The organism is Staphylococcus sp. HMSC36A10 (assembly GCF_001838845.1).
GTDB lineage: Bacteria > Bacillota > Bacilli > Staphylococcales > Staphylococcaceae > Staphylococcus > Staphylococcus aureus.
In genome coordinates this window covers 189,550-247,220 of the sequence record NZ_KV839130.1, presented here as the reverse complement: position 1 = coordinate 247,220, position 57,671 = coordinate 189,550, and the positions used below count along the sequence as shown (strand labels likewise).

The 57,671-nt window shown below is 32.1% G+C and carries 53 protein-coding genes, 1 other RNA gene and 1 riboswitch (1 of these 55 running past the window's edge); of the genes, 5 read left to right on the top strand and 49 right to left on the bottom strand.

From position 1 onward, the window contains the following. The 7 genes from ebh to HMPREF3247_RS13265 all read right to left on the bottom strand — a co-directional run. Nucleotides 1-2,819, bottom strand: part of the annotated coding region (gene ebh / locus HMPREF3247_RS13295; protein WP_070866252.1) for a hyperosmolarity resistance protein Ebh (this coding region is incomplete at its 3' end). 24,926 nt of the annotated region lie to the left of the window's left edge; 2,819 of its 27,745 annotated nt are in view. Nucleotides 2,820-3,215: 396 nt separating this feature from the next. After that, nucleotides 3,216-4,607 (bottom strand): multidrug efflux MFS transporter NorB, encoded by a 1,392-nt coding sequence (gene norB / locus HMPREF3247_RS13290; RefSeq protein ID WP_000414688.1) that lies wholly within the window; start codon nucleotides 4,605-4,607, stop codon nucleotides 3,216-3,218. 155 nt (nucleotides 4,608-4,762) lie between these two features. Beyond that, the gene (locus HMPREF3247_RS13285) at nucleotides 4,763-6,085 is read right to left on the bottom strand and encodes an APC family permease (RefSeq protein WP_000064778.1); all 1,323 of its coding nucleotides are present in this window, start codon (nucleotides 6,083-6,085) and stop codon (nucleotides 4,763-4,765) included. Nucleotides 6,086-6,115: 30 nt separating this feature from the next. Beyond that, nucleotides 6,116-7,156, bottom strand: a complete 1,041-nt coding sequence (gene tdcB / locus HMPREF3247_RS13280) for a bifunctional threonine ammonia-lyase/L-serine ammonia-lyase TdcB (protein WP_000210828.1) — start codon at nucleotides 7,154-7,156, stop codon at nucleotides 6,116-6,118. Nucleotides 7,157-7,250: 94 nt separating this feature from the next. After that, the gene (gene ald, locus HMPREF3247_RS13275; RefSeq protein ID WP_000959430.1) at nucleotides 7,251-8,369 is read right to left on the bottom strand and encodes an alanine dehydrogenase; all 1,119 of its coding nucleotides are present in this window, start codon (nucleotides 8,367-8,369) and stop codon (nucleotides 7,251-7,253) included. A gap of 475 nt (nucleotides 8,370-8,844) precedes the next feature. After that, nucleotides 8,845-9,723, bottom strand: a complete 879-nt coding sequence (locus HMPREF3247_RS13270) for a 5'-3' exonuclease (protein ID WP_001133025.1) — start codon at nucleotides 9,721-9,723, stop codon at nucleotides 8,845-8,847. Nucleotides 9,724-9,742: 19 nt separating this feature from the next. Continuing rightward, a complete protein-coding gene (locus HMPREF3247_RS13265; protein WP_000608526.1) occupies nucleotides 9,743-13,183 on the bottom strand; it encodes a dynamin family protein in 3,441 nt (1,146 codons plus the stop codon). 303 nt (nucleotides 13,184-13,486) lie between these two features. Here HMPREF3247_RS13265 and HMPREF3247_RS13260 point away from each other — a divergent pair, with 303 nt between their 5' ends. Continuing rightward, nucleotides 13,487-14,827, top strand: coding sequence for a PepSY-associated TM helix domain-containing protein (locus tag HMPREF3247_RS13260; protein WP_000798988.1), 1,341 nt, complete (start codon nucleotides 13,487-13,489; stop codon nucleotides 14,825-14,827). Between the two features lie 205 nt (nucleotides 14,828-15,032). Here the strand turns inward: HMPREF3247_RS13260 and HMPREF3247_RS13250 are convergent, their stop codons facing one another. The 7 genes from HMPREF3247_RS13250 to HMPREF3247_RS13220 all read right to left on the bottom strand — a co-directional run bounded on the left by HMPREF3247_RS13250 (nucleotide 15,033) and on the right by HMPREF3247_RS13220 (nucleotide 18,743). Beyond that, complete coding sequence (locus HMPREF3247_RS13250; protein WP_000516794.1) at nucleotides 15,033-15,365, bottom strand: DUF4889 domain-containing protein; 333 nt, start codon at nucleotides 15,363-15,365, stop codon at nucleotides 15,033-15,035. Between the two features lie 83 nt (nucleotides 15,366-15,448). Next, complete coding sequence (locus HMPREF3247_RS13245; protein ID WP_000487144.1) at nucleotides 15,449-16,594, bottom strand: THUMP domain-containing class I SAM-dependent RNA methyltransferase; 1,146 nt, start codon at nucleotides 16,592-16,594, stop codon at nucleotides 15,449-15,451. A gap of 208 nt (nucleotides 16,595-16,802) precedes the next feature. Further along, an RNA gene (rnpB, locus tag HMPREF3247_RS13240) (RNase P RNA component class B) lies at nucleotides 16,803-17,182 on the bottom strand. Nucleotides 17,183-17,244: 62 nt separating this feature from the next. Then, complete coding sequence (gpsB, locus tag HMPREF3247_RS13235) at nucleotides 17,245-17,589, bottom strand: cell division regulator GpsB (RefSeq protein WP_001286320.1); 345 nt, start codon at nucleotides 17,587-17,589, stop codon at nucleotides 17,245-17,247. A 13-nt stretch (nucleotides 17,590-17,602) separates the two neighbouring features. After that, a complete protein-coding gene (locus tag HMPREF3247_RS13230) occupies nucleotides 17,603-18,166 on the bottom strand; it encodes an SLOG family protein (protein ID WP_070866251.1) in 564 nt (187 codons plus the stop codon). Further along, nucleotides 18,159-18,509 (bottom strand): YppE family protein, encoded by a 351-nt coding sequence (locus tag HMPREF3247_RS13225; RefSeq protein WP_001000805.1) that lies wholly within the window; start codon nucleotides 18,507-18,509, stop codon nucleotides 18,159-18,161. The genes HMPREF3247_RS13230 and HMPREF3247_RS13225 overlap by 8 nt, the downstream gene beginning before the upstream one ends. A 54-nt stretch (nucleotides 18,510-18,563) precedes the next feature. After that, on the bottom strand, nucleotides 18,564-18,743 hold the full coding sequence (locus HMPREF3247_RS13220; protein WP_001788819.1) for a hypothetical protein: 180 nt from the start codon (nucleotides 18,741-18,743) through the stop codon (nucleotides 18,564-18,566). Nucleotides 18,744-19,048: 305 nt separating this feature from the next. On the opposite strand from HMPREF3247_RS13220, the gene recU reads away from it, so the two are divergent. Continuing rightward, nucleotides 19,049-19,675 (top strand): Holliday junction resolvase RecU, encoded by a 627-nt coding sequence (gene recU / locus HMPREF3247_RS13215; protein ID WP_001108889.1) that lies wholly within the window; start codon nucleotides 19,049-19,051, stop codon nucleotides 19,673-19,675. Beyond that, a complete protein-coding gene (locus HMPREF3247_RS13210) occupies nucleotides 19,672-21,855 on the top strand; it encodes a transglycosylase domain-containing protein (protein WP_000138343.1) in 2,184 nt (727 codons plus the stop codon). The genes recU and HMPREF3247_RS13210 overlap by 4 nt, the downstream gene beginning before the upstream one ends. 564 nt (nucleotides 21,856-22,419) lie before the next feature. On the opposite strand, the gene HMPREF3247_RS13205 is transcribed toward HMPREF3247_RS13210, so the two are convergent. The 28 genes from HMPREF3247_RS13205 to cmk all read right to left on the bottom strand — a co-directional run bounded on the left by HMPREF3247_RS13205 (nucleotide 22,420) and on the right by cmk (nucleotide 49,263). Then, entirely contained in the window at nucleotides 22,420-22,761 is a 342-nt protein-coding gene (locus tag HMPREF3247_RS13205; RefSeq protein WP_000182032.1) for a YpoC family protein, read from the bottom strand. A gap of 4 nt (nucleotides 22,762-22,765) precedes the next feature. After that, nucleotides 22,766-23,425: an endonuclease III gene (gene nth, locus HMPREF3247_RS13200; protein WP_000253772.1), complete on the bottom strand. Its 660-nt coding sequence runs from the start codon at nucleotides 23,423-23,425 to the stop codon at nucleotides 22,766-22,768. Next, the gene (locus HMPREF3247_RS13195; RefSeq protein WP_000362218.1) at nucleotides 23,415-24,101 is read right to left on the bottom strand and encodes a DnaD domain-containing protein; all 687 of its coding nucleotides are present in this window, start codon (nucleotides 24,099-24,101) and stop codon (nucleotides 23,415-23,417) included. Before HMPREF3247_RS13195 ends, nth begins: the two co-directional genes overlap by 11 nt. A gap of 327 nt (nucleotides 24,102-24,428) precedes the next feature. Continuing rightward, a complete protein-coding gene (asnS, locus tag HMPREF3247_RS13190) occupies nucleotides 24,429-25,721 on the bottom strand; it encodes an asparagine--tRNA ligase (protein WP_000858785.1) in 1,293 nt (430 codons plus the stop codon). Nucleotides 25,722-26,042: 321 nt separating this feature from the next. After that, nucleotides 26,043-28,736, bottom strand: a complete 2,694-nt coding sequence (locus HMPREF3247_RS13185; RefSeq protein WP_000525081.1) for an ATP-dependent DNA helicase DinG — start codon at nucleotides 28,734-28,736, stop codon at nucleotides 26,043-26,045. Between the two features lie 23 nt (nucleotides 28,737-28,759). Next, nucleotides 28,760-29,731 carry a biotin--[acetyl-CoA-carboxylase] ligase gene (locus tag HMPREF3247_RS13180; protein WP_000049918.1) on the bottom strand — a complete coding sequence of 324 codons (972 nt, stop codon included), beginning with the start codon at nucleotides 29,729-29,731 and terminating at the stop codon, nucleotides 28,760-28,762. After that, nucleotides 29,718-30,920, bottom strand: a complete 1,203-nt coding sequence (locus HMPREF3247_RS13175; protein WP_001566636.1) for a CCA tRNA nucleotidyltransferase — start codon at nucleotides 30,918-30,920, stop codon at nucleotides 29,718-29,720. Before HMPREF3247_RS13175 ends, HMPREF3247_RS13180 begins: the two co-directional genes overlap by 14 nt. Nucleotides 30,921-30,924: 4 nt before the next feature. Then, complete coding sequence (gene bshA / locus HMPREF3247_RS13170; RefSeq protein WP_000690027.1) at nucleotides 30,925-32,067, bottom strand: N-acetyl-alpha-D-glucosaminyl L-malate synthase BshA; 1,143 nt, start codon at nucleotides 32,065-32,067, stop codon at nucleotides 30,925-30,927. A 243-nt stretch (nucleotides 32,068-32,310) separates the two neighbouring features. Then, entirely contained in the window at nucleotides 32,311-32,628 is a 318-nt protein-coding gene (locus HMPREF3247_RS13165; RefSeq protein WP_000839931.1) for a nucleotide pyrophosphohydrolase, read from the bottom strand. 335 nt (nucleotides 32,629-32,963) lie between these two features. Beyond that, nucleotides 32,964-33,644, bottom strand: coding sequence for a zinc metallopeptidase (locus tag HMPREF3247_RS13160; RefSeq protein WP_031774998.1), 681 nt, complete (start codon nucleotides 33,642-33,644; stop codon nucleotides 32,964-32,966). Between the two features lie 71 nt (nucleotides 33,645-33,715). Continuing rightward, a complete protein-coding gene (locus HMPREF3247_RS13155) occupies nucleotides 33,716-34,303 on the bottom strand; it encodes a DUF1405 domain-containing protein (protein ID WP_000154680.1) in 588 nt (195 codons plus the stop codon). Continuing rightward, complete coding sequence (locus HMPREF3247_RS13150; RefSeq protein ID WP_000005212.1) at nucleotides 34,293-34,868, bottom strand: YpiB family protein; 576 nt, start codon at nucleotides 34,866-34,868, stop codon at nucleotides 34,293-34,295. The genes HMPREF3247_RS13155 and HMPREF3247_RS13150 overlap by 11 nt, the downstream gene beginning before the upstream one ends. A 13-nt stretch (nucleotides 34,869-34,881) precedes the next feature. Next, nucleotides 34,882-36,126 carry a tetratricopeptide repeat protein gene (locus HMPREF3247_RS13145; RefSeq protein ID WP_000389534.1) on the bottom strand — a complete coding sequence of 415 codons (1,245 nt, stop codon included), beginning with the start codon at nucleotides 36,124-36,126 and terminating at the stop codon, nucleotides 34,882-34,884. Between the two features lie 6 nt (nucleotides 36,127-36,132). Beyond that, entirely contained in the window at nucleotides 36,133-37,431 is a 1,299-nt protein-coding gene (gene aroA / locus HMPREF3247_RS13140) for a 3-phosphoshikimate 1-carboxyvinyltransferase (protein WP_000245899.1), read from the bottom strand. A gap of 9 nt (nucleotides 37,432-37,440) precedes the next feature. Further along, the gene (aroB, locus tag HMPREF3247_RS13135) at nucleotides 37,441-38,505 is read right to left on the bottom strand and encodes a 3-dehydroquinate synthase (protein WP_000776342.1); all 1,065 of its coding nucleotides are present in this window, start codon (nucleotides 38,503-38,505) and stop codon (nucleotides 37,441-37,443) included. A 25-nt stretch (nucleotides 38,506-38,530) separates the two neighbouring features. Further along, a complete protein-coding gene (gene aroC, locus HMPREF3247_RS13130; RefSeq protein WP_001269922.1) occupies nucleotides 38,531-39,697 on the bottom strand; it encodes a chorismate synthase in 1,167 nt (388 codons plus the stop codon). 386 nt (nucleotides 39,698-40,083) lie between these two features. Beyond that, the gene (locus HMPREF3247_RS13125; RefSeq protein ID WP_000789522.1) at nucleotides 40,084-40,284 is read right to left on the bottom strand and encodes a hypothetical protein; all 201 of its coding nucleotides are present in this window, start codon (nucleotides 40,282-40,284) and stop codon (nucleotides 40,084-40,086) included. A 209-nt stretch (nucleotides 40,285-40,493) separates the two neighbouring features. Next, entirely contained in the window at nucleotides 40,494-40,943 is a 450-nt protein-coding gene (ndk, locus tag HMPREF3247_RS13120) for a nucleoside-diphosphate kinase (RefSeq protein WP_000442480.1), read from the bottom strand. Between the two features lie 91 nt (nucleotides 40,944-41,034). Next, entirely contained in the window at nucleotides 41,035-41,994 is a 960-nt protein-coding gene (locus tag HMPREF3247_RS13115; RefSeq protein WP_001096482.1) for a polyprenyl synthetase family protein, read from the bottom strand. A gap of 1 nt (nucleotide 41,995) precedes the next feature. Beyond that, nucleotides 41,996-42,721 (bottom strand): demethylmenaquinone methyltransferase, encoded by a 726-nt coding sequence (locus HMPREF3247_RS13110; RefSeq protein ID WP_000774684.1) that lies wholly within the window; start codon nucleotides 42,719-42,721, stop codon nucleotides 41,996-41,998. A 2-nt stretch (nucleotides 42,722-42,723) separates the two neighbouring features. Then, a complete protein-coding gene (locus HMPREF3247_RS13105; protein ID WP_000450555.1) occupies nucleotides 42,724-43,296 on the bottom strand; it encodes a heptaprenyl diphosphate synthase component 1 in 573 nt (190 codons plus the stop codon). A 430-nt stretch (nucleotides 43,297-43,726) separates the two neighbouring features. After that, nucleotides 43,727-43,999 (bottom strand): HU family DNA-binding protein, encoded by a 273-nt coding sequence (locus HMPREF3247_RS13095; protein WP_001043863.1) that lies wholly within the window; start codon nucleotides 43,997-43,999, stop codon nucleotides 43,727-43,729. Between the two features lie 170 nt (nucleotides 44,000-44,169). Further along, complete coding sequence (locus HMPREF3247_RS13090; RefSeq protein ID WP_000161738.1) at nucleotides 44,170-45,168, bottom strand: NAD(P)H-dependent glycerol-3-phosphate dehydrogenase; 999 nt, start codon at nucleotides 45,166-45,168, stop codon at nucleotides 44,170-44,172. 16 nt (nucleotides 45,169-45,184) lie between these two features. Beyond that, the gene (gene der / locus HMPREF3247_RS13085; RefSeq protein ID WP_000165530.1) at nucleotides 45,185-46,495 is read right to left on the bottom strand and encodes a ribosome biogenesis GTPase Der; all 1,311 of its coding nucleotides are present in this window, start codon (nucleotides 46,493-46,495) and stop codon (nucleotides 45,185-45,187) included. A gap of 221 nt (nucleotides 46,496-46,716) precedes the next feature. Then, nucleotides 46,717-47,892, bottom strand: a complete 1,176-nt coding sequence (gene rpsA, locus HMPREF3247_RS13080; protein WP_000133954.1) for a 30S ribosomal protein S1 — start codon at nucleotides 47,890-47,892, stop codon at nucleotides 46,717-46,719. A gap of 256 nt (nucleotides 47,893-48,148) precedes the next feature. Next, the gene (locus tag HMPREF3247_RS13075) at nucleotides 48,149-48,340 is read right to left on the bottom strand and encodes a hypothetical protein (protein WP_001789944.1); all 192 of its coding nucleotides are present in this window, start codon (nucleotides 48,338-48,340) and stop codon (nucleotides 48,149-48,151) included. Between the two features lie 116 nt (nucleotides 48,341-48,456). Then, nucleotides 48,457-48,573, bottom strand: coding sequence for a hypothetical protein (locus HMPREF3247_RS13065; protein WP_001789945.1), 117 nt, complete (start codon nucleotides 48,571-48,573; stop codon nucleotides 48,457-48,459). 30 nt (nucleotides 48,574-48,603) lie between these two features. Next, the gene (cmk, locus tag HMPREF3247_RS13060; RefSeq protein ID WP_000644391.1) at nucleotides 48,604-49,263 is read right to left on the bottom strand and encodes a (d)CMP kinase; all 660 of its coding nucleotides are present in this window, start codon (nucleotides 49,261-49,263) and stop codon (nucleotides 48,604-48,606) included. Between the two features lie 76 nt (nucleotides 49,264-49,339). On the opposite strand from cmk, the gene HMPREF3247_RS13055 reads away from it, so the two are divergent. Further along, nucleotides 49,340-50,308 carry an asparaginase gene (locus HMPREF3247_RS13055; RefSeq protein WP_000681756.1) on the top strand — a complete coding sequence of 323 codons (969 nt, stop codon included), beginning with the start codon at nucleotides 49,340-49,342 and terminating at the stop codon, nucleotides 50,306-50,308. Between the two features lie 114 nt (nucleotides 50,309-50,422). On the opposite strand, the gene ypdA is transcribed toward HMPREF3247_RS13055, so the two are convergent. From ypdA to HMPREF3247_RS13030, 5 genes are all read right to left on the bottom strand, one after another. Beyond that, entirely contained in the window at nucleotides 50,423-51,409 is a 987-nt protein-coding gene (gene ypdA, locus HMPREF3247_RS13050; RefSeq protein WP_001174260.1) for a bacillithiol disulfide reductase YpdA, read from the bottom strand. A 160-nt stretch (nucleotides 51,410-51,569) separates the two neighbouring features. Then, complete coding sequence (locus HMPREF3247_RS13045) at nucleotides 51,570-51,686, bottom strand: hypothetical protein (RefSeq protein ID WP_031864479.1); 117 nt, start codon at nucleotides 51,684-51,686, stop codon at nucleotides 51,570-51,572. Between the two features lie 124 nt (nucleotides 51,687-51,810). Continuing rightward, the gene (ebpS, locus tag HMPREF3247_RS13040) at nucleotides 51,811-53,271 is read right to left on the bottom strand and encodes an elastin-binding protein EbpS (protein ID WP_070866250.1); all 1,461 of its coding nucleotides are present in this window, start codon (nucleotides 53,269-53,271) and stop codon (nucleotides 51,811-51,813) included. A 152-nt stretch (nucleotides 53,272-53,423) separates the two neighbouring features. Then, nucleotides 53,424-54,803 (bottom strand): RecQ family ATP-dependent DNA helicase, encoded by a 1,380-nt coding sequence (locus HMPREF3247_RS13035; RefSeq protein ID WP_000902123.1) that lies wholly within the window; start codon nucleotides 54,801-54,803, stop codon nucleotides 53,424-53,426. Further along, nucleotides 54,793-55,746 (bottom strand): YpbB family protein, encoded by a 954-nt coding sequence (locus HMPREF3247_RS13030; RefSeq protein WP_001163797.1) that lies wholly within the window; start codon nucleotides 55,744-55,746, stop codon nucleotides 54,793-54,795. Before HMPREF3247_RS13030 ends, HMPREF3247_RS13035 begins: the two co-directional genes overlap by 11 nt. Before the next feature lie 107 nt (nucleotides 55,747-55,853). Here HMPREF3247_RS13030 and HMPREF3247_RS13025 point away from each other — a divergent pair, with 107 nt between their 5' ends. Next, complete coding sequence (locus tag HMPREF3247_RS13025; RefSeq protein ID WP_001151997.1) at nucleotides 55,854-56,102, top strand: ferredoxin; 249 nt, start codon at nucleotides 55,854-55,856, stop codon at nucleotides 56,100-56,102. A 105-nt stretch (nucleotides 56,103-56,207) separates the two neighbouring features. Here HMPREF3247_RS13025 and HMPREF3247_RS13020 read toward each other — a convergent pair whose 3' ends face one another. Together HMPREF3247_RS13020 and HMPREF3247_RS15055 are read right to left on the bottom strand one after the other, a co-directional pair. After that, a complete protein-coding gene (locus HMPREF3247_RS13020; RefSeq protein WP_001186912.1) occupies nucleotides 56,208-56,753 on the bottom strand; it encodes an ECF transporter S component in 546 nt (181 codons plus the stop codon). Between the two features lie 61 nt (nucleotides 56,754-56,814). Further along, nucleotides 56,815-56,949: riboswitch (FMN riboswitch) on the bottom strand. Between the two features lie 213 nt (nucleotides 56,950-57,162). After that, a partial coding sequence (locus HMPREF3247_RS15055) for a DUF1672 family protein (protein ID WP_142349036.1) occupies nucleotides 57,163-57,671 on the bottom strand: 509 nt, incomplete at its 5' end.

Genomic DNA, 57,671 nt, shown 5'->3' with positions numbered 1-57,671 from the left:
CTATCTGAAACCCCCATAGTAAAGCTAACTTCATCACCACGATAATATTTGGCATTTATTCCAACAGGATTATTGATTGTTGGTGGAATGTCATCTGGCAAAATAGTAACAGCATTACTCATATTAGATGCAACTACTTTATTATAATAAACTACTGCTCTAATTTGTTTACCTACTGGTGGTATGAATACAACATAATCTTTTGGTTGTATAGTAATTGTGTTATGGACCCCATCAGGTGTACCAGTCGCAAGTATCGTATAACCAGATGGTATTTGATCTGCCTCACTACCACCATTCGTAGTTTGATTTGTTGGTGCAACTAAATAAACCAATGCAGATGGATCCAACGGTATTCCCGAAATATTAACAGGTACTTTTTGTAATGCTGTACCTCTTAATTGCTCAGCTGTCGTTGTAATTGTTGGTGTATGTGGTTTAACACGAATTTCGAATAATTGTTCTTTACGTCCAAAACGTATCGTTCCAAAGTAATCCCCTGGTAATAAGTTACCAACAAGTTCAATATTGCGTTCTCTGGCATTATTAGGTCTATTTGTCGAGTTTTCAATGTGTAATGTACGCGGAATACCTGTAATTTGCCAATCTTTATCTGTAAAATTCTCATTACTTGTTAAATTAATACGTAATGGTTGAATAGATGTTACGCTACCACCTAAATTCACGGAAGCATTCCCTTGGTTACCTGCATATACATAGAAAACTGGATGCCCAGCTTGTTTTGAAAATGGTTTTTCAGCAATATTTTGAGTATCGTCATTTTTAAAGAATTTAATATTATGTTGGATTTCAGGTAATACCGTTAAGTTAACAGGAACTAAAGTTTCACTATTACCATAAGCATCAGGATAGTCGAAACCAATCATTAATCTTATTGGGTTTCTAGTTCTTGCTGCTTCTTGTAATTTTTGATCAGTAAATAATTGACTTAGTTGATATTCATTTAATTGTTGGGCTCCACCCGGTCTAAAAGCATTAGTATTTGCATTATTCGAATAAAATCCTAACACTTTATTACTCGGCGTCTTAACATAACTTAAAGGATCATCAACAAAATCATCTATATTTAGGTTTGTACTTTCTAATACCTTTTTCGTTTGTACATTTCCTTGACTCACTTCTACACGTTTAGTTGTACCTATGCGATATGTACGATTAACCACTTGTCTTAAACCATTAAGACGTTGTTGATGGTCTTGCGTTGATTCGACGTATAGTTGACTGTACATAAATAATTGATTGTACTCTAAAGCACGCCCACCTGCTGCATAGTACAATTTATTAACAGTTGGACCTTGTGTTTTAAATGAAATTGTATAACTTGCATCACCTTGACCGATGAAAGTATAAACTTTAGGAACACCCGGTGATTCAGCAGGTTTTTGACCATTAATATATTCAAAATTTTGTCTACCAAAAGCTTTAGTAGCAGGTGTCGCTCCAGCTTCACTAAAATAATCACTCGCTCTAGATAAATCTTCTAAAGAATAAATATGGACAGTTGGCCAGTCATATATTACTTGGCCACTTCTATTTCTTATTTTAAAGTCATGTGAACGATGAGGATCATTTACTCCATATTCCCACATTTGTTGAAGTGGTTTATTTGCACCTGCTCCTGCTCCATGACTCCATTGTACATTTGTTCCATCTGAATTAACTGTTACAAAGTCAGTTCTTCCTACTGGCACTTGGTCTGCTGGTAATGCAAACCAAAAGATCATATTTTGATGTGGAGCATGTCCTTTATTAAACTTAATAACCCATTGGTACCCGTCTCCAGTTTGTTTCGCTGTCATAAGAGCAATTTCCTTTGAGTCAGAGGCCTTCAATGTATTCCATGGTGTAGTTGGTAAATTATATGGCGCCCCTTTACTAGAAGCATTGATATATGTACCAACAGGATAGCCCGAACCATCATTAGCATTTTCAACATAATATGATGAGTTTGCATTTTGATAGTCTGATACTGATCTAGGCTCTGCAGCTCTTGACTCAACCGAACGCGTTTGAATTCTATTTGAACGTCGGCTAGTCTGTTGACGTTGAGGCATTGTACGAATTAAAGCAACAGCTTGTTCCAATTCTTTGTATGCAAGTTGCAAGTCTTTATTGTTTATTGGATCATTACTGCCTAATAACGTATTAATCTTATCAAAAATGCCTTTTACATAGTTAAATGTGCCAGAATCTGCATTTTCACGGTCAATAAAGCGATAATCATGATAATTTGCATCAAAAAATGCTTGTAATTCATTTCGGTCATGTTGTACGTTACCATTATCAGATGAATCTGAAGCTGTTACTACATTTGCTTCATGATTTTCTACATGAGCCGCTCTATTGTCGTTTCCATTTTTATTAGCAGATTGACTTTCGTTTTGTTTATGCTTACTTTCTTCTTTATCTGGTTGTGTTGTCGCAGCCGTTGCCGAATCTTTCTTTGTATTTACATTTTGAGATGCTGGTTGTTCATCATTAGTAGTAGATGATTGCGCTACTTTTTGATCTACTAAATTAGCTTGACTAATATTTGGTTGCTCATTTTCATGAGTAGCAGTTAATGATTGACTATTTTGTGAATTTTGAGAATTTTGTACTTGAGATTCTCGATTCTCAGTCTGTTCATTATTACTTTGTTGTTTCTGTTTAACCACGCTTGCTGGTTGATTTGTTTCAGCAGCATGTGCTTGTGATGTATTGAATCCTAAAAATACCAATGTCGCAATGACAGTTGAAAATGTACCAACTGTATATTTACGAATACTAAACTTTTGAATTTTATCACGATAATTCACAGCTATTGTTCACTCCTTATCTTGTTGTTATGTCTCTGTTGTGTTGTGAATGTATTTACTTTTGATTGCTTGTATATTGTAATGCTCATTCCATTCTCATTTAAAAATTTAAAACGATGACGATTCAATACAATTTCGCAATCTATCCAAATAGTATTGAAACACATTACAACTATGTGTTGAACAATTTATTTATGCTCCAGAATATAATAAAACAAAATATATTGTAAGGTAAATTGAATTTGTGACAATTTATAATAATTATAAATAAAGTAGCGTAAAAGAGTAATAAAAAACCAATCCCTATGTTCATTTAAAATAATGACACATAAGAATCGGTTTATATTTTGTTTAATATTGTAGCGACTTGTATGATTTCAATTTAATTCTCAATTATCATAATTGAGTGTCGTTTTGTTTAGGCACAAGTAACAAAATGATAACGAATGATAATATTCCCATACCTGCGTTTAACCATAATGCAATCATTGCACCAGTATAAATGTTTGTCATATTTGATACGATTGCATAAACTGCACCACTCAATGCGACGCCAAATGCTCCACCTAATGCAGAAGCCATTTTATAGATACCTGCAGCAACGCCTACTTTTTCTAACGGTGCATTTGCAATTGCTGTATCTGTTGATGGTGTAGCATATATCCCTAGTCCTAAACCAAAGAATAAATAACCTATAATACAACAAATGACATACAATATTTCTGGCAAGAAAGTTAATGAAATGAGACATTCTCCGACAATAAGAACTCCTGTTCCAATTAACATTGGTTTCTTGCATCCGAGTGTTTGAAGTAACTTTTCACCAACACGAATCATAATTAGTACCATTACTAAATAAGTGATTGATAAACTTCCTGCTTGCAATGAAGAATATCCTAAACCTCTTTGAACAAATGTGTTGGCTACTATTAATGTTCCTGCAACACCATTTAACAAAAAGTTTGAAGCTGTTGCACCTGTGTAAGCTTTATTTTTAAATAATTTAAAATCGATTAAAGGATTTGTAGCACGCTTTTCAAGAACTATAAATAAACTAAAAGATCCAATTGCAATAGCTAATAAAGTAATAAAAAGAAGTGAGGTTACACCTAATTCTGATCCTTTAGTAATTAAAATATTTAAACTGAGGAGCATAATGACTAAAAGAACCAGACCTTTAATGTCAAATTTATTTAGAGAAATCGATTTAGATTTAGTTTCAGGTGTGCCTTTAATAAGAAACAGTGCAATTAATGAAATTATAATTGATAGGATGAAAATCCAACGCCAACCTAAAAGCGTTGCAACTGCACCTCCAAAAAATGAACAAACACCAGAGCCGCCCCATGAGCCAATTGACCAATAACTTAAAGCGCGTTGTCTATCTTTCCCAATGTAATATGACTTAATAATAGACAAAGTTGCAGGCATAATACATGCTGCTGAAAGTCCTTGAATTAATCTTCCTATAATAAGTAATAAAGGAATATTTGAAATAATGATTAATAATGAACCCAATATATTTAAGATAATACCAATGTTCGTGAGTTTAATTCTGCCATATTTATCAGCAAGACCACCTGCTCCTACTACAAACATTCCTGAAAATAAAGCAGTTATACTAACGGCGATATTAACCGTTCCAATATCTGTATTGAAACTATCTTCAAGTATTGGTACAACATTAACCAATGATTGTGCAAATAGCCAAAACGTTATTACACTTAAAACAATTCCTATTAACAACTTATTATTGCCTTCAAATGCCTCTCTTGACGGCTTTTCCATCTCTATTTGCCTCCCTATACTTTTGAAAAACAGACAAATTCCATAACAGAAATTTGTCTGTTCGTTAGAATAATTGAATGGTTTTGATTTTAATGTGTAAAACTTTAAATTTATTAGTAGTCCATCCATTTATTCTCAATGCTAGTTATCTTACCTTATGCTGCTTTTTGTTTCTTCTTATAGTAATAAACTGGTATACCAAGTGCTGTTATTAGAATTCCAATGATTGCTAATATAAATTGTGTAAACAGTGTATTAATTAATACAAATGATCCTGCCAAAATAGCAATTAAAGGTATGATCGGATATAACGGTACTTTATATGGTCGTTCCATATTTGGTTCACGTTTTCTTAAAATTATTACCGCAACAAATGACATACAATAGAACAACCAAATAACAAAGATTAACATGTTTGTAATTGTATCAAATGCTCCCATTGACATCATGATGATAGCGATTATAAGTTGTATAATTGCGCCAAACCATGGTGCGCCAGATTTTGTTAATTTTGCGAATAAGTGGCTAAATGGCAATAATTTTCTTTCAGCCATTGCATATGGTACGCGCATACCAGTCATAGTATAGCCATTGATCGTACCATAAACAGAAATTAATATACCGATTGTAATAATCTTACCGCCATTTTCACCAAATAATATTTTTGATGTATCTGAAGCTGCATTTAAATTACCAGCAAGTAGTTCTATTGGCAACGTTAATAAGAATGTAGCGTTAATTAATAAATACACAGCCATAATACAACCAATACCAACTGAAATCGCTAAAGGTAAATCGCGTTTAGGATTTTTAAGTTCCCCCGCAACATTTCCTACATGAATCCAACCATCATATGCAAACATAGTTGCTAATAAACCACTACCAATTGCTGTAAAGAAACCATTTCCTGAATTACCTGTAGTTGGAATTAATGAAAAAGTGATATCTCCAGATTGAAAAATACCAAAAATTACAATAACGATGATTGGAATCAGTTTAATTACTAAAGTAACTGATTGTAAAATTCCGCCTGCTTTTGAACCTAGGAAATTTATCAACACAATAGATAACGCAGATGCGATTGCTATTGGTATTAACGAACCTATAGATAAATGGAATAAATTAATTAGCTGTGTCGCAAATACGATAGACAATGCTGCTACGTTAGCTGGAAAATAAATAAATGATTGCGCCCAACCTGATAGGAAGCCCCAGAAATCACCGTATGTATATTCTATATACTTCGTTAAGCCACCTGTTTCAGGGATTGCAGCAGCAAGTTCTGCTGCTGTTAACCCCGCACAAATGGTAATGATGCCGCCTAGGAACCATACAAACAAGGCCATTCCTGCTGTTCCTGTTACTTCTGTTACGTTTGATATTTTAAAGAATACTCCTGAACCAATAACTGTTCCCATAACAATAGCAAACGCTGAGAAGAAACCTATATTTTTTTGTAATTCTTTACCATTTGACATAATTACACCTCATTTTTAAGATTAAAAGTTTTAACCTACCACACCCTTGCTTGTATCTGCAATATTCAGTCCATGTTCAATGACACCTGAAACTCTAGTTAAGTCAACATTCCCGCCTGAAACTAAAGCAACAACATTTTTATCTTCAAGCCATTTATTGTTTATTTTTCCACTTAAAATTGCAGCTGTTGGTAATGCGCCTGCACCTTCAGTAATAATTTTGGCACGCTGCATTAAATCTTTCATAGCATGTTCAATTTCTTCTTCAGTAACAAGAATAAATTCATCTACTAAATGTTTAACTACTTCATATGTTTGTTCACCAGGAACTTTTACATCACAACCATCTGCTATCGTGCTATCCACTCGATGTTCAGTTAAATCTCTCTTATAGAAAGACTCAGCCATACCATGAACATTCTCAGATTGAACACCGATAATATGAATTGAAGGGTTAAATGATTTTAATGCGGTGGCAATACCTGCAATTAATCCTCCACCGCCAACTGGTACGATGACTGTATTCACATTCCAAATATCATCTAAAATTTCTAAACCAATTGTTCCTTGGCCTGCCATTACAAACTTATCGTCATATGGATGAACGATTGTCATGCCATTTTCTTTCGCTAATTCTTCCATATAAAGTCTAGTTTCGTTAAAGTTTTTACCCTTTAAAATAACCTTTGCCCCATAGCCTTTTGTTGCTTGTTGTTTCGCTTGTGGTGCTGTTTCAGGCATTACGATAGTTGCATCAATGCCTAATAATTTAGCTGTTAAAGCAACACCTTGTGCATGGTTCCCAGCAGATGCTGCGATAATGCCTTTTTCTTTTTGTTCATCTGTTAAGTGATTAATTTTATTGCTAGCGCCTCTAAATTTAAAAGATCCTGTGAATTGCATATTTTCTAATTTTAGAAATACATTCCCTTTAGTTATACTTTGGCTTAAATACATTGATTTAATTAGAGGTGTTCGACGAATAAATGGTTTAATGCTTGCTTTAGCTTCTTCGATATCTCCTAAACTTACAATATGTGCTGTTTGTAATGTAACTGTGTTGGTTGTCATAATAATTACATCCTTCCGTTTTGTAAATTTTTAGTCCAAACTATAATGCTATATTTAAAATATTCATTTCACTCAATTTCATTTAAATTATTATCTATTCGATAACATTTAATATTTCTTTATAATTTAGGTCATGTGATGAAGCTAATCCTTGATTTGTCACTTGTCCTTGGTAAATGTTTACACCAGTACTTAAGGATTCATTATCTTTAATTGCTTGTTCTAAGCCTTTGTCACAAATTTCTAATATATAATCAATATTTCCTTGTGCTAATGCCATTGTTGAAGTTCTTGGGACTGCTCCTGGTTGGTTTGGTACACCATAATGAATCACACCTTCTTCTTCATACACTGGATCAGAAATTGTAGTTGGTCTAATTGTTTCAATAGTTCCACCTTGGTCAATAGCTATATCGATTAATACTGAACCTTTTTTCATTGATTTAACCATCTCACGAGTAACCAATTTTGGCGGTTTCGCACCAGGAATTAAAATTGTAGAAATAAATACATCTGCTTTTTTAATTTGTTCTGCTAAATTTTCTGGTGTTGATTTGACTACTGTGACATCTTTTTCTGAATACATATCTTCAAGATATTTAATGCGGTCATCGTTTAACTCGATAATGATTACTTTAGCATTTAGTCCCAAGGCAACATTTGCTGCATTTGTTGCTGCTACTCCACCACCGAAAATCACATATGTACTACCAGGTATATCCACATTTTCATGTACACCAGTCACTAAAGTACCTTGACCACCATGTTGTGCTTCAGAGTAGTAAGCTCCCATAATTGCTGAGCGTTGACCTGCTATAGCACTCATTGGCGCTAATAATTCTGCTTTTCCATTTTTTATAATGGTTTCACCACTAATCGCAGTTACACCAACTTCTTGCATTTTTTCTACTATTTCTTTTGAAGATGCTAAATGTAAAAATCCCCAGATAATTTGATTCTTTTTGAAATATTGATATTCGCTTTCATGAGGTTCTTTTACTTTGATAACAAGATCAGCTTCCCATGCTTGTTCATGAGTTACGATCTTAGCGCCTTCTTTTTCATACATATCGTTAGAAAATCCTGAACCAATGCCAGCATTTTTTTCAACAATTACTTTATGTCCTGCATCCGTTAACTTACGCACATTTTCGGGTGTGCAAGCTACACGTCCTTCACCTTGTTTTAATTCTTTGACTACTGCAACTAACATTTGCAACACTCCTCTTTCATTTGTGAATAATTTCACAATTATTTTATCCTTTGGTTATGAATATGTAAATACCATTAATTAATTATTCATATTTTATCTATAATTTGTTAATAAATATTTAATATATTATTCTTATTCTTAAATATTATGTGCAATTATACCACTATATTTATTTCTTATACTCCATTTGATTTATAGTTGTATTAATACATTGACTCAAAAACTAATTAATCAAATATGTTTTTTAGATTAATAAAGTTGTAACTGTACTATTTTGTAGTGTATGGTAATTTATTTGGATGAAATATAATTCTGTAAACTCTATTGATTAATCAAATATGTATCTATCAAAATTCGGCTTATTTATTCACTCTGACATATCCAAATACGCAAAAAGACTATTTCTACCTTGTATCGATAGAAATAGTCTTTTTATACTTAATTGGTTTAATTTTTCATAAAATTTTATACTTTTTTAAAAATGGGATGAAATATATTTTCCTGAAACATGTAATTCATGTTCGTTACAAATTGATAAAATATGATTAAGTGTTGTTGCAAATGACATTTTCTCAAAAAGCGATTCACTATCAATTGGTACTTGTGTGTGAATTTCAGCAAGTCGCTTCGATAAATATAGTTCATCTAAATTGTCATTTATCTTATTACGTTGACCAGCTGATAATGCATCAATGTTTTCAACCACATTTTCAACGCTTTGATATTGCTGAATTAACTTAATAGCCGTTTTCTCGCCAATACCTTTAACACCCGCATATCCATCTGCTGTATCACCCATAAACGCTTTAATATCGATTAGTTGTTGTGGTTCAAGGGCATATTCTTTGTTAAAACGATGTAATGTATATCTATTATAAATGTTAAAACCTTTTTTAATTAGCCAAACTTCAACATTGTCATTAATACATTGCAGTAAATCTTTGTCGCCCGTAATAATATAGACATCGTTATCAGTTGAATATTGTTGTGCTAATGTACCTATAACATCATCCGCTTCATAGTTTTTAACGCCAATATTTACAAAGCCAAATTGCTCTGAAATTTCTTTAACATAATCAAATTGTGGTATCAATTCTTCTGGTGGTGCAGAACGATTTTGCTTATAACCATCAAACATATCATTTCTAAAAGTTGATTGTCCCATATCCCAACATACAGCTACATGTGTAGGGCGTATTTCATGTATTGCCGAAAAGATATGACGCACAAATCCTTGTATTCCATTTGTAGGTACACCTTGTGAATTGTACATAAATTGTTTATGAAGACTTGTAGCATAGAAATGTCTAAATAATAGCGCCATACCATCTACAAGTAATATTTTATTAGGCATTTAAAACGTTCCTTCTTTCTTAATATAAAATAGTTTTCAGTTGTTGATGTTTATCTTTCAATTGATTGATAAGTGTTGTATCTAAATCAAATGCTAATAAATCGTTTATTTGCGTTTGAATATTAGCTTCAAAACTTTCAAATTGCGATTCAGCTTCTACAGCCATTTGCTTTACATATAATTCAAGCTGTTGCCTCAATAATCCCATTTGTGGTTGTAATAATCCTAACGTACTTTGACAAATTGATTCATGTATATCTCTTTGCCCATTTGGATTCAAAATTTTACGTTTTGTTAATTGTTTAGGCAATGCATTTAGCATATCATTGAAATCGATGTGCAATAATGGTTGCTCTATATTAGCTGATTCAAAGTTAAACTGAGGATTAACAATGACATGTAAATCTGCTAATTGTTGAACGATTGGTGCAATTTGCTCAATGAGTTGCTTATTAAAGTATTTTTTTATACGTTCTGTAATTAAAGATTGCTCTAAAAACAATCGTTGATGAATTTGATCTAAGTATACTTTCGTAGACACTTTCTTTTCTTCATTAAAATCACTATTTTGCGTCATTTGAGAATTAAACACTGATTTAACATCGTCAAGTAGTTGTAATTTTAAACGTGCATTTAAATGATAAACTTGTTCTTCAACTTCGTTGTCTGTATGTTGTAGCGTCGCATCAATTAATTGATGTTGTAAACGCTGTTTATCTTTATAATCTGTTAACCTTTGTTGGCGACGTGAAATATCAGCTTTATTTGTTTCAAATTCTGTAATCATCTCTACATAAGAACGATCCATTTGTTGAAGCTGATGAATCATTTGTTGTTCTAAAATTGATTTAGATTCAACATCAACAAATTGTTGTATGCTTTGTTTTAATTGATCAATGCCCTTATCTTCAGCTTGCAATGCATTTCGACTTGATACAGCAAAAATGTCTGATTGTAAGTGTACTTGTCTTAATGCATCTGATACATATGTTTCAACTGCTTCAAGATCATCTTGACTTTCTGCTAAATCAGCAGCATTAATTACCATTTTAAATGCTTGGTTTTCATTCAACTGGTTCATATCTTTCATGTGTTCTATAAACGCTTTGTCATTATCAGTAAATGAATGATTAAAATAACTTACATACAATATTAAGTCTGAAGAAGTTAAAATTTGTTCGGTTTCATTTGTATGCCTTTGGTTATTTGAGTGTAGCCCTAATGAATCAACAATTATTTTACCTTTTAACCAATCATGCATTAATGCAATGTGTACTGTCTTAACAAATGTTGCATATTCATCTTCTGCACTCCACTTTTTCAATTCCTGTTGATTAATGGCATGTTTTTCTCCATTTTCCAACATATTGACATACAATTTATAATGTTTTTCAACTGCCTGAATAAAAGCGAGTTGATTTTTATTTAAATGTGATTTTAACTTTTCTAAATCCCAATTAATAAATTCTTCTATAGTTGAAAAAGATATATCTTGGTATTCAACTACTGCATTAATTTCATCTAATAATTGCGATTGTGATTTTAGCGTTATATAACTCTCGTCTCCATAAGATATTTCTGTAGTAGCTGCTGTAGTAGGATTTGGAGAACTCACTAAAATATGCTCGCCTAATAATGCATTTATCAAACTACTTTTACCCGCACTAAATGTTCCAAATACACCTATTTTTATTAATTTATTATCTATACGTGTTAATGTTTCGTGGATATCTTGCTTTGTACGCTTGAACAAAGGCACATCCGAAATTATATCAAGCGCTTTTTGAATATCTATAGACATATTTGTTGTAGCTGTATTTTGATTTAGCTGCTGATTATCACGATTATCCTGAGCATTATCAGTAGCCACTTGATATGTTGTCTCTTGTCGACCTATTAATTTATCTAGAGATTCATCTAAATGAATATAGTAGTGACGATAATTCTTAGTCGTCAATGACTGACGCAGCTCATTTAATTCTGTATAACGTTGATATTCTTTTAAATCATCACTTTCTTCTGTTGGTAATTCATCTGCCTGCACATTTTCTATTATTTCTTTAAAAATTGGTGTTGATTGTTGTTCAACATATTTCTTAATGGCTTTAACCACTTCGTCTGAAAATGTAAGTACATAAGTATTGCTGATTGATGTTTGTGGTTGATATAAATCTTCAATCATTTCCGGCTTAACGTCATAATGCTGATTTAATACTTTATCTGAAGCTTCTTTTTTATTGATAAAACGCGTTACAAATGACATATCTTCTCGCATTGGTTGACGAATTTGTTGATTAACATGTTCTTGTAACGCATCTGTCGCTGTTAATAATCGCTGTTGTTGAATTTGTAGCTTTTTCTTCTTTTTATTAAAAAACCCACCAACATTAAAGTCTTGAGACATACTTTCCAAATAACTTCGTAACATTTCTCTCATATTATGCTGCATAATGTATGCATTTTCTAAAATATTTTTACGCTTATTCTTTAAAAATGCCATTAATTCATCTGGATTATTTAAAAGTTGTGCCTCTTCACTAATTGCTTGATGTTGTTGACTATTTAAAAATGCTTGTTCAAACTCCGCTTCTTCGATACCTAAATCTTCTAGTACTTCCTGAATTTCAGACTGAATGTAATCTAGCTGAGCTTCGGTAATGTATTCAACCGTTCTTGATGTATAATCCTCTATTGTCTCTCTATGTTGATCTAATGAAATTAGATAACTTGATAATACTTCAAGTTCATTTTCAGGGTGATCAAATTTAGATACATAAAAGGTGCGTTCTAATTTAATGCCCCAATCTGCAATTGATTTTTCAACTCGTGATTTAAACGTAGAGAATGACAATTCATCGTCTTGATGCTTGTCAATTTGATTAATGATAAACACAACAGGTATTCCAACATCATTTATATGCTTCATAAACTTAAAGTTAAGTTCAGATTGAACGTGGTTATAGTCAACCGTATAAAATATCATATTACTTGTATACATATATTGTTCTGTTATTGACTGATGTGATGCAACATTTGAATCAACACCTGGTGTATCTTGCAGCGTAAACCCATTTTCAAATTTAGCTGATTGAAAATTAATTTCTACAGATTCAACGTCGACATTTTGGCGATTCATTTCCCTTACTTCATCATAATTAGATAATTTGGCATACGTTTGATTCGGCAAATTAGCAATAATATCGTGATTGTCTGAAACTGACACAATAGCAGTATTACTTGTCGTTGGTACAGGTGAACTTGGTAAGATATCTTGTTCAATTAATAAATTTATCAGTGTCGATTTACCTGCAGAAAAATGTCCAACGAACGAACATGTATATTGCTGCAAATATACTTTCTTAATTACTTGGTTAATTGTATGTAAAAGTGCTTCATTTCGCGACTTTTCAACTTCTTTTTTTAATTTATATAAAAGATCTAATTGTTCTTTATTAATCATGTTACTTTCCCCTTTGGTTCGTTCACATAGAAATGCTTGCTTGTTAAAACGAATTCATACAATATCGATGTCCATTTAAACATAGATCGTTAAATGGCTCGCATTGTATTATGTTTAAATTTTATCATAGCTGCTTGATAAAACATACGAATAATCAATTTTCTTCAAACATTCCAACTTAAAAGTTCATTTTTCTAAAAATCACAAATCATCGTTAAATTTTTCTAGAAAATAAATATTGTCACAGTTTGTTCACACACGTCACAGAATTGACACCGTATAATAGCCAATTGGGAGGGAAATATGAAAAATACATTTAATCCATTACAAAGATTACATTTCTATGCAGCAATTTTTATTGCTCCACTGTTAATCACTTTAACCATTTCGGGCATTGGTTACTTGTTCTTTCCAGAAGTTGAAAATAATATTTATAAGAATGAGTTTTTTGGTGACAGTGATGTAAAAACGCATCAAACATTAAATGATGCAGTACATCAAGTTGAACAACAATATGAAGGATTCTTTGTAAGTAAAGTTAGCATACTTGATGAACCATATAACAAACGAATTACACTGAGTGATATGGCAGGAAATCAACGTTACGTCTTTCTAGATCATAACAATCAATTTGTTGCAGATCAAAATGCGAAACATACGTATTCTAATGTGATGCGAAGTATACATAGTTCTTTGTTTACTGAAAATACTATTATTAATTATTTAGTAGAGTTAACCGCATGTTGGACGATATTCATGATTTTATCTGGTACTTATTTACTCATTAAGAAGCATTTAATTTCTAACAAAAGTAAGGCACTTCGTTGGCAAAAGTGGCACGCAATGATTGGAGTTATCATTGCAATTCCAGTATTTGTATTAGTTTTAACTGGATTGCCATGGTCTGGTTTTATGGGCAGTAAAATTGCCGGTATGATGGACACAAACGGTGACCTTGGTCAAGGTGAATTAGCGATTAATCCACCTAAATCAGATTTGAACGAATTACCTTGGGCTACACGTAAAAATAAACAGCCAGCTTCATCCGAAAAAGGTTCAAGTAGTCATCATGGTAATGCAGCAATGCCTCAAACCAAATTAGATTATCAAATATCTATTGATAAGGTCGTTGAACAGGCGCAAAAAGCTGGTATTAAAAAGCCGTTTTCAATCGTATATCCAAGTGATAAAAATGGTACCTTTATTGTATCTAATACTAGTAATTCAGGTGTTACTGGGCTAGATGTATCACCATACAAGGAACAAACACTTTATTTCGATCAATATAGCGGTAAAAAGCTAGGTACGATTAAATATGATGACTACGGTATTATTGCTAAATGGTTTACATGGGGCATTCCGCTTCACGAAGGTCATTTATTCGGCATTTTAAATAAAATCATTAATTTATTTGTATGTATCGCTTTATTAGTAGCCATTGGCATGGGGTTTGTCTCTTGGATAAAGCGTACAAAAAATACTGCAGTAAAAGTACCACATCGCGTAAAAAAACCAGCATCTATATCACTCATCATATGTTTAATTGTATTAGGATTATTAATGCCATTATTTGGATTATCACTTATCCTTGTATTTATAATTGAATTAATATTATATATTAAAGATCGTCGTGCTAAACAATAATGCACTTAAAGTTTTGAACTGACGAAATTTACAAAATGATTCTCGTCTCTCTAATTACTTAAAACGGGTTCTATAATAAATCGTACTGATGGAAAGTTTTTACTTTTTATCTGTCCGATTTTTTGAATTTGAAGATAAAAAAGCATCTAAAACGCATAAGAAGATAACTCTACTTCTTCAAAATTACGTTATAGATGCTTTTTTATTAATTCATATGCATGTCGTGAATTTTCATCATTAAACCGTGTGGGACGTCATCATGTTTAACAATCTCTTGTTTATAAAATGTCTTCCCATCATCTTTAGAAACTAATTTTACAAAGTCTCCTTTTTCCGGCTTGAAATCATTAGATGGTTCTACTTTGATATTATGTTTGACTAATCCATCTTTTTCACTTACAACTTTTTCTGCATTTGTATTACTATTCATATAACCAAAATAAGTCGTTTTTTGACTAGAAAAAATCATTAAACATACAACGGCAATACCAATAACAATCAATGCAATAGATAAACCTAGACCCATTTTTTTACCCATTTATAGACTCCTCCATTTTTCAAAAACACCTATTATCATGAGAACATAATTAATACTAATTTTAGTCACGCATTAGAAACACTTTAGTTTTCGATAGTTTTACGTTCTGTCTTTTTACCCCAGTATTGATAATAAGTACATTCTATATATCCATTAAATAACTTACGTCGCTTCGTTGCTTTACGATCTACTAAATATTCAAATTCTTTATTACTTGTTAAAATGTATGTAGATAAAAATGGATGTTGTTTCATTAGTTTACCAATATAACGGTACATTTCTTCAACTTCTTCACGATCACCAATACGTTCACCATATGGAGGATTTCCAATTAACGCCACCGGTTCTTCTGTATCAATTGTTAATGTATTGACATCTTTTACACTAAATTTAATAATATCAGACAACCCAACTTCTTCAGCGTTACGCTTAGCAATCTCTATCATTTCAGGATCGATATCAGAAGCATATACTTCGATTTCTTTATCATAATCAGCCATCTTATCCGCTTCATCACGGTAATCATCATAAATATTTGCTGGCATGATGTTCCATTGCTCTGATACGAACTCGCGATTAAAACCAGGTGCGATATTTTGAGCAATTAAACAAGCTTCTATAGCTATTGTACCCGAACCGCAAAATGGATCAATTAAAGGTGTATCACCTTTCCAGTTTGCAAGACGGATTAAACTTGCTGCCAACGTTTCTTTAATTGGTGCTTCACCTTGTGCTAATCTATAACCACGTCTGTTCAAACCAGAACCTGATGTGTCGATAGTCAATAATACATTATCTTTTAAAATGGCAACTTCAACAGGGTATTTGGCACCTGATTCATTTAACCAACCTTTTTCGTTATATGCGCGACGTAATCGTTCAACAATAGCTTTCTTAGTTATCGCCTGACAATCTGGCACACTATGTAGTGTTGATTTAACGCTTCTACCTTGAACTGGGAAGTTACCTTCTTTATCAATTATAGATTCCCAAGGGAGCGCTTTGGTTTGTTCGAATAATTCGTCAAACGTTGTTGCGTTAAAACGTCCAACAACAATTTTGATTCGGTCTGCTGTGCGCAACCATAAATTTGCCTTTACAATTGCACTTGCGTCTCCTTCAAAAAATATACGACCATTTTCAACATTTGTTTCATAGCCTAATTCTTGAATTTCCCTAGCAACAACAGCTTCTAATCCCATCGGACAAACTGCAAGTAATTGAAACATATATGATTCTCCTTTTATACAGGTATTTTATTCTTAGCTTGTGTTTTTTATACATTTCCAACAAATTTAATCGCTGATACATTAACGCATTCGCTTACTATTTTAAAACAAGGCAGTGTCATTATATCAAGACAAGGCGTTAATTTTAAGTGTTCTTTTCATGAAAAAAGCTCTCCATCATCTAGGAGAGCTAAACTAGTAGTAATATTTCTATAAGCCATGTTCTGTTCCATCGTACTCATCACGTGCACTAGTCACACTGGTACTCAGGTGATAACCATCTGTCTACACCACTTCATTTCGCGAAGTGTGTCTCGTTTATACGTTGAATTCCGTTAAACAAGTGCTCCTACCAAATTTGGATTGCTCACTCGAGGGGTTTACCGCGTTCCACCTTTTATATTTCTATAAAAGCTACGTCACTGTGGCACTTTCAAATTACTCTATCCATATCGAAAGACTTAGGATATTTCATTGCCGTCAAATTAATGCCTTGATTTATTGTTTCATCAAGCACGAACACTACAATCATCTCAGACTGTGTGAGCATGGACTTTCCTCTATATAATATAGCGATTACCCAAAATATCACTTTTAAAATTATAACATAGTCATTATTAGTAAGACAGTTAAACTTTTGTATTTAGTAATTATTTACCAAATACAGCTTTTTCTAAGTTTGAAATACGTTTTAAAATATCTACATTATTTGAAGATGTATTTGTTGTTGTATTATTCGAAGAAAAACTTTTATTGTCCTGAGGTCTTGATGTTGCTACACGTAGTCTTAATTCTTCTAATTCTTTTTTAAGTTTATGATTCTCTTCTGATAATTTTACAACTTCATTATTCATATCGGCCATTTTTTGATAATCAGCAATAATGTCATCTAAAAATGCATCTACTTCTTCTCTTCTATAGCCACGAGCCATCGTTTTTTCAAAATCTTTTTCATAAATATCTTTTGCTGATAATTTCAATGAAACATCTGACATTTTTTCCACCTCATTAGAAACTTTGATCTTCAGACCACTGTAAGTCATTGATGAATGCTGTTAATTCATCGAACGTCACAATATCACAAGTATAGTTTGTTTTATCCATAAAATCAACTAACATCTGCTTGAAGAACTTAGGACTTGCCTCTTGTTCCTCATCATAAATGAGCAATGTTTGATCCGAATGTTCAAGCATAAATTGATCTGCTTGTTTAAATTGAAAAGGACCCTGATACGACGTATGAAAAATACTATCAACATAATCTGCATGCTTAATTATGTTGGCATACTTACTTTGATTATGTTCATTCCACTTTTCTGTATGTCCTTGGAACGGTGTAATTACAGCAAACTTTAACGAATCATATGTTCGTTGTAATTCAATAACAACTTCTGCAGTCCATAATTCTATACCCATTTGCCCTTGTATTAACACCCATTCTAATCCTTCATCCAACAGTTGTTCAATTATATGTTTTATAAATTGTTTTAAATAATGTACTTCAGGTGCGTCATCTTTAAAAATGTTTAATTCGAATGATTTGTAACCTGTTACATAAACTGTTTTAACCATGAGTACCCTCTTTTGTTACGCCATCTAATATATTTTGTAAATCATATTGAACACTTTTAAGCTTTTCTATAAATAACTTTCGACTTGTTCGCTTAAAATGACATTCGACAGAAAGTTGTTCAATGTTAGCAATCAGTAGCTCAAATTTCCTTGAATTCATATAAGGTACTTCTATAATAAATTCACGATGTAATTTGATCTCATTGAGCATGCTATCAATATGTTCAGTATATGGCTTTACAGTTTGGTAAAAATCATGATCTTGTTGTTGTGATTTCACATTTTCAAAATTTTGTTGCATGTTGTTAACTTCATAAATTAGTGATTCGACTACATCATTCATGAGGACGCCTCCTACATTTTTTAATTTATCACAATATACTGTATTCGTCATGTTTTAACACTCTATATAATTTGATTTAACTATTTTTTCAAATGTGTTATCTGTTAAATCAAGTAAATCTAAAAACTTCCTATATAAATACAAAATTTTATCGTGTATGTTGTTATACGATGAAAATACTTTTAATCTAATAAAATCATTTAAATCAAATACACCTCTGCTGATTAACAACACATACTTGTACTTGCCTCAAAAATAAAAATTACTAATCATGATTTGACTTTTATAACAAAATTCAAAAATATTGTAATGAGTATTCATTTTTATAAGCAAAACTTTTCAATTAATTAAAATTGTGTGTAAAATTCCAACATTAACGGTAAATGTATTATAATATTATTGTGTTAATGCTGAAATCACGTTAAAATAAGCTTTGGTGTATTGTGTCTTTCGCATTTATACTAATTTAAGTTTGGTGTTTCACTATAATGTTGTGTATAATAAACAACGTTTACTACCAAACTTGTGTGGTGAAATTTATGAATTATCCAAATGGTAAACCATATCGTAAAAATAGTGCTATAGACGGAGGGAAAAAGACCGCTGCCTTTAGTAATATTGAGTATGGTGGACGTGGTATGTCACTTGAAAAAGATATCGAACATTCAAATACGTTTTATCTTAAAAGTGACATTGCAGTTATTCACAAAAAGCCTACGCCAGTACAAATAGTTAATGTCAACTATCCTAAGCGGAGTAAAGCTGTGATTAACGAAGCTTATTTTCGTACACCTTCAACAACTGATTACAACGGCGTTTATCAAGGTTATTATATTGATTTTGAAGCAAAGGAAACTAAAAACAAGACGTCCTTTCCTTTAAATAATATTCATGACCATCAAGTCGAACATATGAAAAATGCATATCAACAAAAAGGTATTGTGTTTTTAATGATTCGTTTTAAAACGCTAGATGAAGTTTATCTTTTACCCTATTCAAAATTCGAAGTATTTTGGAAGAGATATAAAGATAATATTAAAAAGTCTATAACAGTTGATGAAATACGAAAAAATGGTTACCATATTCCTTATCAGTATCAACCAAGATTAGACTATCTAAAAGCAGTTGATAAGTTGATATTAGATGAAAGTGAGGACCGCGTATGACGGAAAACAAAGGATCTTCTCAGCCTAAGAAAAACGGTAATAATGGTGGGAAATCCAACTCAAAAAAGAATAGAAATGTGAAGAGAACGATTATTAAGATTATTGGCTTCATGATTATTGCATTTTTCGTTGTTCTTTTACTAGGTATCTTATTGTTTGCTTATTATGCTTGGAAAGCACCTGCTTTTACCGAAGCTAAATTACAAGATCCGATTCCTGCAAAGATATATGACAAGAACGGAGAACTTGTTAAAACATTAGATAATGGCCAAAGACATGAGCATGTAAATTTAAAAGACGTGCCGAAATCAATGAAAGACGCAGTACTTGCAACTGAAGACAATCGTTTCTACGAACATGGCGCACTTGATTATAAACGTTTATTCGGTGCAATTGGTAAGAACTTGACTGGTGGATTTGGTTCTGAAGGTGCCTCAACATTAACACAACAAGTTGTTAAAGATGCATTTTTATCACAACATAAATCTATTGGACGTAAAGCTCAAGAAGCATACTTATCATATCGTTTAGAACAAGAGTATAGTAAAGATGATATCTTCCAAGTATATCTAAATAAAATTTACTATTCTGATGGCGTAACAGGTATTAAAGCTGCTGCTAAGTATTACTTTAATAAAGATTTAAAAGATTTAAACTTAGCGGAAGAAGCTTATTTAGCCGGTTTACCTCAGGTTCCAAACAACTATAATATTTATGATCATCCAAAAGCTGCTGAAGATCGTAAAAACACTGTTTTATACTTAATGCATTATCATAAACGCATTACAGATAAACAGTGGGAAGATGCTAAGAAAATCGATTTAAAAGCGAACTTAGTAAATCGTACTGCTGAAGAACGTCAAAACATTGATACAAATCAAGATTCTGAGTATAATTCATACGTTAACTTTGTAAAATCTGAATTAATGAATAATAAAGCATTCAAAGATGAAAATTTAGGTAATGTATTACAAAGTGGTATTAAAATTTATACAAACATGGATAAAGATGTTCAAAAAACATTACAAAATGATGTTGATAATGGTAGCTTCTACAAGAATAAAGACCAACAAGTTGGTGCAACGATTCTTGATAGTAAAACTGGTGGTTTAGTTGCTATATCTGGTGGACGTGATTTCAAAGACGTCGTTAACAGAAACCAAGCAACAGATCCTCACCCTACTGGTTCATCTTTAAAACCTTTCTTAGCGTATGGACCTGCCATTGAAAATATGAAATGGGCAACAAACCATGCGATTCAAGATGAATCTTCATATCAAGTTGATGGTTCTACATTTAGAAACTATGATACGAAGAGTCACGGTACTGTATCTATTTATGATGCTTTACGACAAAGTTTCAATATACCAGCTTTAAAAGCTTGGCAATCAGTTAAGCAAAATGCTGGTAATGATGCACCTAAGAAATTCGCTGCCAAACTTGGCTTAAACTACGAAGGCGATATTGGTCCATCTGAAGTACTTGGTGGTTCTGCTTCAGAATTCTCACCAACACAATTAGCATCAGCATTTGCTGCAATCGCTAACGGTGGTACTTATAACAACGCTCATTCAATTCAAAAAGTAGTTACTCGTGATGGTGAAACAATCGAATACGATCATACTAGCCATAAAGCGATGAGTGATTACACTGCATACATGTTAGCTGAGATGCTAAAAGGTACATTTAAACCATATGGTTCTGCATATGGCCATGGTGTATCTGGAGTAAATATGGGTGCTAAGACAGGTACTGGTACTTACGGTGCTGAAACTTATTCACAATATAATTTACCTGATAATGCAGCGAAAGACGTGTGGATTAACGGCTTTACACCTCAATACACTATGTCAGTGTGGATGGGCTTCAGTAAAGTTAAACAATATGGTGAAAACTCATTTGTGGGACATAGCCAACAAGAATATCCACAGTTCTTATATGAAAATGTGATGTCAAAAATTTCATCTAGAGATGGCGAAGACTTTAAACGTCCTAGCTCAGTAAGTGGTAGTATCCCATCAATCAATGTTTCTGGTAGTCAAGATAACAACACTACAAATCGTAGTACACACGGTGGTAGTGACACATCAGCAAACAGCAGTGGTACTGCACAATCAAATAACAATACTAGATCTCAACAATCTAGAAACAGCGGTGGATTAACAGGTATATTCAACTAATCCACACAACATAAAATCCTCAGTTATACCATATTTATGGCGTAGCTGAGGATTTTTTAGGTTCTTCATCTTTTATGGTGGGAAGGTAAAACTTCCTGCTTTTTTTATAAGTATTCATACGCTATTGCTATATTAGTAGAAACCTTAAAATCAGTCATTCACATACATTTTGAAACATCTAAATAGTTTTTCATATTCACATCTTTAGCTATTTAAAATTATTGACATTGCAAAAGTGGTTGTTCCCATTTTTAAAATTATGATTATATTTTCTCATAGTCATCTTAGACGCTGTTTTAAATTTATATGTTTATCAATTCCCTGTGTACGTTAATCAGTGAAATATCAAGATGTTTGCAACATATTTTCACAATCATAAATATAAGAAATCCACCTACGATTCGAAATAGATATCTTAAAGCATACCTCAAGATATCCATTATGATGTAGATGGACAGTTTTTATATTAAGACGTTGTAATGACACGACACCTAACATAAATACAAATATGTGTGCATGAATTAGTTTTATATATTTTCAACATTAGGAAATGATCAATCTTGTCTATACCTGCTTATTCTTTAACCTTGTTTGATAACTAGCATTCATTTTAATCAATTCAGTTTTAAAGGTCTTCATTTGTCGATAGCCCATAAAATGATATTTACGTTCAATCATATAATCATATCTTTCTTTAAAATTCATTGGCACAACAGGATATTGATTTAAATTATCAAAATCAATATTGCCAGTTATCTCATTAACCTGCTTAAAATAATCAACAATTTTACTATAGTATTCATCCAAGTAGGGCTTTGCTTCACTAGAACCTAATGTCTTATTTTTGGCAAATACATCAATCTCTTGTTCTAAATTATCAAATACCTCTTTTGTAATATTTGTCATGTTATCACGCTTCTTTCAAACTAGCTTTATAACGTTTTTGTCCTTCTCTACAATCTTCTAATAGTGGACAAATATCGCATTTAGGTTTTCGGGCTAAACAGTGGTATCTTCCAAAGAAAATGAGTTGATGATGGCTCCTATTCCATCTATCTCTAGGTATGACAGAACATAAACGGTCTTCTACCTGTCTCACATTATCTTTCCAACGATTAATACCTAAGCGTTTAGAAACACGTTCTACATGCGTATCAACAGCTAATGAAGGTTCATCAAATGCTACACTCATGACTACATTAGCAGTTTTACGTCCTACACCTGCTAAACTTTCTAATTCCTTATGTGTTTGTGGTATTTCTCCATTAAATTGATCAATCAAAGATTGACAAAGTTTCTTAATATTCTTAGCTTTGTTACGATACAAACCGATAGAACGAATATCATTCATAAGTTCTTCATCACTGACTACCAAATAATCTTCAGGCGTTTTGTATTTTTTAAACAGCTCAGTTGTTACTCTATTTACTAGAACGTCTGTACATTGCGCTGACAATAATACAGCAATAGTTAATTCGAACGGATTATCATGTTTTAATTCACATTCTGCATCCGGAAACATATTTGCTATAACATCAATCATTTCTAATGCTTTTTTCTTACTTACCATCAAGGTTCTCCCCGTTTAACCAATCAAATTTAGGTACCGTTTTAACTGTGTGCGTCATTTTCGGTTTATTAAATTTTTCTCTTATTTTTCTAGAATCGTCAATTGTTTTGACATTGTTTTTCTTCCAATTAAGTAAAATACGATCCATATATTTAAAGCTAAGTTTATTCAAACTATTCGCCTCGTCTAATGCCGCTTGTATAATTGCACTATCGTGTTTATCAACATCAATCCATTGATTTAACGTTTCTATTTCATATGGAGATAACGGCCTTGCAAATGTATCCTCTAAAACTCTAAATAATTGTTTAAATTTTTCTTTACTATTTTGCTCTTTCGTTTCCATACTTTGTTGCTTCAATATATGACTTAATTTTTCGAAAAAAGGATCTAGATTCATATATTCGGTAAATCTACCTTCTTCATCTTTTTGAACTTGTAATTCTAGCAATTCACGTTGTATCAAATTTTGAATAACCATTGTAATATCGCGTGGTTGCATAGTTGAGCCCTTCTGAAGTAATTCAATTGAAGGCTGTTTATTTGATGTTTCGGAAGCATAAATCAATTTAAGCAAAATGACTAAATCTTGCTCATCTAAACCTAAGTCACTGTAATGGTCTAATAATTCTCTTCGTATCACTACAGGTCTTGCTTTTAATTGATATTTATCCATGTTCGTGCCCCCTTTTAAATTTAACCATTACTTAATAGTATAAATCATTTTCTTTAATTTTCGACTAAAATGCTTAATATATTTAACTAGTAGCAAACAAATTTTAAATAACAGTATTTTTTAAAACTAGATTTTAACAATGAACTTTATGGATAATCAGATGAACTATTTATTTTCCAAATATAGTTACTAAACAAAAGTTTGTTCATGATTAATATAAGCCGTTATCAATCTTCATTTTCCAAGCATAAATCGCCCAGCTATTAATATAGGCTGGACGATTCTTTTTATTATCATAATATAAATTTTAAGTAACGACCCTAAAACTTATGGATATAAACGGTTTAATAATCTTGGGAATGGCGCAGTTTCACGAACGTGTTCAACACCAGAAATCCATGCTACTGTACGTTCTAAACCTAAACCAAATCCACAGTGTGGCACACTACCATAACGACGTAAGTCTAAGTAGTAACTATATGCTTCTTCGTCTAATCCATGTTCTTTAACGCGTTTTTCTAACAATTCTAAGTCATCCACACGTTCAGATCCACCAATAATTTCACCGTATCCTTCAGGTGCAATTAAGTCTGCACATAATACAGTTTCTTCATTCTCAGGATTTGGTTGCATATAGAAAGGCTTAATTTTAGTTGGATAATTAGTAATAAACACCGGTAAATCATAATGATTAGCAATGGCTGTTTCATGTGGCGCACCAAAATCTTCGCCCCATTCAATATCATCAAAGCCTTCTGCTTTTAAGAATTCAATTGCATCATCATATGAAATTCTAGGGAATGGTGTCGCAACTTTTTCAAGTTTTGATGTATCACGCTCTAAAATTTTCAACTCTAGTTTACAATTTTCTAAAACTGATTTTACAACATGTGTTACATATTGTTCTTGAATTTCTATACTTTCAGCATGATTTGTGAAAGCCATTTCCCCTTCAATCATCCAGAACTCGATCAAGTGTCTACGTGTTTTTGATTTTTCAGCTCTGAAAGTTGGACCAAATGAAAATACTTTTCCGTGTGCCATTGCTGCAGCTTCTAAGTATAACTGACCACTTTGAGATAAAAACGCATCTTGATCAAAGTATTTAGTATGGAATAATTCACTTGTACCTTCTGGCGCACTTGCTGTCAAAATTGGTGGATCAACCTTTGTAAATCCATCTTTGTTGAAAAATTCATACGTTGCACGAATAACTTCATTTCTAATTTTCATTACAGCATGTTGTTTTTTAGAACGTAACCATAAATGACGGTGATCCATTAAGAATTCTGTACCATGATTTTTAGGTGTAATCGGATAGTCATGCGCTTCTGAAATAACTTCAATTGATTTCACTTGCATTTCGTATCCTAAGTCAGAACGATTATCTTCTGTAATTGTGCCTGTAACGTATAGAGATGATTCTTGAGTAATTTCTTTCGCAAGTTTGAATACCTCTTCATCAACTTCTGATTTAACTACTACGCCTTGCATAAAGCCTGTTCCATCACGTAATTGTAAAAAGGCGATTTTACCACTTGAACGTTTATTTGTTAACCAAGCACCAATTGTAACGTCTTGGTTTAAATGATCTTTCGCTTGTTTAATCGTTGTTTTCATAACCATTCTCCTATTTATTTTTTCGTTATACAATACTCATTCATTTTAACAAAATCCGCTTTCAAGTTCTAGAACTAGACTAAAAGATAACGTGTAAATGGTAATGATTTACGCACAGATTTGAACATTAATTTATATTAAGACAATACAATCATCAGTTTCAGACAAAATATATAATAAAGCCTCAATATTATTAGTATGAAGGTCGTTTTTTGTGCTAACATTCAAGTTTAATTATAAAACTCAAATTTTGACGACCAAACAAAAATTCTTGTAACAGAACATAGCACATGTCATGTCACAAGAATTTTACTTTGTATTTCACTTTTTCTTTTTTTGAATTTGTCTTAATAATTTTCCAAACTGTTGAATGTCGCCTTTTTTCTGACGATAATTTTCAAGTGTTTGTTCAAAAAAGTTTTTATAATTACTGTTTATAAGTCGATCATCAAATGAAACTATTATGCCGCGATCATTTTCACTTCTAATTAATCTTCCAAGTCCTTGTCTAAAACGTGTAACTGCATCAGGTAATACATATTCCTTGAAAGTTGAAGTGAATTCAGAATCCATAAGCCAATATTTTGCATTATGCTTGTTCATAAACGGTAACTTCGCTATCATCACACATTTAATACCATTTGCTTGAAAATCAAAACCTTCAAAAAATGTTGACGTACCAAGCAGTATGGCCTTATCAAAATTATTAAACTGTTGTACTATTTTATAATTTTGGTTCTGCTGTTGTGTTAATACAACATAATCTTCAAATTCTGGCAATTCATTTAGCATATCTTGTACCATATGCATCATTTTATAACTCGTAAATAAGACTAAACATTTTGATGACGTTATAGTCGTATATTCAATAATATAGCTTACAATCGATGCTACATACTCATCTATATTTTTATATTGATAAGATGCTACATCACTCGGTATAAATACACTTGTATTTTTTGCACTTTGTAACGACGTGTTAACTTCAAATGTATTAAAGTGAACATCTTTGTTGAATAACTGTTTAAAAGCTTCAAACGAATGATTAAATTTTAAAGTACCAGATATAAAAATGAGTGATTTAAATTTTTCCAATACTTGTTTCGTTAATACATCTTTTACAGCGTAATCTTTCACATATAAACGTATTGTTGATTTTTGAGATAAATTTTTAATCGAAATGAAACTAGTATGTCCAGCTTTTAAACTTTGTTCGATATTTTTAAATTTATCTTTTAAATACAACAACTGTTTCCGTAATGATTTAACTGTTTTATGACTAATGCCATTGAATATTTCTAGCGTTTTATTTAACTTATCGATAATCGCATGTAAATCCTTCAAAATGTCTTTTGTTTCAAAAGTAAATACATTATGGAAGCGATGAATATCATCATCATAAACATCAGAATCATTGATAATCGTAAATATCGTTGAGAACAATTGCTCATTTAACTCATGAATCTCATTCATACTAGCCTTCAAGCCAAAAATATCAATTGGTGCAATATCTAATTTTTCCAAAATTCGCTGCTTTTCCAGTTGATCAATTGCCTTTAACAATTTTTCATTTTCGTTTTTACCAATCAAACCAAGCTGATATTTAATATCAGCATAACTCAACTCATTTGTCACTTGATTTAAGGCATAGTCTGGTAAGCGATGTGCTTCATCCACTATACAATCATCAAACAATTGATATATTGAATTTTCAACATCAGAATGAATTAAATGTGCATGATTTGTAATACCAATTTGAATGTTCTGTGCATTTCGCTTAATAAAATTATAATAATGAACATCGTGACGTGCCGGTACATATGTTTCAATTTTCTGGTCAAAATACATCTTTTGACCACCTTTTAAATTTAATTCCTGTATATCTCCGGACGGCGTCTCTGTAATCCAAATCAGCAATTGCATTTTCAAGATATTCACTTCGTAATTACTTGTGTCATCTTTTAAAATTTGACTAATAAGCCCCAATGAAATGTAATCACTTTTACTTTTAATCAATAGTGCATTAATTTTAAAATTTAACGCTTCATTCATTGCTGGAATATCTTTTTCTAACAATTGACTTTGCAGTAATTTGGTATTGGTAGAAATCATAACATGCTTTCCAGTTTCAATATTATACATCAAGGCCGCAAGTAAATATGCTAATGATTTACCACTGCCTAGTGATGCTTCAATCATTGCTTTTTCACTATGCATGAGCTGATCTAATATAGTTTCCGCTAAATATAATTGCTGCGGTCGATATGTTAAGCCAAGTTGATCTACAGCTTTGCTATATAAAGACTTCAAGCTGCCATTATAATTTGTTGTCGGCTTTTTAAAATCAACTTGCTTACGATAGATAATCTGTTCGAACTTTTCGTACGATTTATCCAATGGCTTTGCATCATATTGCCTAACCATCTCAAAGAAAATATCATATAAATCGTATTTTAACTGTTTACTTAAATAATATAATTGCTTTAAAGTATCTAACGGTAACTTTTCAAATTTTTCAAATGCTAATATCATCAATTTAGCAGTAGTAGCGGCATCTTCGTCAGCTCGATGGGCATTTGCTAAGGTAATACCATGTGCCTCTGCTAATTCACTTAATTGATAGCTTTTATCTGTAGGAAAAGCTATTTTAAAGATTTCTAGTGTATCTATAACTTTTTTGGGACGATATTGAATATTACAATCTTTAAATGCCTTTTTAATAAAATTCAAATCAAAATCTACATTATGAGCGACAAAAATGCAATCTTTTATCTTATCGTAGATTTCTTGTGCAACTTGATTAAAATATGGCGCTTGTTGTAGCATATTTTCTTCAATGGATGTTAACGCTTGAATGAACGGCGGAATCTCTAAATTTGTTCTAATCATAGAATGATATGTATCAATAATTTGGTTATTGCGCACAAACGTTATACCAATTTGAATGATATCGTCAAAATCTAATTGGTTGCCTGTTGTTTCCAAATCCACAACGGCATAGGTTGCCATACCCATAGCTATCTCTCCTTGCTTTAGTGTTAAAAATCTATATCTGCACTAATTAAACGGTGTGATTCACCCGCTTCATCTCTAACAATTAGATAGCCATCGTAATCTAAATCAATTGCTTGTCCTTTAAACTGTTTATCATTTTCTGTAAATAGCAACGTTCTATTCCAAATATTAGAAGCTGCAATATATTCTTCACGAATTTCAGAAAAAGGTAACGTTAAAAATTGATTATATCTTTTTTCAATTTCTTGAAGTAATATCTCTAAAAATTGATATCTATCTAATTTATTTTTATCATGTAATTGTATACTTGTTGCTCTATGTCTAATACTTTCATCAAAGTTTTCTAGTTGTTGCGTCAAATTAATACCTATACCACATATTATTGCTTCTATACCATCATTATTAGCAACCATTTCAGTTAAGAAACCACACACTTTACCATTATCAATATATATATCATTCGGCCATTTCACTTTGACTTCATCTTGACTAAAATGTTGAATCGCATCTCTTATCCCTAATGCAATAAATAAATTAAATTTAGATATCATTGAGAATGCAACGTTAGGTCTTAACACGACAGACATCCAAAGTCCTTGCCCTTTTGAAGAACTCCAATGTCTATTAAATCGCCCACGACCTTTCGTTTGTTCATCACTCAAGATAAAAAATGAAGATTGATTTCCAACAAGTGACTTTTTCGCAGCAAGTTGTGTAGAATCTATTGAATCGTATACTTCACTAAAATCAAACAAAGCAGAACTTTTTGTATATTGGTCTATTATACCCTGATACCAAATATCTGGGAGTTGTTGTAATAAATGCCCTTTATGATTTACTGAATCAATTTTACATCCCTCTAACTTTAATTGGTCAATCACCTTTTTTACTGCAGTGCGTGAAATATTAAGTGATTCCGCAATGCTTTGTCCAGATATATAATTCGGTTTATTTTTATAGAGTAATTGAAGTACATCTTGACTATATTTTGACATGATTATCCACCCATTTCAAAATTTCAGTTTCTTCGTTGCTTACTTTACCTGTTACAATCGCTATCTCAATTTGTCTTAGCACATCTTTTAACCACGGACCACTTTTGGCATTTAAATGTGCCATAAGTACACCACCATTAACCATCATGTCTTTTCTATTATGCATAGGTAAACGATGTAATGTTTCATTAATCGTTTGAAGGTTAACGATTAATGGTTCATGTCCTTGAATATCATTTGCCTTTAACACGTCTGCTGCAACCATTACATTTTTAATGAGATTCGTATCATAATCATAAACAAACATTTTTAATTGTTCTTTTGTAATAATACTTGGTAATGCATTCATAATTTGAATATATTGATTGATATCTTTTACTTGTCGGTTACTTAGCTTTAAAGGCTTCAATGAGTAATTAATATCAAATTTAACTGATACTATAGCAATCAACAATTCTAAATCAATTGCTTCAGTTACATTAATTTGATTCATATCAAGATGTTCGAAATATGGCATATAATTAAATGCTTTCAGCGATTTTAAATGATTAAAACTCTTTTCAACATTAATACCTCGCATTAATTTAGTTAGTTCAATCACTATACGCTCAATTGATAAAAATTTAATATCTGCCATTTGTGTACGCATCGCTTCGAATGTTTCCGTTGCAATATCAAATGATAATTGTGACTGGAATCTTAAACATCGAATCATACGTAAAGCGTCTTCTTGGAATCGTTCCTCAGCTATACCTACAGTTCTTATTATTCGATTATTAATATCTTGTTGACCATCAAAATAATCATACAATTTGTATGCTGTATCCATTGCTATCGCATTCATAGTGAAATCTCTTCGTTGCAAATCTTCGTATAAATCACGAACAAATGTAACACCACTTGGTCTACGGTGATCGACATAATCTTCTTCAGCCCGGAATGTTGTCACTTCATAATTTTCATCATTAAAAACTACATTTATAGTGCCATGTTCTTTACCTACAGGTATCGTATGACTAAAGATAGATTCTATTTCATCTGGCGTTGCACTTGTTGTGATATCTATATCATGAATATTTCTTCCCATGATATAATCTCTGACAGAGCCACCTACATAATATGCTTCAAAACCAGTGTCTTGAATTTGTTCTAATATAGGCCTTGCCTGTTCAAATAATGATTTATCCATATTATTACTCGCCTTTACTTTTGTTATGCTCATTTAGCATTTTTTGATAATAATACTCATATTGATCTGTAATGAGTTCTGATCCAAAACGTTCAGCAATATCTGCTAGCATGTTTTTCTGAAGTTTGTTGTATAACACCTTATCTTCAAGTAATCGGATAGCATAGTCACTCGCTGAATCACAATCACCCACATCTACGACAAATCCAGTTTCACCATGTTTAATAACCTCTTTAATTCCACCGGCATTTGAACCAATTGGAACGACGCCTGTTTTCATAGCCTCAAGTAAAGTTAGTCCAAAGCTTTCTTTTTCACTTAATAATAATACTAAGTCAGATAATTGGTAAAATTCACTTACGCAATCTTGTTTCCCTAAAAATAAAACATCCTCTTCTACGTTTAACTCTTTCGTCAATTGACGCATTGGCACTAATTCAGGACCATCTCCAAGTAAAATTAATTTACTAGGTATCTTTTCACGTACTTTTGCAAATGTTTCTATAATAGTATCTATGCGTTTTACTTGTCTAAAATTCGATACATGTATTAACACTTTTTCATCTGGTGCTATACCAAATTGTGATTTTAATGCTGTGTTATGTTTAGTTGGAAACTCATTTTCACGTACAAAATTATAAATCGGTATAATTTCTTTGTTAGTTTCAATAATTTCATGTGTTTCTTGTGCTAAAGATTTACTCACACTTGTCACAATATCACTTTTTTCAATGCCAAATTTAATTGCACCTTGGAGTGAATGATCATAGCCCAAAACAGTAATATCAGTACCGTGTAGCGTTGTCATAATTTTTATATCTTTACCTGACATCTCACGAGCTAAAATCCCACAAATTGCATGAGGTACAGCATAGTGCATATGCAACAAATCAAGATCATATTCTTTAATAACTTCAGCGATTTTAGTACTTAACGTAATATCATACGGTGGATACTGAAATACTGCATATTGATTCACTTCAACTTGATGAAAAATCATATTCGGTAATGGTTTTCTTATTCTAAACGGGATATTTGAAGTGATAAAATGTACTTCGTGACCTCGCTCTGCTAATTTAATTCCTAATTCTGTGGCAATAATTCCAGAACCACCCATGGACGGGTAACATGTTATACCTATCTTCATTCGCTTGCCCATCCTTTCTTTCTATTTCTCTTTCTATTATTCTCGATGCGTAGATAATTGTTTAAATTTAAGTTTATAGTAATGTTGAGTTTATAATTTCAAATATCTAAAAAACAGGTGTCGTATATATAATCATTTATCTAGTTATATTTACTTTAAAAATAATATAATTTCATGCGATGCAATTCATTGGTCTATGTTTTTAATCTTAATCAAATCCAAATAAAGCATATATTTTTATATTCACTTTCTTTCGAATCGATTTTTATCTCTTGTATTAAACTTTTCCATTGTTTCATTAAAGCTCTCTGTCATATCTATTCCCATTGAATTCGCTAAACATAACAACACAAATAAATTATCACCTAATTCTGCTTTAATCGTATTTGCTTCCTCTGAATCTTTCTTCTTTTTTTCACCATAGGTATGATTTATTTCACGTGCAAGTTCGCCCACTTCTTCAGTCAATCTAGCTAAGTTAGCTAATGGTGAAAAATATCCTGTTTTAAATTGTCCAATATATTTATCAACTTCACGTTGCATTTCTACCATTGATTTCATTTCTACGTTCTCCTTATATTGCATTTCTAATATAGTATATATCAATTTGAAGTCTCATGCATGTTTAGTGCAATCTACTGACTCTAGCTAAACTAGATGACAAGTTGTTTATTTTAGTAGTTTAATAATTCAGTTTATATAAATGTAATGCATTCCTAACTAAATTAAATCAATTGAAAATGGGATTATAACTTTATGATACGTACTACTACAATAAAATAATATAGTGAATAATCTACCATTAGAAAAATAAGCACAAAAAAACTAGCAACCACACAAAATGTGATTAGCTAGTTAATAAGTGTCTAATTTAAGTTAATTGTTAATCTATAAGATTAATCACTTGAACGCGCAAGCAAAATGATACGTACAAGCTCTGCTACAGCGACAGCAGTTGCTGCAACATAAGTCATTGCTGCTGCAGATAATACTTTACGCGCATGCTTGTATTCTTTTTCATTTACAATGTTCAATGCCGTAATTTGTTTCATCGCTCTTGAACTCGCATCAAACTCAACTGGTAACGTAACAATTGAGAATAATACCGCTAATGACATTAAACCAGCACCAATCCATAAAGCAGTTGAACCAAATGCACTACCTATCGCTGTTAAGATAATACCTAACATGATGATCATATAACTTAATGAACTCCCTAGGTTTGCAACAGGTACTAATGCTGCTCTGAATCTTAAGAACCAATATCCTTGGTGATCTTGAATGGCATGACCAACTTCGTGGGCTGCAATTGCAGTTCCAGCAACTGATGGTCTGTCATAGTTTGCAGGAGATAGTGAAACAACTTTCTTTTTAGGATCGTAATGATCTGTTAAGAATCCTTCACCTTTAACAACTTCGACATCATAAATACCGTTTGCATGTAAAATTTCTAATGCAACTTCACGACCCGTTTTACCACTAGTTGATCTAACTTGTGAATATTTCTCATAGTTAGATTTAACTTTGTGTTGTGCCCATAAAGGAAGCACCATTAATATTACGAAATAAATTATCATAGTAAAAATTGAAGACAATAAACTCACTCTCCTTTATAAATATTTTACTGTCATTTGCCGTTTTTATCAAATCATTTACACTTTAATAATTTGTTTAATTCAATATAAAGCAAAAGTCCAAAAACACTCAGACAACATGATAATACACCAATTTGCCACACATGTGTAGTTATAAAATCATAATATGGAAATTGAAGGTGAAAATAGTCAATATAATCATTCAAAAATACCCAAGTCATCGCTACACTGATTCCAATCATAGAACGTTTAAACCTAGGATAGAAGTAAATTGCCTGAACGGCCATTATACTGTGGGAAAACATTAATATCAGGCCATTTACTGTAATATCACCTTGTTCAATAATAAATAATATATTCATAATAACTGCCCAAATCCCATATTTGAATAATGTTACAAATGCCAGTGCATCGATAATACTATTTTGTTTTTGGATTAATATCATTGAGATAGAAATAACTAAGAATAATATTGCAGTTGGGCTATCTGGAACAAAAATCTTAAAATGCCACGGCGTATGACTTAATTGTTCACCATACCATATATAACCATAAATCATCCCTAATATATTACAAATGAGTAGCATCATTAACCAAGAACGTTGATAAAGTGTATATTGCCAAAATGTATTAATCGTCATCTGCTAAGTCCTCAAATTGATTATGTTTATTTACTAGCTTGAGTGTATTTAAAATTTGCGTTAGTTGATAAAAACGTTGCTTTTCATTCATCTGTAAACTTAAATCAATATTGTGTAACAAGTAATCTATTAATAACGCATGTTTATGCCGATCTATAGCCATACTATTTAAGTCATGAAGATAAGTTTGATAACTGGGCGATTCCGTTAGTTGAGCAACTATTAAATCATCTAGCCTTTGCTCACGCTTTGACACGTTTGCGAAGTGAATTTGAATATCAAAAGCACAGTTATGATTAGCGATATAATCAAATATTTCATTTGTATTCATTAACTTTATATTACGCTTAGTAAATTGAATTGCAGAAGCGTGACTTCCCACTTCTGCAATTTCTAATGTTTCATGATGATTAATTTTTGTATCTACAAAATGAATGTTTGCCAATTTCGCCTCATTCACTTTTATATAGTTAAGCACCCAAACTGCAATACGCGACTTAAATCGATATTGAAAAAGTAAATATTCAATAAAACTTTCTTTAATTTGATTGAGTGTCTCTGACATCAAATACCCCATTTTAAGATTGCAATCTTGATAATTCGTCATGCCAATTTTCGTTACTTGGCTCTAGTTCCAACAATTGATTTAAAATAGTAATTGCTTGTTCCTTTTGACCAATTTCAATTAAATAGAAATAATAATCACTCATAAAATCAATATTTGTTTTCATCGTTGGATATGCTAATTCAAAGAAATGTTGAGCTTCTTTATCTCGCTCTTCTTGACCATAGGCGAACGCTAAATGCCACATGAATGTAGGATCCAAATCTTCTTCATCTACATATGTTAATAATTCAATGATTGCTTCATAATCTTCTTCATTACGATATAAATCGCTTAAAATCAATAAAGGTTCTTGGTAAGCATTATCAACCTCTAATGCTTGTTTTAACAATAATACACCTTCATTAGCATCGCCGTGTTCTATTTCCAAACATCCAGTTGTATACATTAACTCTTTATAAAATTGACTTAGTCGTAATCCTTCTTTACCCGTCTCAATGGCATCTGGATAATTTTTTTCATTTTCATATAATGATTGTAAATACAAGTAGCCTTGAATATAATCAGGATCTTTAGAAAGTAATGTAGTCATTATTTTAATTGCTTCTTGAGTGATGTCATTTTTATCGTAAGAAATGGCTTTTTTGAGATAATCTTCTGAAGTCATTTCATCTTCATTAATTTCATCGTATAAGCGAATCGCATCACTATAGTTACCACTTTGTAAACTACAATCTGCCATACGAGAGAATAAGTTTACACCATTAACTTGATATTCACCAGTTTCTAAAACGGTTTCGTATTCAGAGGTAGCACGTAAATATTGACCATCATAATATAACATTTCAGCCAATGCAAAATGGATTATTGGATCATTTGGCTCTAGTTCAAGTGCTTCTTGTAATTTATCAATAGCAACTTCCATCATATTAATTTGTTGATATAAATCTGCTTCTAACATCAACTTTTCAGGTGATGGTTCAACATAACTTAAATATTCTAACGCTTCGTCAGTTTGATTTTCAGACATTAAACCTTCAATAAAATAAATCAGCAATTCACTTTCGTCTGGATATTTTTGATATAACACGCGGAATACTTCCAAACCTTGTGGCATTAATCCAAAATTGTAAAGTGTCTCTCCTAGAATAAATAATGCGTCATCGTTGTCAGTAGTTATTGCTTCATTAACACGAGAGTCTAAATTTTCTAGTTTTTGTAGATTGATATCGTCTATTAATTTATAGATATCTTCCATTTTATATTATCCCTCATTTTCTAAAAGCTTTAGTTTTGGTAAAAATCCTGGAAATGATACATTTACAGCATCAAATTGTTTGATTTTGACAGGCTCGCTTGAAAGTAGAGAAGCAACTGCAAGCATCATTCCTATTCGATGATCAGTTAAACTATCAACTGTTGCATTTGTTTTAAATTCTGACGGATGAATAATCAATCCATCATTAGTTGGTTGTAATTCAAACCCTAACAAGTTTAACATATCAGCCGTTGTATCAATTCTATTTGTTTCTTTTACTTTTAATTCCTCGGCATCTTTAATTGTACTCGTGCCAACTGCTTGTGTACAAAGTAATGCTATTACAGGCAGTTCATCAATTGCTTTTGGCACTAATTCTCCTTCGATTGTTATTGGTTGAAGCATTGGTGTGTATTGAATACGAATAGAAGCAGTAGGTTCAGCACCAGTTGTTTGATTGAAAAGTTGGATATTACCGCCCATTTTTTCAACAATATCAATAATACCTGAACGTGTTGGATTGATTCCAATATTATGAATCGTTACATCACTTCCTGGTGTGATAAGTGCTGCAACAATAAAGAACGCTGCAGATGAAATATCGCCAGGAACATGAAAATCTGCAGGTTTAATATGTTGAATGGCATCAGGGGTTGTAGTTATTGATAACCCTTCTGCTTCAATTGGAATATTAAAATGTTTGAACATCGTCTCAGTATGATTTCGACTTACATCTAATTCTTTAATGATGGTCGGTTCCTTAGAAAACAAACTTGCAAATAAAATGGCACTTTTTACTTGTGCACTTGCAACTTCCATTTGATAATTTATACCTTTTATGACAGATGGCTTAATAATTAATGGTGTATAATTATCTTCAATACCTTCAATATTCGCATCCATAAGTTTCAATGGTCTCAAGACACGATCCATTGGCCTTTTACCAATTGAAACATCGCCAGACAAAACACTTTCAATACCTAAACCACTTAACAAACCTGCCAATAATCGTGTTGTCGTACCAGAATTACCTGTATACAATACTTGATGTGGCGTGTTAAAAGATTGATATCCTGGGGAAGTCACAACTAATTTTTCATCATCTTCTTTGATTTCTACACCTAACAGTCGGAAAATGTCCATCGTACGACGACAATCTTCGCCAAGTAGTGGCTTATATATAGTAGATACACCTTCAGCTAGCGACGCCAACATGATTGCACGGTGTGTCATTGACTTATCGCCCGGCACTTCTATTTCGCCCTTTAACGGACCTGAAATATCAATGATTTGTTCATTTACCATTTCATTCACCTACTTAAAATATGTTTTTAATTGTTCACATGCATGTTGTAATGTTAGTTGATCAACATGTTGTACAACGATATCACCAAATTGTCTAATCAAGACCATTTGTACACCTTGCTTATCATTCTTTTTATCACTTAGCATATATTCGTATAACGTTTCAAAATCCAAGTCAGTTATCATGTCTAAAGGATAACCGAGTTGTATTAAATATTGAATATAATGATTAATATCATGCTTAGAATCAAACAAAGCATTCGCAACTATAAATTGATAGATAATGCCAACCATCACTGCATGACCATGAGGTATTTTATGATAGTATTCAACAGCATGCCCAAATGTATGACCTAAATTTAAAAATTTACGTACACCTTGTTCTTTTTCATCTGCAACAACAATATCCAACTTCGTTTCAATACCTTTAGCAATATATTTATCCATACCATTTAATGATTGTAATGACGCTCGATCTTTAAAATGTTGCTCGATGTCATGTGTAGCAGATTTACCATTTAATAAGGCATGCTTATAAACTTCTGCATAGCCACTTAATATTTGCTCAAATGGTAACGTCTTTAAAAAGTCTAAATCATAAATCACAGCAGTTGGACGATAAAATGCACCGATAAGGTTTTTACCTTGTTTTGAGTTAATACCCACTTTACCGCCAACACTAGAATCATGCGCCAAAATCGTTGTAGGAACTTGTATAAAATGGACACCTCTTAATAGTGTTGCTGCTACAAATCCTGCAAAATCTCCTGTCGCACCACCACCAACAGCTATAATCGCTGTATTACGCGTTACATGATGTGACAAAATGTATTCTAATGTTTCTTGATATTGCTCAAATGTTTTCGTCTTTTCACCAGCTGGAATAATGACTTTATGCACATTTTCATATGATAAAATATCATCAAATTTATCAGCAAAATATTGATTTACATGCTCGTCAATTAATATAAAACTTTGATCAAACTGATCAATATACGTGCTAATATGGTCAATTGCACCATGTTCAACAAATATTGAATAATTGTTTGAAGGATAGGTTGTTTGTAATTTCATGATCACACCTCAATTGTTCTCGTTGTTAAAACTCAACATTTAATTGTCTGCGGTCAGCAATTTGTTGTTGAAGTTGTTCAATATGGTTTGATTGAAACTCTTCAAGTAATGCTTTCGCTATTTCAAATGCAACAACGTGTTCACACACTATACTTGCTGCAGGTACAGCACAACTATCAGAACGTTCAATTGTTGCCTTAAAGTCTTCTTTAGTATTTATATCAACTGAATTTAATGGTTTATATAACGTAGGAATAGGTTTCATTACACCATTTACAATAATTGGCATACCATTTGACATACCACCCTCTAAACCACCTAAATGATTAGATCCACGATAATAACCAATTTCACTATTATATAGAATTTCATCTTGAATCTCACTACCTGGCTTTTCAGCTGCTTTAAATCCTTCACCAAAGCTTACACCTTTAAATGCATTAATACTAACGACACCCTGTGCTATTCTTCCATCTAATTTACGATCATAATGTACATAACTACCTACACCAACAGGCATATTTTCAACTACAACTTGAACGACACCGCCAATTGAATCTCCTTCATTTTTAGCTTCGTCAATTTTATCTCGCATTGCTTGTGCGATACTGTCATCAATTACACGAACATCATTACGATCAAGATTTGCTTTAAATGTTTCTGAATCATAAAAATCTTTATCTTTAATGCCACCTATTTCAACAACACGACTGTATATATCGATATCTAACTGTTGTAATAACACTTTACATAAGGCACCGACTGCAACTCGAGCTGCTGTTTCTCTAGCAGATGATCGCTCTAGCACATTTCGTAAATCACGATGATTATATTTCATACCTCCAACCAAATCTGCATGACCAGGTCTTGGTTTTGTAATAGTACGTTTCATATTTTCACGTTCTTCTTCACTTATTGGAGCTGCTCCCATAATTTTTCTCCAATGCGTAAAGTCATCATTGGTTACAACCATAGTAATTGGACTACCTAATGTATAACCATTTCTAACGCCTGATACTATTTCTACTGTATCTTTCTCAATTTGCATGCGTCGGCCACGACCATAACCCCCTTGACGCTTGAACATTTCTTTATTAATATCTTCAACTTTAATTTCTAAATTTGCTGGTATACCTTCGACAATAACTGTTAATTGAGGTCCATGTGATTCTCCTGAAGTTAGATATCTCATACACACTCGCTCCTTTCATACTTCCGCAATAACATTATAATATGTTGTTAATCTTATCATATTCATTGTGCATTCATAAATGTTTGTTTTCAAGCTCAATTAAGAAAATGGATGACATCTCATTTTAAATGTCAGAATTATCTTAATATTAAACGAACTAAAATTAATTATAATATATTCGTCTGTAGAAAAGTATCATGAATTTCTAAACAGTTGCATCATATAATCATTAATTAAAAATGATTAGCCGTTTTAATATAATCGTATCGCAACTTTAGCAAATAATATACTGACTACATTTCTTAATACAAAAGAACGAACTGTTAATTATTAATAAAGTTAATCAGTCCGTTTAAAAAAATTATGATATTAAAAATATACATATGTTAAGCGCTTTTGTTATACTTTGACTTCAAAAATATAATCAATTCTTTTACTAATACATAAAAAATATAAATGAGAGTCAGTATAAAAATAATTTTTGTTATAGGATTAAGTGGTTTATCTAAAAATATAGCACCATATAGTAATTCCATTAATTTTAAGAACATTAAAATCCCCAAAATAATCGAAATAATATTCTTCATTTTAACAACCCCTTCTCTCTGTTAAGTTTCATTTGATAAAGAATATTCCTCTCTTTTTAATACGTGTTACCAAAAAAACTATAAAATTTTTCAAGTAATTTACTACAACATAAAAAACGGGCCTTGTTATGTATAATCATAATGACTAACCACATAACAAAACCCTTTCTACCTTTATAAATAAATCGTAAAGGTTTACAGTTTAAATTTTATTCATATAACCATGCATCACGTGGTGAAGCATAGCTAGTAATTTCATTTTCATTAAACCATAGATTAATTTCACGTTCAGCAGACTCTAATGAATCTGAACCGTGAATGATATTTCTACCAACAGTTAAACCTAAGTCACCTCTAATTGATCCTGGTGAAGCTTCTGAAGGATTTGTGCTGCCAATAATATGTCTAGATACATTAACTGCATCTTCACCTTCAACTACCATTGCGAACACTGGTGCTGATGTAATAAATGAAATTAAATCATTATAAAATGGTTTACCTTGGTGTTCACCATAATGTGTTTCAGCAAGTTCCATTGGTACTTGCATTAATTTACCACCGACAAGTTTAAGTCCTTTTCGTTCAATTCTTGAAATTACTTCACCAATTAGATTTCTTTGTACTGCATCTGGTTTAATCATTAAAAATGTACGTTCCACTTTATGTATCCCCCTGTGTTTAATAGGTTTATGTATATTACTATTATATATTAACAGGTTGGTAAAGCGCTTTCAATACTTTTCATAAATACTACGTGTTTCTTGAACCCATTTTTTTCGTCAAACTTAAAAGTAGTGATTTCGGATGTCCATCTGGTAACTCAGAAATCAAATCCAAAGCTTTACTTAAATACTTCGAACTTACTGACTTAGCCTCATCGATGCTGTCAGATTTTCTAATGATTTGGATACATTCTTCAAATTCTTTACGTTCACTATCACGACGTAATTGTTCAATTTTCAATTTGAAGTCTGGGTTTTTACGCATTTCTAATAAAATCGGTAACGTAATATGACCATTAAGCAAATCACTTCCGACCGGCTTACCTAATTTCTTTTCGGTACTTGTGAAGTCTAATACATCATCAATGATTTGGAAGCTCATACCTATATAATGACCAATCATTTTCAATTTTCGTACAGTCTCTTTATCAGATTGAGATGTAATTGCACCAACTTCAGTTGATAATTGAATTAACAGTGCTGTTTTGCGATTGATACGTCGTAAATAATTGATAATTGTCTGTTGACTGTTAAATTGGTCTTGAAATTGGAAAAGTTCCCCTCTACAAACATCAACGATAGATTCAGATATTAATTGATGTACACGATTATCTTTAACTGCCATTAAGTGTTCAAGTCCTAATGCCAATAAAAAATTCCCAGTTAAAATAGCAGTTGTCTGATCCCATTTCTTTGATATGGTTAACTTGCCTCGACGCTTGTCGCTTTTATCAATAACGTCATCATGAACAAGTGTTGCCATATGAATTAACTCTAATGCGACTGCAACTTGATACGTTTGTTCAGACGTTTGTTCATCTTTGCCAAATTGGCTACTCAGAATAACAAATGCTGGGCGTACTCTTTTACCACCAGAAGACAATAAGTGTAATGATGCCTGTTCTAATACAGAATCTTTACTTTTTATTGCCTTTTCAAGTCGTTGTTCCACTTTCTTAATTTCATTGTTCATGTTTAACTTTGCCACGTTAATCACCTTTGGTATTATCTTTTTCTTTATAGCCAAGGTGCATTGCAGCAACGCCCCCTGTAAAACTACGTACTCTTACATTTATGAAACCTGCTTCTTCAAACATGCGCTTCAACTCTTCTTTTCCAGGAAAATTAAACGTAGATTGCTGTAACCATTCATATTCTTCTTTTGATTTTGCAAATAATTTTCCAAAAATAGGCATAACAAATTTAAAGTATAATGCATACATTTGTTTAAAGACTGGCAAAGTTGGTTGGCTCGTTTCAAGACATACCACCATACCACCTGGTTTAAGTACTCTATTCATTTCTTTTAACGCGACTAAATAGTCTGGCACATTTCTTAATCCAAACCCAATTGTTACATAATCAAAAGAATTGTCTTCAAACGGCAATTCCATTGCATCACCATGAACAAGTTTAACATTTTCCATTGAAGCAGTTTTTTCTTTTCCTACTTCTAACATATTCTCACTAAAGTCAATACCAGTAACTTCACCTGTTGGTCCTACAGCTTTGCTTAATGCGATTGTCCAATCACCAGTACCACAACAAACATCTAATGCTTTCGTCCCTTTTCTAACGCCCATGTCTTTCATGACGCGTTTTCTCCATACTTTATGCTGCTCAAAACTAATAATATTATTTAATCTATCATATTTTTTTGAAATATTTTGAAAAACGCGATGTACTTGCTCTTTATTTGCTTTATTGTCAGCCATGCTTAATTACCTCTACTTTTTAAATAACTTTTTTGGATATCGTGTAAGTAATGCTTTACTTCACTTTGATTATATTTCTTGAAGTATGATGGATAGTAATCAGACATATCTTCAAATAAATAATTATATATTTCCGACTCATCAATATTGATACCGAAATGAGATAACGTAATATATGGGAAAAGTGTTTCAATTTTTACTATTGCTTGAGAAATTTCATAATCATTTAAAGCTTGATGATGTAATGAAGATTTCAATTCATTAATTTCAACAATTGCTTTACTAATTTCATTTTGAAATGATAAATCATTGATTTCTGCTAGTAGCGTATAAAAATGTGCACTAATTAAATCTCCAATCAAAATGGAATGTTTAGACAAATGATTATATGTAATGTCATCAAGGTGTCTCATTGATGTGTCAATTGTGAGGCATGCTACTTTGGCAACATCTGGAATATCATATGAATCAAGTAACTTACCTAACCGATGATTAATATTAATGGATTCATATTCTGATACACCCTTTAATCTTTCTTCTATTTGTCTTTCCAATTTGCTAACAGTTGTTTCCATGTCTACACCTCACGATATTATCACTATTCATATTAACATTATATGTAAGAAATTAAAATCTTTTGAAGCATTAAGATTACTTATCATTTTTAAATTTCAATTTAAACTAACAGTAATTTATGTAGCTTTTGTAATTCTCATAATAACCTTTACTTCATTTACATTATTCATCTTTTTAAATAACGTAAAATACTATAGTAGACATGGTTACCTTTTAAGTAAATTCAACGCTAACAATTAATCTCATTATTCATATGTATATTTTGTAGTTGCTATTTTTATCAAAACTATTATGTCATGTAATATTTTGAACGCTTAAACAATGAATGTTCCAAAGATTAAAAACTTAGAAGAACATTACAATTTATGTACAGGTTGTAAGTATTAAAAGCAAAATAAAAAGCCCTTATTCAGGGCTTTTTAAGTAAAATTATTTTACAGCATCTTTTAATGCTTTACCAGCTTTGAATGCTGGAACTTTACTTGCTGGGATATCAATTTCTTTACCAGTTTGAGGGTTACGACCTTTACGTGCAGCACGTTCACGTACCTCAAAGTTACCGAAACCAATTAATTGTACTTTTTCACCTTTAGCAAGTGAGTTTTGGATTGATTCGAATACAGCATCTACTGCTGAACCAGCTTCTTTTTTAGTTAAATCAGCTTGCTCTGCAACTGCATTGATTAAATCTGTTTTGTTCATTAGACATTCACCTCCTGAGGTTTGATAATGATATGTTTATATCATTATGGTAAAACTTTAACACAAGCATTACATAAATCGCAATCATTTATGTGGCAAAAACGTTGAATTTAAGCCATTTCTATTCATTTTACGTAATTATTAGCCGTATATGTGTAATAATACACATTTTATTCAGATTTTTTATCGCGCTCCATTAAATCTTTTACGCATTCTTTTACTGAGATATTTTCAAATAATACTCTATATAATGCATTTGTAATTGGCATATCCACATTTTTTTCTTTAGCTAAATGATAAACTGATTTAGTTGTATAAATACCTTCAACAACCATATTCATTTCAGATAATGCTTGATCCATTGATTCACCTTGTCCAAGTTTATATCCTAATGTGAAATTCCGAGAATGTGTTGATGTGCAAGTAACGATTAAGTCACCGATACCACCTAAACCTAGAAATGTCATAGGATCGGCACCTAACTTTTCACCTAATCTACTAATTTCCGCTAAGCCACGAGTCATTAATGCAGCTTTTGCATTATCACCGTAGCCAATTCCAGCTACGATACCACTTGCTACTGCGATGATATTTTTCAATGCACCACCAAGTTCAACACCAATCAAGTCATCATTCGTGTACACACGCAAATAATCATTCATAAATAAATCTTGCGTTAATTTACTTACACTTTTATCTTTTGATGAAGCAGCAACTGTAGTTGGTTGCTTGACTACAACTTCTTCCGCATGACTTGGCCCTGACAACACGCCAATACCTGCATTATATTCAGGTGAAATAGAATCTTCAATCATTTCTGACACACGTTTAAACGTCCCATTTTCAATACCTTTAGCAACATGTATAAAAGTCTTTTTAGAGGTCAGCTTATCATTAATTTGAGAAGCAACTTCTCGCATTGCTTTAGTAGGTAAAGCCATTAAGTAAATATCTGCAAATTGAATTGCTTTGGTCATATCTGAAGTAGCGATGATGTTAACATCTAATTTCGCGTATTTTAAATACTTTTTATTTGTATGACATGTATTTAATTCATCAACAGCATCTTGATTTTTACCCCACATCAAAACATCATGTCCATTTTCTGCAAGAACATTGGCAAGGGCTGTCCCAAAACTTCCCATACCAAAAACGGTAATTTTAGTCATTGTTATCCCCCAATCGTTAATTTCTCTTTCGAGCTATAATATGAATTGGTGTACCTTCAAAACCAAAAGCGGCACGGATTTGATTCTCTAAATAGCGTTTATAAGAAAAATGCATTAATTCTACATCATTAACAAATACAACAAATGTCGGTGGTTCTATAGCAACTTGTGTTGCATAAAAGACATTCAAACGTCTACCTTTGTCTGTTGGTGTAGGGTTCATGGAAATTGCATCAGTAACGACTTCATTTAAAGTTGAACTTTGAACACGTTTTTTATGGTTTTCACTTGCTTCATTAATGTAAGGGAATAATGTACGTAATCTTGTGCGTTCTTTAGCAGACACAAAAGCAATTTGTGCATAATCTAAAAATTGGAATTCTTTACGTACTTCATCTTCAAATTTCTTCATCGTTTTACTATCTTTTTCCACAGTATCCCATTTATTTACGACAATCACGACTGCTTTACCTTGTTCATGTGCATATCCTGCAACGCGTTTATCTTGTTCAATAATGCCTTGTTCTGCATCAATGACCACTAAAACAACATTTGAACGTTCAATCGCTTTTAAAGCTCTTAATACTGAATATTTCTCAGTTGATTCATATACTTTTCCTTTTTTACGCATACCAGCAGTATCGATTAAAACATAATCTTGTCCATCATAACTATACTCTGTATCAATAGCGTCTCTCGTTGTCCCTGCAACATTAGAAACGATAACGCGATCTTCACCTAAAATAGCATTTACTAAACTTGATTTACCTACGTTTGGTCGTCCAATAATGGATAGTCGAATTGTATCTTCATCATAAGGATCTTCTTCCTCTTCACCAAAATGAGAAACAACTGCATCTAACAAGTCACCAAGACCTAAACCATGTGACCCTGATATCGGATACGGTTCACCAAATCCTAATGAATAGAAATCATACACGTCTGTACGCATTTCCATATTATCTACTTTGTTAACCGCTAATACGACCGGTTTTTTAGATTTGTATAAAATTTGAGCGACCATTTCATCGCTTTGTGTCAATCCTTCACGCACGTTAACCATAAAAATAATAACATCCGCTTCATCTATGGCGATTTCTGCCTGCGCTCTAATTTGTGTTTGGAATGGTGCATCACCAATTTCAATACCACCTGTATCAATAATATTGAAATCATGTGTTAACCATTCACCTGAAGAATAAATACGATCTCGTGTTACACCTGGCGTGTCTTCCACAATCGAAACACGTTCTCCAACTATTCTATTAAAAATTGTAGATTTACCTACATTAGGCCTACCTACAATAGCTACTATAGGTTTAGTCATAAGCTAACTTCCTCTCTTTCTTATATCTTTTTAATAATATCACATGAGACTGTGTATTCAAAATGAGTTTATTACTGTAATGATAAAAATCAGCACTTAAAACTTTATCTTTTTAAACACTTAGTTAAATTTGTCCACGTTATCATTCCGAGTATATTTTGTTACATAAAAATACTCCACATGCAATCATAAACATGTGGAGTTGACTATTAAATATTAAATTATAGTTTAAGATTTTTAAGTTTATCACCAATCATATCGCCAATTGTTGGATTATCTTCTTCTTCGTTTTCTAAGTACGCCTTAGTCGTAGAAGGATCACTTTCAACAACATCTTCGTTTGGTAATGTTGCTTTAATAGATAGTGATACTCTTTCATTCTCTTCATCAATACCTAATATTTTAACATTTACTTGTTGACCAGGTTCTAACACTTCACCTGGCGTACCAATGTGTTTGTGTGCAATTTCAGAAATATGTACAAGTCCTTGTACACCTGGTGCAATTTCAACAAATGCACCAAAGTTTGCCAATCTTACTACGACACCTTCAATGACATCATTTTCGTGGAATTGACCTTTAATATTTTCGAAAGGTGTTGGTAACGTATCTTTGATTGATAATGAAATACGTTCTGTATCTCTATCAATAGATTTAATTTTAACTTTAACATCTTGACCAATTGAAACTACTTCTTCTGGTGTTTGAACATGTTCGTGAGAAAGTTCAGATACATGCACTAAACCATCAACACCGCCAATGTCTATAAATGCACCAAATTGAGTTAAACGCGCTACTTTACCATCAATAACATCGCCTTCATTTAAAGATTGTAATAATTGATCTTTTTTAGCATCGTTTTCTTCTTGTTCAACTGCTTTACGGCTTAAAATGACTCTATTATTTTCAGGATCCAATTCTTCAACTTTAATACGAATTGTTTGTCCATCAAACACAGAGAAATCCTCAATGAAGTCTGTTGAAATTAGTGAAGCCGGAACAAAACCTCTTTGTCCTACATCAACAACCAAACCACCTTTAACTACTTCTGTTACTTTCGCTTCGATGATTTCATTATTATCTAATTTTTCTTGTAAATAACTATAAGACTTCTCAGTTTCAAGTTGTCTTCTAGATAAGATGTAAGCTCCAGTTTCATTTTCTTCATCAAACTCAACTTTAGTGACATATGCTTCAACTTCGTCGCCCTCTTTTACAACTTCACTTGGGCTATCAATATGATGCGTAGATAGTTGACTAATAGGAATAATCCCATTAAATTTACCACCGTTGATATGAACAACAACTTGCTTGTCTTCAACTTGTTGTACCTCGCCAGTGACTTTGTCACCTTCTTTAATATCGTTAATCATTGATTCATTGAATTCTTCAGTCATCTTGTTTGCCTCCTTATACACTACATATTTATAACATCTTATAAACTGACAGAATTGTCAAGAAATTCTACCTCGATTACATTTTGCGAAATAGTCATATACATAAATATGTCACTTTATCATATTCAAGTCGTCATATCGATAAATATTTATTACAACCATTTTTGTATCAAAGTAATACAGTTTGCTATGTTTATACATATTTTTTGTATAAAAATTAGCATAGCTTACTATTTTGTTTTATAAGTCTGTCATTTCATTGTTCTCTACAAGATATATTATAGTAAAATTTTATACTTTTATAAAACAAAAAGCCACGCAAATAAGCAACTTTTACATTTGAATAGTAAGAAGACCGTATATAGTGCATCTTTCTCGAATTATTACATAGGACATTTTTTGTGACTAAATCAGCTTCTTTTGCAATATTTAGATTTGTAACACTCATTTTCTTACCATTTGTAAAATGCTTTATGAATGTAATGAATTATTTTTGGAATTCTAATAATTCACCTTTATTATTTCTTTTTACTTTTTGAAAAACTTACACAATTCACTGACGCATTAACTTTTACCAAAAATAAAAAGGCAACTTTCATTCATCATTGAATAAAAATCACCTTTTAATTTGAGTAAATCATTATCAGCACATTCATTTTGTATATGCGTTAAGCGTTGCACATTACAAATAGATAGTTATGACTTATTAGATTATTTAATTTGACTCACCATCGCTAAAATTTCGTCAGTAACTTCTTCAATCGACTTGCCTGTCGTATCTAATGTCACTGCATCATCTGCTTTTCTTAATGGTGATATTTCACGGTTCATGTCATATTGATCACGAGCTTCAATATCACGTTTTAAATCTTCAAAATTTGATTCGATACCTCTTAATTGATTATCTTTATATCTTCTTTCTGCTCGCTCTTCAACTGATGCAATCATATATACTTTTAAATCTGCATCTGGTAGCACTACAGTTCCGATATCGCGACCATCCATTACGATACCTTTTTCTGCAGCTAACTCTTTTTGTTTTTTAACGGCGAATGAACGTACTGGCTCTTTAGATGCAACGTATGAAACATGTTGCGTCACATCATTATTTCTTAAAAAGTCTGTTACATCTTCGTTATCTAAAATGACACATTGACCTTTATCTGCTTTATAAGTTAAATCTAATGTTGTTTGGTCAACTAGTTTTGCAAAGTCCTCAGTTTTGTTTAATTTTAAATATTTGTATGTTAATGCACGATACATTGCTCCTGTATCGACATAAATCATTGATAGTTCGCTGGCTACACGTTTCGCAATTGTACTTTTTCCGGCAGCAGCTGGACCATCTAATGCAATATTAATGGCTTTCATGCGTCATTTCCCTTCCTTGTCGTTTTATGAATAATATTTTATCATAATTAGGTAAATTAAATATAGGAGGAAATATATGAAACATCTACTTGTTATTCATACTGGTGGCACCATTAGTATGTCACAAGACCAATCTAATAAAGTAGTAACAAATGATATCAACCCTATTTCAATGCATCAAGATGTCATAAATCAATATGCACAAATAGATGAATTAAATCCTTTTAATGTACCATCACCTCATATGACAATCCAACATGTTAAACAATTAAAGGATATTATTTTAGAAGCAGTAACAAATAAATATTATGATGGTTTCGTTATCACGCATGGTACCGATACGTTAGAAGAAACTGCCTTTTTACTTGATTTAATATTAGGTATCGAGCAACCTGTTGTTATTACTGGCGCAATGCGCTCGTCTAATGAAATTGGTTCTGACGGATTATATAATTATATTTCCGCTATTCGCGTTGCCTCTGATGAAAAGGCCCGTCATAAAGGCGTGATGGTTGTATTTAATGATGAAATTCATACGGCGCGTAATGTTACCAAAACACATACGTCTAATACAAACACATTTCAAAGTCCAAATCATGGTCCGCTAGGTGTATTGACAAAGGATCGTGTGCAATTCCATCATATGCCATATCGCCAACAAGCATTGGAAAATGTCAATGACAAACTAAATGTACCATTAGTAAAAGCATATATGGGTATGCCAGGTGACATTTTTAGTTTTTATAGTCGAGAAGGTATCGATGGTATGGTTATTGAAGCGTTAGGACAAGGCAACATACCTCCAAGCGCATTAGAAGGCATTCAACAATTAGTATCTTTAAATATACCTATTGTGCTAGTTTCACGTTCCTTTAATGGTATTGTGAGTCCAACTTACGCATACGATGGTGGTGGTTACCAACTCGCACAACAAGGTTTTATTTTTTCTAACGGCTTGAATGGTCCAAAAGCAAGATTAAAATTATTAGTCGCGTTAAGCAATAATTTAGATAAAGCTGAAATCAAATCATATTTTGAATTATAATGAATACGTAACATAAAAAGGTCTATGTACAATCATTAGTCATCAACCTCATTTGACATATCATGAATGTCAGTCGTTGTAAAACTAAGTTATTTAGTACATAGACCTTTATTTTTATGATTCTAAGGGCGTTTGTTTCTTAGCTAGCATGCTTTGAGCAATAATGCCCCCGTGGAATTTACCATTTTCAATAAAAATGGTATTCGCATCGTTCCCTGCAGCAATTACACCTGCAATATAGCAATTTTCGATATTTGTTTCGTATGTTTCTTTATTATACATAGGCGCTGTTCCAAATTCATTTGTATTAATTTGAATGCCTACAGATTTTAAAAATTCATAATCGGGATGATAACCAATCATCGCAAATACATAATCATTGTGTATCGTTTTACTTTCACCATTTACTTCATAAGTCACAGTATCTTCAGTTATTTGGGTAACATTAGCATTAAATTCCATGTCAATTTTTTCATGATTTACTAATGCTGTGAAATTTGGAAGTATCCACGGTTTAATTGAAGGCGAATAATCTCCACCACGATATAGAACCGTCACGTTAGCACCAGCTTTTTCCAACTCCAAAGCAGCATCGATAGCCGAATTCTTACCACCGATAATTACAACATCTTGATCAAAATACGGATGTGCCTCTTTAAAATAATGGAACACTTTAGGTAAATCCGCACCTTCAACTTCTAATGTATTATGCTGACCATAATAGCCTGTCGCGATTGTTAAAAATCGACATTCATAAACATCTTTCGTCGTAGTAATAGTAAATTTATTATTCATTTTTTTAACAGTTAATACTTCTTCAAATGCATTTACTTTTAATTGATGATGTTTTACAACTTCTCGGTAATAAACTAGCGCTTGATTACGTCTTGGTTTACTTTCTTCAACGATAAACGGTACGTCCCCAATACTTAATTTATCACTTGATGAGAAAAATGTTTGGTGAGTAGGATAATTGTAGATTGATTCAACGACATTACCCTTTTCAATAATTAAGGTATCAATACCTTTTCTTTTTTGTTCAATAGCCGCACTTAATCCGCATGGCCCTCCACCAATTATGATACTTTCAACTTTTTGCATTGTTTCGGCCTCCTTTAATCCCAAACTATTATAACAGTTCAGTGATTGATGCGCTAAGTCTGTGCTTGAAGATTTATGATATATTTTTGACAATTTGTTTAATGTGCATAGAGAATTGTTAGCTACGGAGTTGAATAACACTACAATTTAATATGTTGATTTATTTTTTATTCTTCCTCGTTAAATTTGTTGATTGTGGTGTTTTATCTTTTTGATGACTATTTAAAAAGTTTAATTGATATGCCAATATTCGAGACAAGACCTTGTTAAATAACAAACTTTGAAAAATGAAAAAACCGCTACATACTTATAAGCGCAATTTAAGTTCTCCAAAATATTTAGAGATACTTATAATATGCACGTTTGTATATAGCAGTTCAGTTACAATTTATATAGTTATATTATGGAATAACGATTTGTTGACCGTTTCTAATATTGTTACCACTTAAACCATTGGCACGTCTAATTTTTTCAACATTTTCCGGTGAACCTGAACCGTAGTATTGAATTGCGATACGGTATAAGTTTTCTTGACCATTCACTGTATGTCTTTGGCCACCACCTTGACGTTGTTGTTGCTGTTGTTGATTTTGATTAGCTTGTTGTTGATTTTGATTATTTTGTGCTTGATTGTTCGCTTGATTAGCGTTGTTTTGATCATTATCAGATTCATCTTTAGTCGCTTTGTCTTGATCCTCTTTTGATTTATCACTGTCTGTAGATTTTGATTTATCTTTAGAAGCGTCTTTAGATGTGTCTTTGTCTTTACTTTCATCAGCATTATTTTTATTTGTATTCGCGATTTTATTTTCTTTTGTACCATTATTATGATTGTTTAATGCCATGCCTCCAAATATCGCTAATGCACCGATAATTAGTACAGCTGCAATTAATGGTAACAATACTTTGGCCATGCCACCTTTTTTACGTTCTTTATCTCTGTCATGATTGTCATGTTCATCATGGTTTTGGCTTGCATTATTAGAGGCATGTGGTTTTGAAGCGGCAGAAGCACTTTTACTTGCTGCGCCTCCAGCCAAACCTGCTGTTCCAGCACCGATCGCTGCACCTTTTTTGCCATTATGATGATCTTTAGACTTATCTTGAGACGCTTTATCCTCAGTCGAGTTATTCGCCTTGCCAGAATTACTTTTGTTTTGAGCGTCATTTGAATGTTTCTTAGCTTTAGAAGCAGCCATTGCACCAGCTGCACCTGCAACACCTGCTGTTCCAGCACCAATAGCTGCTGCTTTTTTACCATTATGATGTTCTTTAGGTTCATCTTGATCTTGTTTTACAGAATCATTATCATGTTCATTTTTTGATGTTTCTGATTGGTTAGCACCTGTTGTAAAATATGGTTTAGGTTGCTGAGATTGTTCAGCTTCACTCTTATCAGAAACTGTTGAATGCTCAGTGTTATTTTCTGCATCTTTAATAGTCTCGTGTTTATCATTGTCTTCGATTGGTTCTGGATGTGATTTATCCATTGCAAAAGCATTCTTATTATAATATTCCTCTTCATGTTGAGGTGTACTGTCTTGATGGCTAGGTTCTTGACTTTCAGTACTGTGTGATGATTCGACTTGACGATCATCTATTGTGCCAGCCTCATTTTGAACATTGTCTTCAGATGTTTGTGATTCATTGTGAACTTGTTTATTATGATTCGTTGCTAAATCACGGCGTCTTTTTCTTCTTTGGGCATTTCTTGGCGGAAACTGTTGCTCCGTATTCTCTATTGTATCCTGATGTTCTAATTCTGATTGGTTTTTTTCAACATCTTCCGTATGGTCTTGATGTGAATTTGTGTCTATCGATTGACGATTTTTTTCAAAGTCATCTTTAAAATTATTAGACATAGCCATCTTCCTTTCTATTCTATTACAATGATTTTACATAAAATATACCCACATGACATATGTTTATGTATATTTTTCAAAATTATTTCAATCATTTTTCAATTGTGTATACACTAATTATAGCTTGTCAATTTTCTTTTAGTAAAGTAATACTATCTGAGAAATAAATTTTGCAACTTTTCATCAAATCCAATACTTCTAATTACCTTCTTCTTATTTAAAATTGCGATATCAGTTATATTAGAATCATTGTCACAACATCGATCTTGTGCCGGTGGATATTCACCGAAAAATTCTAATAAATACTTCCGTCTACATTGATCCAATTTGCAATAGCCAATCATGCGAAAGAATCCTAATTGCTTTCGTTTAAATGATTGCTTAAATATCTGTTTCAAGGCGCCGATACTATAGAATGAATGCAACGTTGTCAAAACGTCTTGTTTATCGGGAGCTAAAAATTCTCCTATTTCGAAATTTTGTACATCTTCTTCTGTTATCATATCTGCAAATAATAACGTTTCTAAAATATATTTATCGTCCGGTTGGAATAAACTAATTGCCTGACTTAGTTCACCATCGCGACCCGCACGGCCAATTTCTTGAATGTAGTTAGAAGGACTTGTTGAAAGATGAAAGTGAATGATTGTGCGAATATCTTTTTTATTAATTCCCATACCAAAAGCACTCGTTGCGACTATAATCGGAATATCATTATTTAAAAATTGTTGTTGAACTGTGTGTCGCTCTTGATAATTCATATCACCATGATATATGCCTGTAAGAAAACCTGAATCATAAATAAGTTGCGCTAAATTCAGACACATCTTTTTCGATGAGACATAAACAATCGTTGGTCCCGACTGTTGTAGAAACGGCAGCAACCATTCAATTTTATCTTCATCATCATGAAAATTAAGATGCTTAAAGCTTATGTTTGGGCGATTCATTGTAGTTTTAATAACATTGAATTGAATCGCTAACATTTCCGTCAAATCATCTTGTAAATGCGGTGGTGCAGTTGCTGTCAATGCTAAGACAACCGCTTCTTTAAAATGCTTTGTTACTTTTCCTATTAGAGCATAATGTGGTCTGAAATCATATCCCCATTCAGATAGGCAATGTGCTTCATCAAGAACAATCATGCCAAAGTCTATCATAGATATTAATTTAAAATTTGACGGTTGCAAGAGAAATTCTGGACTTAGAAAGATGAAACGGCTATGTCGTAAACATTTAATATTATGCTTTTTCTCAATTTCATCCATACCAGAGTGAATACATGTTACACGTTTTTCTCCATTTATTTTCAACTGCATAACTTGGTCATCCATTAAAGATATTAACGGTGAGATAATTAATGTCGGCTTACCTGATAAATACGTAGGTATTTGATAACACAAACTCTTTCCACTTCCAGTCGGAAGAATACCTAGAGTGTGCTGTTGAGACATTATACTTTCTATAATTTCCTGTTGTCCCGGTTTAAAACTCTCGAAGCCAAATTTGTTTCGTAAAATATCATGCAACATTCAGATCACCTCTTTCAAATCCAACGATTAATACTTTTAATTGAAAATATGATAACGTGTCAAATTGTTCTTTGTAAAATTTTAATCGTTCGCCACGATGTTGTTGATAAAAATTCAAAAATTGCAGTTGATCTTCTTGTTCAACATAATCATCGTAATTAGACATGTAACCTTTGATTAAGATTTCAAGTACATGATCTTCGATAGTATTGATTTTAACTTGTTGTTGAGCCGCTATATCTTCCATCGTGAATTGTTCAAGCAATCTTGTATAAGTAATATAAGTTTGGTTTAATAATGTAGGTTTCATTATTATTTTTGATAAAATAGTATATTCTCCACTTTCTAATTCAAACATCATTGTCACTAAATTATTCATTTCGTATTCAAACAATTGCTGTTGAGATAGCTTTTCTATTAAACTAACTTGCTGTCTCGTATACATTGGTTCATCATAGCCTTGCAAATAATAATGTAAGTAACATGGCCCTTTTAAAGTTATTGCTTTAAACAAGTTATGTAGTTCATTTTCAAAATCAATTTGTAATTGGTTTTCTTTAATATAGTTATAGACAATTTTTACAGTTTCTTGTATCTTATTATTTTGAGAGATTGGTACGAAACGATAATCTTGCTGCATAGTATTAGAAATGGTTTGCACTAATAGTTGAATTGCTTGAAATGTTTGCCCCATGCTTTCAAATGTATATCTAGGATGCAACATGATTTCCATTTCAGCATTAAATTCATTGATTTTTTCTAAAAATAGCTCAAAAGACGGATATTTTAATAGTGGTAAACTGTGATATAATGACAACTGTTGTTGACTACAAGCGTCAAAAAAGGTTTGGTGAGATTTCTTACCAACTAAGATATTGTAAATACTTTTATTTGTTTTATAGTTAAATGTTTGTTGTAATGCTGTTTTTATAATGTGTTGCAAATTTAACCCTCACTCTGTAAAACGGATAATTTGAAAATAAAAATGATGCTGTCTAAAATTTTAGTCACATTACTATTTTAGCATTTTTATCAAAGGAGGCGAAGACATTGGCAAAATATACAATCGTTGATATGGATACTTGTATTGCATGTGGTGCATGCGGTGCAGCAGCGCCAGATATATATGATTACGACGACGAAGGTATTGCTTTCGTAATCCTTGACGATAACCAAGGTACTGCAGAAGTACCTGAGGAATTATATGAAGATATGGAAGATGCAATTGATGGATGCCCTACAGATTCTATTAAAATTGCAGACGAATCATTTGATGGGGACGCTTTAAAATTTGAATAATTGATTTTTTAGACAAATGTTCCATAGAAAAAGCAGGCAAGCTATCGTTTATTGATAGTCACCTGCTTTTTATTATTATGTGTATATTATTTTGCTTTAATTTGATTAAATTCTTTTCAAGAAATTCGCAAGCCTTCTATATAGTAAAATAAATACAATAGAAATAACGATACCTTTAATAATATTGAATGGTATAATTCCTGAAACAATGATTACTTTAAGATTATTTGCGATATCAGCTAAGTTAAATATCATACCGTACAAAGGTAATAGAACGAAATAGTTCAAAATACTCAACACGATAGTCATAACGATTGTTGCAATGATTAATCCAGTAATCAAAGATTTTGTTGAACGTTTATTTTTATAGATGGCGTAAGCAGTTAATAAGAAACTTGCGCCTGCTAAAAAGTTAGCAAATGGTCCAACTGGATCGCCCATACTAAATAAGTAGTTCAATAAATTTTTAACCAGTGCAACTACGATACCGGCAACTGGTCCAAACGTAAATGTAGCTAGTAGTGACGGTACATCACTAAAATCTAAAGTTAAGTATGGTGGCAAAAATGGTATAGGAAACTTGATAAAAGTTAACACAAACGCAATCGCGCTCAACATACTTATTGTGATAAGACGTTTATTTTGTTGCATATTCAATTTTCTCCTTCCATTCATCTCGTAAGAATAGGAGGATTATTGCACAACAAAAAACCTCCATCTTCTCCCATCCAGACTATACTGTCGGCTCTAGAATCTCACTAGATCAGCCACTAATATGATACATACTAGCAGGTCGCAGGCTTTATTTACTGCCGGTTGGGAATTACACCCGACCCCGAAGATGAATTTTACATTATTAAATTTAATTCTCATTAATTTTATACTATATATCACAAAACCTCAATAACTATGCTTAAAATGAAAATTAATTAAGTTGGTGATGTATAATGAATTTGCGATTTGCGAGCATTGGTTGGAATGTTGTTTGTTTGATTAATTTTTGAGATGGCTTTTTTGAACCTATCTTTTTATTGTTTTTAGTTTAATCATTCGTGTTAGCTTATTCATGATTAAATACACCTACTTCTATTACATCCTTCTTACTATAATTAGGTCTTGTTGTATTTATATATTTATTAGAAATTTGAAGAGAAACATTCAAATCATGAGGAATATTCTTTTTCTTTTTTAGCACTTCAGAAAAATCAATCATCTCGTCTATTGTATTATCTTTAGTAAAATTATCTTTAGTACTAAATAAAGTTGTAACAACATATGGACGTGATTTATCTTTAAGTTGTTTTTTTGAGTTTCTCATACCGTCCCTAAAAGACTTATCATCCTCTTTGATTAAGGGTTGAAAATACTTTTTATATTCATCTAAAGTATATGGAATTGCAGTCAAATAATAATACTCATTTCTAAAACCACTATTCTGCGTTTTCATAATTGCATTTTCAGTATAACCAGTATATTTATATTTACTTTTATATTCTTTTAAAACTTCTGTTAAATTATCCAACTCTTCCTTATGTGCTCGATATTCAAAGCCACTCAACACTGTACCAA

Coding starts and splice junctions, on each gene's coding strand:
- HMPREF3247_RS13185 (WP_000525081.1), bottom strand. CDS start 28,736: ATGGGTATGGCAACCTATGCCGTTGTGGATTTGGAAACAACAGGCAAC.
- HMPREF3247_RS13285 (WP_000064778.1), bottom strand. CDS start 6,085: ATGTCAAATGGTAAAGAATTACAAAAAAATATAGGTTTCTTCTCAGCG.
- HMPREF3247_RS13260 (WP_000798988.1), top strand. CDS start 13,487: ATGAAAAATACATTTAATCCATTACAAAGATTACATTTCTATGCAGCA.
- HMPREF3247_RS13160 (WP_031774998.1), bottom strand. CDS start 33,644: ATGATAATTTATTTCGTAATATTAATGGTGCTTCCTTTATGGGCACAA.
- recU (WP_001108889.1), top strand. CDS start 19,049: ATGAATTATCCAAATGGTAAACCATATCGTAAAAATAGTGCTATAGAC.
- der (WP_000165530.1), bottom strand. CDS start 46,495: ATGACTAAACCTATAGTAGCTATTGTAGGTAGGCCTAATGTAGGTAAA.
- HMPREF3247_RS13090 (WP_000161738.1), bottom strand. CDS start 45,168: ATGACTAAAATTACCGTTTTTGGTATGGGAAGTTTTGGGACAGCCCTT.
- HMPREF3247_RS13055 (WP_000681756.1), top strand. CDS start 49,340: ATGAAACATCTACTTGTTATTCATACTGGTGGCACCATTAGTATGTCA.
- HMPREF3247_RS13195 (WP_000362218.1), bottom strand. CDS start 24,101: ATGGATAAATATCAATTAAAAGCAAGACCTGTAGTGATACGAAGAGAA.
- HMPREF3247_RS13210 (WP_000138343.1), top strand. CDS start 19,672: ATGACGGAAAACAAAGGATCTTCTCAGCCTAAGAAAAACGGTAATAAT.
- HMPREF3247_RS13125 (WP_000789522.1), bottom strand. CDS start 40,284: ATGAAGAATATTATTTCGATTATTTTGGGGATTTTAATGTTCTTAAAA.
- ald (WP_000959430.1), bottom strand. CDS start 8,369: ATGTTAGTTGCAGTAGTCAAAGAATTAAAACAAGGTGAAGGACGTGTA.
- HMPREF3247_RS13250 (WP_000516794.1), bottom strand. CDS start 15,365: ATGGGTAAAAAAATGGGTCTAGGTTTATCTATTGCATTGATTGTTATT.
- HMPREF3247_RS13145 (WP_000389534.1), bottom strand. CDS start 36,126: ATGGAAGATATCTATAAATTAATAGACGATATCAATCTACAAAAACTA.
- tdcB (WP_000210828.1), bottom strand. CDS start 7,156: ATGACAACCAACACAGTTACATTACAAACAGCACATATTGTAAGTTTA.
- HMPREF3247_RS13150 (WP_000005212.1), bottom strand. CDS start 34,868: ATGTCAGAGACACTCAATCAAATTAAAGAAAGTTTTATTGAATATTTA.
- HMPREF3247_RS13270 (WP_001133025.1), bottom strand. CDS start 9,723: ATGCCTAATAAAATATTACTTGTAGATGGTATGGCGCTATTATTTAGA.
- HMPREF3247_RS13245 (WP_000487144.1), bottom strand. CDS start 16,594: ATGTTTCAATTACTTGCAGTTTGTCCGATGGGATTAGAAGCTGTTGTT.
- HMPREF3247_RS13205 (WP_000182032.1), bottom strand. CDS start 22,761: ATGACAAATATTACAAAAGAGGTATTTGATAATTTAGAACAAGAGATT.
- aroC (WP_001269922.1), bottom strand. CDS start 39,697: ATGAGATATCTAACTTCAGGAGAATCACATGGACCTCAATTAACAGTT.
- HMPREF3247_RS13230 (WP_070866251.1), bottom strand. CDS start 18,166: ATGGTTAAAACAGTTTATGTAACAGGTTACAAATCATTCGAATTAAAC.
- nth (WP_000253772.1), bottom strand. CDS start 23,425: ATGGTAAGTAAGAAAAAAGCATTAGAAATGATTGATGTTATAGCAAAT.
- bshA (WP_000690027.1), bottom strand. CDS start 32,067: ATGAAGATAGGTATAACATGTTACCCGTCCATGGGTGGTTCTGGAATT.
- HMPREF3247_RS13180 (WP_000049918.1), bottom strand. CDS start 29,731: ATGTCAAAATATAGTCAAGATGTACTTCAATTACTCTATAAAAATAAA.
- aroB (WP_000776342.1), bottom strand. CDS start 38,505: ATGAAATTACAAACAACCTATCCTTCAAACAATTATTCAATATTTGTT.
- HMPREF3247_RS13020 (WP_001186912.1), bottom strand. CDS start 56,753: ATGCAACAAAATAAACGTCTTATCACAATAAGTATGTTGAGCGCGATT.
- HMPREF3247_RS13110 (WP_000774684.1), bottom strand. CDS start 42,721: ATGGCTGACAATAAAGCAAATAAAGAGCAAGTACATCGCGTTTTTCAA.
- HMPREF3247_RS13165 (WP_000839931.1), bottom strand. CDS start 32,628: ATGAAATCAATGGTAGAAATGCAACGTGAAGTTGATAAATATATTGGA.
- asnS (WP_000858785.1), bottom strand. CDS start 25,721: ATGAAAACAACGATTAAACAAGCGAAAGATCATTTAAACCAAGACGTT.
- HMPREF3247_RS13075 (WP_001789944.1), bottom strand. CDS start 48,340: ATGAGTGTTACAAATCTAAATATTGCAAAAGAAGCTGATTTAGTCACA.
- HMPREF3247_RS13175 (WP_001566636.1), bottom strand. CDS start 30,920: ATGGATAAATCATTATTTGAACAGGCAAGGCCTATATTAGAACAAATT.
- HMPREF3247_RS13225 (WP_001000805.1), bottom strand. CDS start 18,509: ATGAATGATGTAGTCGAATCACTAATTTATGAAGTTAACAACATGCAA.
- norB (WP_000414688.1), bottom strand. CDS start 4,607: ATGGAAAAGCCGTCAAGAGAGGCATTTGAAGGCAATAATAAGTTGTTA.
- HMPREF3247_RS13155 (WP_000154680.1), bottom strand. CDS start 34,303: ATGACGATTAATACATTTTGGCAATATACACTTTATCAACGTTCTTGG.
- HMPREF3247_RS13095 (WP_001043863.1), bottom strand. CDS start 43,999: ATGAACAAAACAGATTTAATCAATGCAGTTGCAGAGCAAGCTGATTTA.
- HMPREF3247_RS13035 (WP_000902123.1), bottom strand. CDS start 54,803: ATGTTGCATGATATTTTACGAAACAAATTTGGCTTCGAGAGTTTTAAA.
- rpsA (WP_000133954.1), bottom strand. CDS start 47,892: ATGACTGAAGAATTCAATGAATCAATGATTAACGATATTAAAGAAGGT.
- gpsB (WP_001286320.1), bottom strand. CDS start 17,589: ATGTCAGATGTTTCATTGAAATTATCAGCAAAAGATATTTATGAAAAA.
- ypdA (WP_001174260.1), bottom strand. CDS start 51,409: ATGCAAAAAGTTGAAAGTATCATAATTGGTGGAGGGCCATGCGGATTA.
- aroA (WP_000245899.1), bottom strand. CDS start 37,431: ATGGTAAATGAACAAATCATTGATATTTCAGGTCCGTTAAAGGGCGAA.
- HMPREF3247_RS13105 (WP_000450555.1), bottom strand. CDS start 43,296: ATGGAAACAACTGTTAGCAAATTGGAAAGACAAATAGAAGAAAGATTA.
- ebpS (WP_070866250.1), bottom strand. CDS start 53,271: ATGTCTAATAATTTTAAAGATGACTTTGAAAAAAATCGTCAATCGATA.
- cmk (WP_000644391.1), bottom strand. CDS start 49,263: ATGAAAGCCATTAATATTGCATTAGATGGTCCAGCTGCTGCCGGAAAA.
- HMPREF3247_RS13265 (WP_000608526.1), bottom strand. CDS start 13,183: ATGATTAATAAAGAACAATTAGATCTTTTATATAAATTAAAAAAAGAA.